The organism is Thalassotalea euphylliae, assembly GCF_003390375.1.
Classification (GTDB): Bacteria; Pseudomonadota; Gammaproteobacteria; order Enterobacterales; family Alteromonadaceae; genus Thalassotalea_F; species Thalassotalea_F euphylliae_A.
On the sequence record NZ_QUOT01000001.1, the window covers coordinates 461,372 to 519,042 of the forward strand.

General features: G+C 41.8%; 47 protein-coding genes, 4 tRNA genes, 1 pseudogene and 1 riboswitch (2 of these 53 running past the window's edge). Of the genes and pseudogenes, 17 read left to right on the plus strand and 35 right to left on the minus strand.

Annotation, left to right across the window (positions count from 1 at the left end; all coding sequences use genetic code 11):
- Positions 1–836 carry the 3' portion of a MurR/RpiR family transcriptional regulator gene (locus tag DXX94_RS02085; protein ID WP_116013562.1) on the plus strand. 13 nt of this gene lie to the left of the window's left edge, so the window shows 836 of its 849 coding nt (coding positions 14–849); the start codon falls outside the window, past its left edge; its stop codon occupies positions 834–836.
- A 61-nt stretch (positions 837–897) separates the two neighbouring features.
- The gene (pyk, locus tag DXX94_RS02090; RefSeq protein ID WP_116013563.1) at positions 898–2,352 is read left to right on the plus strand and encodes a pyruvate kinase; all 1,455 of its coding nucleotides are present in this window, start codon (positions 898–900) and stop codon (positions 2,350–2,352) included.
- Positions 2,353–2,533: 181 nt separating this feature from the next.
- Here pyk and DXX94_RS19625 read toward each other — a convergent pair.
- Both DXX94_RS19625 and DXX94_RS02100 read right to left on the minus strand, forming a co-directional pair.
- Positions 2,534–2,932, minus strand: a pseudogene (locus DXX94_RS19625) (VOC family protein).
- On the minus strand, positions 2,925–3,794 hold the full coding sequence (locus DXX94_RS02100) for a DUF6279 family lipoprotein (protein WP_116013565.1): 870 nt from the start codon (positions 3,792–3,794) through the stop codon (positions 2,925–2,927). Before DXX94_RS02100 ends, DXX94_RS19625 begins: the two are co-directional and overlap by 8 nt.
- Positions 3,795–3,939: 145 nt before the next feature.
- Here DXX94_RS02100 and DXX94_RS02105 point away from each other — a divergent pair, with 145 nt between their 5' ends.
- Complete coding sequence (locus DXX94_RS02105; protein ID WP_116013567.1) at positions 3,940–4,953, plus strand: 6-phosphofructokinase; 1,014 nt, start codon at positions 3,940–3,942, stop codon at positions 4,951–4,953.
- Between the two features lie 48 nt (positions 4,954–5,001).
- Here DXX94_RS02105 and DXX94_RS02110 read toward each other — a convergent pair whose 3' ends face one another.
- The 19 genes from DXX94_RS02110 to DXX94_RS02200 all read right to left on the minus strand — a co-directional run bounded on the left by DXX94_RS02110 (position 5,002) and on the right by DXX94_RS02200 (position 25,493).
- Positions 5,002–5,826, minus strand: coding sequence for a LytR/AlgR family response regulator transcription factor (locus DXX94_RS02110; protein ID WP_116013568.1), 825 nt, complete (start codon positions 5,824–5,826; stop codon positions 5,002–5,004).
- Positions 5,827–5,838: 12 nt separating this feature from the next.
- Entirely contained in the window at positions 5,839–6,906 is a 1,068-nt protein-coding gene (locus tag DXX94_RS02115) for a sensor histidine kinase (protein WP_116013570.1), read from the minus strand.
- 249 nt (positions 6,907–7,155) lie between these two features.
- Entirely contained in the window at positions 7,156–8,337 is a 1,182-nt protein-coding gene (locus tag DXX94_RS02120; RefSeq protein WP_181901463.1) for a phosphotransferase, read from the minus strand.
- A 56-nt stretch (positions 8,338–8,393) separates the two neighbouring features.
- Positions 8,394–9,083, minus strand: coding sequence for a nicotinamide riboside transporter PnuC (gene pnuC / locus DXX94_RS02125; protein WP_116013573.1), 690 nt, complete (start codon positions 9,081–9,083; stop codon positions 8,394–8,396).
- A 42-nt stretch (positions 9,084–9,125) separates the two neighbouring features.
- Positions 9,126–9,389: a YkoF family thiamine/hydroxymethylpyrimidine-binding protein gene (locus DXX94_RS02130; RefSeq protein WP_116013575.1), complete on the minus strand. Its 264-nt coding sequence runs from the start codon at positions 9,387–9,389 to the stop codon at positions 9,126–9,128.
- Positions 9,390–9,532: 143 nt separating this feature from the next.
- Positions 9,533–11,620: a TonB-dependent receptor gene (locus tag DXX94_RS02135; protein ID WP_116013577.1), complete on the minus strand. Its 2,088-nt coding sequence runs from the start codon at positions 11,618–11,620 to the stop codon at positions 9,533–9,535.
- Positions 11,621–11,746: 126 nt separating this feature from the next.
- A riboswitch (TPP riboswitch) is annotated at positions 11,747–11,909 on the minus strand.
- Between the two features lie 168 nt (positions 11,910–12,077).
- On the minus strand, positions 12,078–12,440 hold the full coding sequence (hinT, locus tag DXX94_RS02140) for a purine nucleoside phosphoramidase (RefSeq protein WP_116013578.1): 363 nt from the start codon (positions 12,438–12,440) through the stop codon (positions 12,078–12,080).
- Between the two features lie 72 nt (positions 12,441–12,512).
- Complete coding sequence (locus tag DXX94_RS02145; RefSeq protein ID WP_116013580.1) at positions 12,513–15,623, minus strand: efflux RND transporter permease subunit; 3,111 nt, start codon at positions 15,621–15,623, stop codon at positions 12,513–12,515.
- On the minus strand, positions 15,620–16,957 hold the full coding sequence (locus DXX94_RS02150; protein WP_116013581.1) for an efflux RND transporter periplasmic adaptor subunit: 1,338 nt from the start codon (positions 16,955–16,957) through the stop codon (positions 15,620–15,622). Before DXX94_RS02150 ends, DXX94_RS02145 begins: the two co-directional genes overlap by 4 nt.
- Positions 16,944–18,590 carry a TolC family protein gene (locus DXX94_RS02155; RefSeq protein WP_116013583.1) on the minus strand — a complete coding sequence of 549 codons (1,647 nt, stop codon included), beginning with the start codon at positions 18,588–18,590 and terminating at the stop codon, positions 16,944–16,946. The genes DXX94_RS02150 and DXX94_RS02155 overlap by 14 nt, the downstream gene beginning before the upstream one ends.
- A gap of 247 nt (positions 18,591–18,837) precedes the next feature.
- Entirely contained in the window at positions 18,838–20,709 is a 1,872-nt protein-coding gene (locus tag DXX94_RS02160; RefSeq protein ID WP_258872076.1) for a putative bifunctional diguanylate cyclase/phosphodiesterase, read from the minus strand.
- Between the two features lie 540 nt (positions 20,710–21,249).
- Positions 21,250–21,325: transfer RNA gene (locus DXX94_RS02165), tRNA-Gly, on the minus strand.
- A gap of 43 nt (positions 21,326–21,368) precedes the next feature.
- Positions 21,369–21,455 (minus strand) — tRNA-Leu (locus tag DXX94_RS02170).
- Positions 21,456–21,459: 4 nt separating this feature from the next.
- Positions 21,460–21,533, minus strand: a tRNA-Cys gene (locus tag DXX94_RS02175).
- 57 nt (positions 21,534–21,590) lie between these two features.
- Positions 21,591–21,666: transfer RNA gene (locus tag DXX94_RS02180), tRNA-Gly, on the minus strand.
- A gap of 146 nt (positions 21,667–21,812) precedes the next feature.
- Entirely contained in the window at positions 21,813–22,394 is a 582-nt protein-coding gene (pgsA, locus tag DXX94_RS02185; protein WP_116000330.1) for a CDP-diacylglycerol--glycerol-3-phosphate 3-phosphatidyltransferase, read from the minus strand.
- A 112-nt stretch (positions 22,395–22,506) separates the two neighbouring features.
- The gene (uvrC, locus tag DXX94_RS02190; RefSeq protein WP_116013584.1) at positions 22,507–24,384 is read right to left on the minus strand and encodes an excinuclease ABC subunit UvrC; all 1,878 of its coding nucleotides are present in this window, start codon (positions 24,382–24,384) and stop codon (positions 22,507–22,509) included.
- A gap of 8 nt (positions 24,385–24,392) precedes the next feature.
- Positions 24,393–25,040 (minus strand): UvrY/SirA/GacA family response regulator transcription factor, encoded by a 648-nt coding sequence (gene uvrY, locus DXX94_RS02195; RefSeq protein WP_116002376.1) that lies wholly within the window; start codon positions 25,038–25,040, stop codon positions 24,393–24,395.
- 213 nt (positions 25,041–25,253) lie between these two features.
- Positions 25,254–25,493 carry a hypothetical protein gene (locus tag DXX94_RS02200; RefSeq protein WP_116000332.1) on the minus strand — a complete coding sequence of 80 codons (240 nt, stop codon included), beginning with the start codon at positions 25,491–25,493 and terminating at the stop codon, positions 25,254–25,256.
- Between the two features lie 159 nt (positions 25,494–25,652).
- Between DXX94_RS02200 and fabA the strand changes: the two genes are divergently transcribed.
- The gene (gene fabA / locus DXX94_RS02205) at positions 25,653–26,168 is read left to right on the plus strand and encodes a bifunctional 3-hydroxydecanoyl-ACP dehydratase/trans-2-decenoyl-ACP isomerase (RefSeq protein ID WP_116018235.1); all 516 of its coding nucleotides are present in this window, start codon (positions 25,653–25,655) and stop codon (positions 26,166–26,168) included.
- Between the two features lie 103 nt (positions 26,169–26,271).
- On the opposite strand, the gene rmf is transcribed toward fabA, so the two are convergent.
- On the minus strand, positions 26,272–26,445 hold the full coding sequence (gene rmf, locus DXX94_RS02210; protein ID WP_116002378.1) for a ribosome modulation factor: 174 nt from the start codon (positions 26,443–26,445) through the stop codon (positions 26,272–26,274).
- Between the two features lie 216 nt (positions 26,446–26,661).
- Here rmf and DXX94_RS02215 point away from each other — a divergent pair, with 216 nt between their 5' ends.
- Both DXX94_RS02215 and DXX94_RS02220 read left to right on the plus strand, forming a co-directional pair.
- A complete protein-coding gene (locus DXX94_RS02215) occupies positions 26,662–27,171 on the plus strand; it encodes a SixA phosphatase family protein (RefSeq protein ID WP_181901464.1) in 510 nt (169 codons plus the stop codon).
- A 53-nt stretch (positions 27,172–27,224) separates the two neighbouring features.
- Positions 27,225–27,599: a VOC family protein gene (locus tag DXX94_RS02220; protein WP_116013588.1), complete on the plus strand. Its 375-nt coding sequence runs from the start codon at positions 27,225–27,227 to the stop codon at positions 27,597–27,599.
- 15 nt (positions 27,600–27,614) lie between these two features.
- On the opposite strand, the gene DXX94_RS02225 is transcribed toward DXX94_RS02220, so the two are convergent.
- Together DXX94_RS02225 and DXX94_RS02230 are read right to left on the minus strand one after the other, a co-directional pair.
- Positions 27,615–28,160: a nitroreductase family protein gene (locus DXX94_RS02225; protein WP_116013589.1), complete on the minus strand. Its 546-nt coding sequence runs from the start codon at positions 28,158–28,160 to the stop codon at positions 27,615–27,617.
- A gap of 112 nt (positions 28,161–28,272) precedes the next feature.
- Positions 28,273–28,956 carry an HvfX family Cu-binding RiPP maturation protein gene (locus tag DXX94_RS02230; protein WP_116013591.1) on the minus strand — a complete coding sequence of 228 codons (684 nt, stop codon included), beginning with the start codon at positions 28,954–28,956 and terminating at the stop codon, positions 28,273–28,275.
- A gap of 452 nt (positions 28,957–29,408) precedes the next feature.
- Between DXX94_RS02230 and sppA the strand changes: the two genes are divergently transcribed.
- Complete coding sequence (gene sppA / locus DXX94_RS02235) at positions 29,409–31,292, plus strand: signal peptide peptidase SppA (RefSeq protein WP_116013592.1); 1,884 nt, start codon at positions 29,409–29,411, stop codon at positions 31,290–31,292.
- Between the two features lie 239 nt (positions 31,293–31,531).
- Complete coding sequence (ansA, locus tag DXX94_RS02240; protein ID WP_116018237.1) at positions 31,532–32,572, plus strand: asparaginase; 1,041 nt, start codon at positions 31,532–31,534, stop codon at positions 32,570–32,572.
- 64 nt (positions 32,573–32,636) lie between these two features.
- Here ansA and DXX94_RS02245 read toward each other — a convergent pair whose 3' ends face one another.
- The 5 genes from DXX94_RS02245 to DXX94_RS02265 form a co-directional block, all read right to left on the minus strand.
- Positions 32,637–35,456: a DUF349 domain-containing protein gene (locus tag DXX94_RS02245; RefSeq protein ID WP_116013594.1), complete on the minus strand. Its 2,820-nt coding sequence runs from the start codon at positions 35,454–35,456 to the stop codon at positions 32,637–32,639.
- A complete protein-coding gene (locus DXX94_RS02250; protein ID WP_116013595.1) occupies positions 35,453–35,758 on the minus strand; it encodes a YeaC family protein in 306 nt (101 codons plus the stop codon). The genes DXX94_RS02245 and DXX94_RS02250 overlap by 4 nt, the downstream gene beginning before the upstream one ends.
- Positions 35,759–36,088 carry a zinc ribbon domain-containing protein gene (locus tag DXX94_RS02255; RefSeq protein ID WP_116000340.1) on the minus strand — a complete coding sequence of 110 codons (330 nt, stop codon included), beginning with the start codon at positions 36,086–36,088 and terminating at the stop codon, positions 35,759–35,761.
- A gap of 80 nt (positions 36,089–36,168) precedes the next feature.
- Positions 36,169–37,644, minus strand: a complete 1,476-nt coding sequence (locus tag DXX94_RS02260) for an alanine/glycine:cation symporter family protein (RefSeq protein WP_116000341.1) — start codon at positions 37,642–37,644, stop codon at positions 36,169–36,171.
- A 57-nt stretch (positions 37,645–37,701) separates the two neighbouring features.
- On the minus strand, positions 37,702–38,829 hold the full coding sequence (locus tag DXX94_RS02265; RefSeq protein ID WP_116000342.1) for a M14 family metallopeptidase: 1,128 nt from the start codon (positions 38,827–38,829) through the stop codon (positions 37,702–37,704).
- Positions 38,830–39,105: 276 nt separating this feature from the next.
- Here DXX94_RS02265 and DXX94_RS02270 point away from each other — a divergent pair, with 276 nt between their 5' ends.
- The 4 genes from DXX94_RS02270 (at position 39,106) to DXX94_RS02290 (ending at position 42,748) form a co-directional block, all read left to right on the plus strand.
- On the plus strand, positions 39,106–39,726 hold the full coding sequence (locus DXX94_RS02270) for a glutathione S-transferase family protein (RefSeq protein WP_116013597.1): 621 nt from the start codon (positions 39,106–39,108) through the stop codon (positions 39,724–39,726).
- Positions 39,727–40,312: 586 nt separating this feature from the next.
- On the plus strand, positions 40,313–41,314 hold the full coding sequence (locus tag DXX94_RS02280; protein WP_116013598.1) for a LacI family DNA-binding transcriptional regulator: 1,002 nt from the start codon (positions 40,313–40,315) through the stop codon (positions 41,312–41,314).
- 125 nt (positions 41,315–41,439) lie between these two features.
- Positions 41,440–41,871 (plus strand): MbcA/ParS/Xre antitoxin family protein, encoded by a 432-nt coding sequence (locus DXX94_RS02285; protein WP_116013600.1) that lies wholly within the window; start codon positions 41,440–41,442, stop codon positions 41,869–41,871.
- 112 nt (positions 41,872–41,983) lie between these two features.
- Positions 41,984–42,748 carry an RES family NAD+ phosphorylase gene (locus DXX94_RS02290; protein WP_116013601.1) on the plus strand — a complete coding sequence of 255 codons (765 nt, stop codon included), beginning with the start codon at positions 41,984–41,986 and terminating at the stop codon, positions 42,746–42,748.
- Between the two features lie 48 nt (positions 42,749–42,796).
- On the opposite strand, the gene DXX94_RS02295 is transcribed toward DXX94_RS02290, so the two are convergent.
- Both DXX94_RS02295 and DXX94_RS02300 read right to left on the minus strand, forming a co-directional pair.
- Positions 42,797–45,850, minus strand: coding sequence for an efflux RND transporter permease subunit (locus tag DXX94_RS02295; protein WP_116013603.1), 3,054 nt, complete (start codon positions 45,848–45,850; stop codon positions 42,797–42,799).
- 1 nt (position 45,851) lies between these two features.
- Positions 45,852–46,898 carry an efflux RND transporter periplasmic adaptor subunit gene (locus DXX94_RS02300; protein WP_116013605.1) on the minus strand — a complete coding sequence of 349 codons (1,047 nt, stop codon included), beginning with the start codon at positions 46,896–46,898 and terminating at the stop codon, positions 45,852–45,854.
- 309 nt (positions 46,899–47,207) lie between these two features.
- On the opposite strand from DXX94_RS02300, the gene DXX94_RS02305 reads away from it, so the two are divergent.
- From DXX94_RS02305 to DXX94_RS02320, 4 genes are all read left to right on the plus strand, one after another.
- On the plus strand, positions 47,208–47,783 hold the full coding sequence (locus tag DXX94_RS02305) for a TetR/AcrR family transcriptional regulator (RefSeq protein ID WP_181901465.1): 576 nt from the start codon (positions 47,208–47,210) through the stop codon (positions 47,781–47,783).
- Positions 47,784–47,965: 182 nt separating this feature from the next.
- Complete coding sequence (locus DXX94_RS02310) at positions 47,966–50,077, plus strand: CapA family protein (protein WP_116013608.1); 2,112 nt, start codon at positions 47,966–47,968, stop codon at positions 50,075–50,077.
- Positions 50,078–50,219: 142 nt separating this feature from the next.
- Positions 50,220–51,260: an IS481 family transposase gene (locus DXX94_RS02315; RefSeq protein ID WP_116013192.1), complete on the plus strand. Its 1,041-nt coding sequence runs from the start codon at positions 50,220–50,222 to the stop codon at positions 51,258–51,260.
- A 615-nt stretch (positions 51,261–51,875) separates the two neighbouring features.
- Positions 51,876–53,213, plus strand: a complete 1,338-nt coding sequence (locus tag DXX94_RS02320) for an MATE family Na+-driven efflux transporter (RefSeq protein ID WP_116013610.1) — start codon at positions 51,876–51,878, stop codon at positions 53,211–53,213.
- Between the two features lie 406 nt (positions 53,214–53,619).
- On the opposite strand, the gene DXX94_RS02325 is transcribed toward DXX94_RS02320, so the two are convergent.
- From DXX94_RS02325 to DXX94_RS02340, 4 genes are all read right to left on the minus strand, one after another.
- On the minus strand, positions 53,620–54,645 hold the full coding sequence (locus DXX94_RS02325; protein WP_116013612.1) for an IS110 family transposase: 1,026 nt from the start codon (positions 54,643–54,645) through the stop codon (positions 53,620–53,622).
- 758 nt (positions 54,646–55,403) lie between these two features.
- Entirely contained in the window at positions 55,404–56,429 is a 1,026-nt protein-coding gene (locus DXX94_RS02330) for an IS110 family transposase (protein ID WP_116013613.1), read from the minus strand.
- A 99-nt stretch (positions 56,430–56,528) separates the two neighbouring features.
- Entirely contained in the window at positions 56,529–56,798 is a 270-nt protein-coding gene (locus tag DXX94_RS02335; RefSeq protein ID WP_116013615.1) for a Txe/YoeB family addiction module toxin, read from the minus strand.
- Complete coding sequence (locus DXX94_RS02340; RefSeq protein WP_116013616.1) at positions 56,779–57,051, minus strand: type II toxin-antitoxin system Phd/YefM family antitoxin; 273 nt, start codon at positions 57,049–57,051, stop codon at positions 56,779–56,781. Before DXX94_RS02340 ends, DXX94_RS02335 begins: the two co-directional genes overlap by 20 nt.
- Before the next feature lie 467 nt (positions 57,052–57,518).
- Between DXX94_RS02340 and DXX94_RS02350 the strand changes: the two genes are divergently transcribed.
- Positions 57,519–57,671, plus strand: the 5' portion of a protein-coding gene (locus DXX94_RS02350) for a hypothetical protein (RefSeq protein ID WP_116013620.1). Its footprint extends 111 nt past the window's final position; the window shows 153 of its 264 coding nt (coding positions 1–153); its start codon is at positions 57,519–57,521; the stop codon falls past the right edge of the window.

Sequence of the window (57,671 nt, forward strand, 5' to 3'; positions counted from 1 at the left end):
AAAAGATCGCTAACGAGCTAGACACCTTTAGTAAGTCTGAACGCAAGGTTGCTGAAGTCATTCTAGCGTCGCCAAATACCGTTATTCACGCAAGTATTGCCGCTTTGGCTAAACAAGCCAATATTAGTGAGCCTACCGTTAACCGCTTTTGTCGCCGATTAGACACTAAAGGTTATCCGGACTTTAAGCTACATTTAGCACAAAGTTTGGCAAATGGTACACCCTATGTAAACCGACATGTCGATGAAGATGATACTGCTGATGAATATACAGCAAAGATTTTCGAGTCAACTATGGCGAGCTTAGAGTTAGCAAGAAAAAGCTTAAATACAACCGCCGTTAATCGCGCCGTTGATTTACTCACACAAGCCAACAAAATATCGTTTTTCGGCTTAGGTGCTTCTGCTGTTGTCGCACATGATGCTTTAAATAAGTTCTTCCGTTTCAACGTACCTGTTGTTTACTTTGATGATGTCTTGATGCAACGCATGAGTGCTATTAATAGCCAGCAAGGCGACGTGGTTATCGTGATTTCGCACACAGGTCGTACTAAAGCTTTAGTGGAAGTTGCTGCTCTGGCAAAAGAAAACGATGCTACTGTAATTGGTATTACTACTGACAGTTCTCCACTTGCCAAAGAGTGTAGTTTAGTGCTTTCTGTCGATGTTGCCGAAGATACCGATTTATACATGCCAATGTCTTCTCGCATTGCCCAGTTAACGCTAGTTGATATCTTAGCAACTGGTTTTACTCTGCGCCGTGGCAGTAAATTTAGAGACAACCTCAAAAAAGTTAAAGACAGTCTGCGTAGCTCAAGATTTGAACGCAAAGAATAAAAAACAGGCATACTTAGGTATGCCTTTTTTAGTAGCCACTTACACAGGATGAATCACAAAAATGCCTAGAAGAACCAAAATTGTTGCTACCTTAGGTCCAGCAACAGACGATAAAGAAACACTAAAAAAGGTACTGGCAGCGGGCGTGAATGTTGTACGTTTAAATTTCTCGCATGGCACACCTGAAGATCACATCAATCGCGCAAATATGGTGCGTGAACTATCAGCTGAGCTTGGTATTTACGTTGGTATTTTGGGCGATTTACAAGGCCCTAAAATTCGAGTTTCAACGTTTAAAGACGGTCCTATACAGTTAAACGTTGGCGATAAATTTGAGTTAGATGCCACCTTACTTAAAGGTGAAGGCACGCAAGAAAAAGTTGGTATTGATTACAAAGAATTGCCTAATGATGTGAGCAGTGGCGATGTCTTGTTACTTGACGATGGTCGAGTACAACTCAAAGTTCTAAACACTCAAGGCACATCAGTATTTACTGAAGTTGTTGTCGGTGGCCCGCTATCGAATAATAAAGGTATCAACCGCCAAGGTGGTGGCTTAACGGCGCCTGCACTAACCGATAAAGACAAAAAAGACATTAAGCTAGCGGCTAAACTAGATGCTGATTTTCTTGCTGTTTCATTCCCACGTGACGCCGCTGATATGCGAGAAGCGCGCTTGCTCGCCCAAGAAGCTGGCTGCAACGCTCGACTAGTCGCTAAAATCGAACGCGCAGAAGCGGTTAACGACGACCAAGTGTTAGATGACATTATTTTAGCGTCAGACGTGGTCATGGTGGCGCGTGGTGACTTAGGTGTGGAAATTGGCGACCCTGCCCTAGTTGGTAAACAAAAACACATTATCGCTCGTACCCGTCAGCTTAACCGTGTAGTGATCACCGCAACACAAATGATGGAAACTATGATCAGCCAACCTATGCCAACGCGTGCAGAAGTGATGGACGTTTCAAACGCGGTTCTTGATGGCACTGACGCAGTTATGCTGTCAGCTGAAACAGCTGCTGGTAAATACCCAGAAGAAACCGTAACTGCAATGGCAGCAGTATGTTTGGGCGCTGAGCAACACCGTTCAGTAAACATGTCGAGACATCGTATTGAGTTAATGTTTACTGAAATTTCAGAAACCTTAGCACTTTCAGCAATGTACGCCGCTAACCATTTAGAAGGTGTAAAAGCGATTATCGCTTTAACTGAATCAGGTCAAACATCGAAAATTATGTCGCGCATTACCTCAGGCTTGCCGATTTATTCACTCTCGCGCCATCACAAAACATTAACGAAAACGGTTATCTACCGTGGTGTTTACCCAGTGCAATTTGATTCAACCGAAAGCACAGACCAGTCGTTAACTAAAGATGTGCTAAAAGCTGTTATCAGTCACGGTGATTTTAAAGAAAACGACAAAGTCATATTCACCCACGGCGATTTAATGGAAACAGTTGGTGCAACAAATACCATGAAAGTGCTTAAAGTAACCAAGGACTTGTTAAAGCACTGAGCGGCACATCAAAACATGATGAAATAGGCTTATTGCGCTAATATTCTTTCTTTCAAAAAAGCGAGTACCTGTAACGAAGTACTCGCTTTTTTTTATACTAATTTTTTAATATTATTTTTTTATACTGATAATATAGAACTGGTGAATTTCAGCGCTGCCCTTTAGAAGCTGAATTACTGATTTAGAGGTATTGACGCCCTTGATAAGGCGAATTTTTTAGTGATAACAATCGACTTGCTAAATTGCCGCAGTGAGCTTCTAATTTGTAGTCGTCAGGGTCTAGAATATAAAGCGAATTTCCCTCACTTGTGTTTTCCTGCCACTGTTTCACATTATGTTTTGTGATTAATTGACAAAACGCATCAAATTTATCCTTCGCAATAGTAAATGCAATATGGCTTTAGTCTTTGCTTGGCTTGACTTCTCCAAGCGACAAACAAAACCACAAAGAATCAAGTGTTAGATAAGCCCCTGTATTCCATTTGACTTCCCCTTTCATTCCCAACACTTCTGTGTAAAACCGCAAAGAGCGATCTATATCACTAACAGCGATGGTGATGTGATTCAACGCACTAATCATCTGCTAAGTCGTTCAAATCGTCGATATAATCTTGTAGGCGGTTATTAAAACGATTTTTCTGCTTAGGCGTTAGACTGTGCATCATATAATAAAAGATATCGGAAAAGTTTTGATTATTTTGTGTTTGTATTGACACATACTCTTTACTTTTTAAGTCATCTGGCGAAGAGATAAGCACGGCAAACAATTGCTGATACGTTTCTTTATTTAGCTCAGGACTAAGTGCATGGCTAAAGCCTTGATACCAAGCCTGACGATACGATAACCAATGGCTATAGGTTGATTGAAACCCTTCACTCAAAACACAAAGCTGAGCTTTTTGCTCTTTATTGAGCTTACCAACCCATTTTCTGAATTGTTCTTGTTGCTCCACACATTCTTTTTTAACCCATTCATCGCGTGTCAGGTTTTGATACTCTGCCTCATACTCCTCTCTATTTTCGCGATTAGTTTCAGCGATACCTTCTAATAAATCCTGACGCTGTTCTTGATTTAGTAAGCTGGTAAGCTCAATCAGCTCTGGCTTTGCATACTCGCGCAAATTAACCCAATGAGCCCTCATTTGCTGTAAGTGCTCAGCGATTTGCTCTGGCGTAATGCCTTGGTTCACCTGCTCTTTTAGGGACGTTAATTGTTTTGCGTAAGCAGTTAATTGTGTCGCTCGGTGCCAATCATGTAATTCGCTAAACTTGGCATCAAACACTTTTTTCTGTGTTTTATTCAGAGAAACATAGTCATCTAGATACCAGTCAACCCACCAATCAAGATTGTTGTAAACGAAAGTAAAACTACAACCCGTTAAAAATAAAGAACAAAATATGACGGTTGCAAACTGTTTACCACGTTTGATGAAGCTCATCATTAACACAATCCCTCGGTATAAATTATTGATTTAACACAATCTGTGTTGAAGTTAGTTGAATTAAACTACGATAGTCAGAATACAAAGGATTGTAAACATGCGGTTATGTCAGCAAATATTTCAAAAGGCTTAGGAGTGAATAACGATGGCAACACGCGAAAAAACACTAAAGATTGGGCTACTCACTAGCGGTGGCGATGCCCCTGGAATGAACGCTGCCATTCAAGCTATCACCCTAGCGGCCGCGCACCACAAGCTTACTTGCTATGGTTTTCACCACGGTTATAACGGATTAATCAATCAAGATTACTGCATTTTAGCGCCTGATAACGTAACCAATATTATTCATCAAGGCGGTACCATCTTAAAAAGCGCTCGATGCCCAGAAATGATGACCCAAACGGGAATAAAGCAAGCTGTGAGCTGTTTAATCAAAGAGAATATCGATGCCTTGATTGTGATTGGTGGTGATGGCTCTTTCAACGGCATGTTAGCCATGCAAGATCATTGGCAGGGTAAGTTAATTGGCCTGCCTGGCACCATCGACAATGATTTAGATGGCACCGACTTTACGATTGGTTTTTCCACCGCGATTAACACCGCAATTAATGCTATTGATAAAATCCGTGATACTGCCGATGCATTCGATCGTGTGTTCGTTGTCGAATTAATGGGGCGCCATAGCGGGCACATCGCATTTAATGTTGGGGTCGCCTGTGCCGCAGAGCAAATTATTTCCTTTGAAAATTTTGACCCACTAGCGCAGGAATCTAAATTAGCCAAGATAATTGCTGATATTGAACAACAAAAGCAAAACAAAGCACACAGTTATTTAATATTATTGGCAGAGAACCTTTGGCCCGGTGGCGCTCATGCACTGGGCGAAGCTCTAAAGCAACAGGGTAATATTGATGTTGGTATTTGTGTGCTTGGTCATATTCAACGAGGTGGTTCACCCGTTGCGAAAGATAGAATATTAGCCACTAAACTTGGGGTCGCCGCAATTGAAGCGATTCTTTTAGAGAAATCCGGCATTATGATTGGCGAGTGCGAAAGCAAGATTACTCACACACCACTTACCAAAGCCATACAACATCAGAAAATAGTTAACGATGACTTAATTAATGTGTACGACAGTACTGCTAGCCACATGAGTTAGCCTGCTTTCTTAGTCTGCGAGAAACGTTGGTTTACTAGATTCTTTGGTTTATTGAGTAACGGCCTGTTTAACTTTGTCTTTATAACTGCGACTAACTTTGAGCTCTTTACCACTGTTCATCACTAAATAGTACTCGCCGTTAAGCTGGCTACAGAACTTCTGTACGTAATTTTTATTGACGATAGTCGAACGGTGGCTGCGAATAAATATTCGCGGATCAAGCAACTCTTCTAATTGCTTCATGGTTTTGCGTAAAATGTGCGTACCCTCTTCCGTATGCACACACATATAGTCGCCCGCTGCATCAATCCATGAAATAGTGTTTACGGGAACTCGGCTTAATTCGCCACCATCTTTAATTGGCAATACGTCAGAGTACTGTGAAAGTGACACTGTTTGCTTGTTAGCTAGCTCTTCCAAAATGGTGTTTTGATCGTTACCTGTCACATCGCTAACCAGTTTTACGAGCTTATTTTTATGTTCTGCGTCAGTTTTACTTTGCAAATGTTCACGAATGCGGTCCATTGCTTGAGCTAGGCGCGCGTCATCAGCAGGCTTCATTAAGTAATCAACGGCATGTACGTCAAAGGCTTTAATCGCATATTGATCAAAGGCGGTAACGAAAACCACCATGGGCATAGGCAGCCCTTGCTCTATTAGTGCGTCTATGACTTCAAAGCCATTTATACCTGGCATTTGAATATCTAGAAAAACGAGATCAGGGCGATGCGTTTTAATTGCCTCAATCGCCTCACGACCATTGCTACACTGAGCAACAATATTAATGTCATTGTGGGCAGCTAAACGAATGGCAAGACCTTTACGTGCTAACGGCTCATCATCCACTATGATGGTAGACAGCGTGGCAGTCATATTAACGTCCTATTAATGTCCAAGTTCGTAGGGAATTCTGATATTTACTTTAACACCTGAAGGCTTGTTTGAGGATACTACCAGTGAAAAATTATCTTTATAAAGCGCTGCTAAACGCTCGCGAGTATTTGCTAAACCCACGCCGTTTTCACGATGTAAATTGCCATTTTTGATCTCTGCACCAGGGCCATTATCGGCTAGCTCTACCAACAAATCATTGCCAAAGCGATTAACCGTGATAGCAATGGTACCGCCCTCTTCTTTTACTGCTATCGCATATTTAATTGCGTTTTCCGCAAGTGGCTGTAACACCATACTCGGCACTAAGGCATTAGCGCAGTCATCGGCAATATTAGTATCGACTTGCAAACGCTCTTCAAACCTTACCTTTTCGATGTCTAAATAAAGCTGTAGCGCCTGTATTTCGTTAGTTAAAGTAACTCGCTTCATTGGGTCTTTATCCAATGAATAGCGCAAGAACTCGCTAAGTTTGGTGACCATACCGTTAGCGGTATCATTTTCTTTCACCAAGATTAACGTAGAAATGGCATTAAGAGTGTTAAACAAAAAGTGTGGGTTTAACTGGTAACGCAACATTTTTAACTGTGCTTGATGGGCAGCGGTATTCGCTTGTAATACATTTTGCTTTTCTTTTTGCAGCATCTGGTAGTACTTGATGCCAAAATACAAACAGCTCCAGCTCAAAATAATGTAGAACGACCAGACACTCGATTTGGTGTAATACAACCAAAATTCAGGCTGCCAACCGTGCTTATAGATTTCCCAATAATTGATGTTTTTAATCACCTGCCAAATTACTGCGGTAATGTAAGAGCTTAAGATAACAGCGGCGACAAGCTTTATTGGTGACAAGTTCCAAGCACGACGATAAACGTAGCGCAGTGGCACAGTAAGCATCCAACCTGCATAACTGTTCAAGAAGATAACGATGACAAATAAATCACGTAAATCATGCAGCAAAGAGCCAAGGAACTGAACTAAGGCAAAGCCAAACCAGCCTGCAGTATGCAGCAGCCAGAAAAAGCGATTGCGGTTTTCAATAAGTGCTTTCCAGTTCACAAACAACGACCAACACAGGTTAATAATTTAGTTACTGTAATTATGCGAAAATAGCAGGAAAGGCGCATTACGGTTAATCGTAACTTTTTGGCACCTTGTCTCAATTTAGCCTCAATTTGGTCTCAATTTGCGCCCGCTTCAGCTCTTTTTGTATGATTTATCTTAGTTACTGTTATTCGTTGAACGCGGTTAATCGGCTTTTATTTTAGGTTAAGGCAAAATATTGAAGTATTTATGAAGTAGCTAATGCTAAACCGCAGAAAGTACCATTTTTGCGTAATTTTTTTGCTTCAAGGCCATCGCCTGATAGCTTTCTACACGGCTATTGTTAAATTTAATGCCCGTTTGCTCTAAAAACCATAACCAATTGATTACTGAAGAAATAAATACGTAACGCGTAACCTCTTCGAGATTGATTTCACGCAGTTTAGGCGAAGATTTTAAGTATTTTTTCACAGTTAACGAAGTTAAAGACAAAGGAACATTATTTATCGCCATCAACATGCCAAGTTCATATTCAATTGGCGCTATTGCCACCGATTCAAAGTCAATAATACAAGCGTCAATGTCTTTATTGGTTTGACTGACTAATAGGTTGGTGTAGTTCAAGTCTCCGTGAACAACGACAAGGTTTGCGGAATGTTGAAGTTGCCGATGTGACTTATTAGTGGCCGTGCACTGGTTTATTGAGTTTTTCGTTTCAATCTTGCTGGCTTTAACCTTGCTAGCTTTAGTTTTGATAACTTTGCTTTGAATAGAGAATAAATCAACATCATGTTGCAACGCTTTCGCAAAGGAGACTGCCTTGCTGATGAGCTGTTGATCACTTTCAGCCAGACCTATCTCCAACTTCTTGAGCTCGAAAATTAATTCACTAAGTACCGAAACTAAATCTAGCTTAGTAATATTCCTCGTATCCAAGTCGATGTTAAATGCACTGTGAAATTTGGCTAGTGCGCTCGTCGCAATTGTTAACTTTTCTTCTTCACTGAGTGTTAACTCGCTTAAAAGTGGTTTATCGATAAATTCTGAAACTAGCCACTGCCCTTCACAGTAAATAGTTTTTGGGACTAACGCTTTGCTAGTTAAAAGCTGCTGAATAAAAGCTTCTAACTTTGCAGTCTTTTTATCGCTAAAGTATTTAGCAATATAAAATTCTGGTTCAATAGCAGTATTGGGCGATTTTGAGCAAGTTGCAGGCTTATTTTCCTTGCACTTGTCCCTATCCTTTTCTGTAACGCTTACTTCAACCGCTGAGATTTTAAAAACTTGTTGGCTACAGCCCGAATTAATTTTAGTGATCTCAAGTGATTTATCCACAAAGCAATTTAGCCTAGAAAGCTCAGTATTAACGTTTTCAATGAATGCAGGTGAACTTTTGTTGCTCTTTTGTTCACTGTATTCAATTTGTTCGCTTTGTTTATTGTTCATTCCAATCGTTACTGGCATAAAGTACTAAAAACACTCAGACCTAACACTCAAGCTTGCTAGCTTTTACCTTGCACAATTTTGTTATCGACACCTGCAAAGCTATCATGACCTTCAGCTAACGCTTGATGGTTCCTTTTATATTTATCAAGCCATGTAAAGTAACCAACAATAGCAACAACCACATAGACAACAAATAGCATTGCCGTTGGCGTTAACCCTTTTTCGATATAGATATATATCGACACTAGGTCGATCACTATCCAGTACAGCCAGTTTTCAAGCACTTTTTGAGTCACCAAGTAAGTAGCATAAACAGCGAAAACCGTAGTTGCTGCGTCTAAGTATGGGAAAGTCGTCGGCGTATTGTTTGCCATGAAATAGCCCACAAGAATTGACGTGATCGAAAGCGCCAATAAGGCTTTAAGATGCTTAATTAGTGGCTGTTGATGAATAACAGTCGCCGTTTGCTCCTTGTTTTGGGCAAGAGCACCATCATTTGCTCGCACCTTACACCAACAATAAAAACCATAAATTGCCATGGCAAAATAATAAACTTGTAGCGCACTATCCATCCACAAATACACGTCATAAAAAATAATGGTATATAAAAGCGTGCTGATGAGTGCTGCTGGCCAACACAAAATATGCTCACGGGCAGCCAAAATTACGTAAGCCATTGCGGTAATCACCGCGATTATTTCCAGAACAGCCATTTGGCTAAAATATTGATAGGTTTCTTGCCACATTTTTACTTATGCTTATTTGCTTATTGTCGTATCAATCAGAGATTAGTTTTCATATTCGCGAAAGCGATCGTCGGCAATTATCTTGAGGATAAACACCGCACTGCCAACCGTTTGGTGTACTTTTTTCATTTCAGCCATGACAAATTTGAGTGTGTGATCATACTCACCAAACACCTGAGTACTCATGCCATTGGAAACGACTTTCACTTGCGCGTCTGCTTTCAGCGCATTAATAAATGCCCAAATTTCATCTTTGTAGGCCTGCTGTGCCAACGGATAAAGGCTTAAATCGATGGATATTTGCATTACCTTCTCCACTTTGTGTTCTTATTTGATGCGTTTTTTGATGTAACGGTTAAGCGCATCAAATTTTTACGTTTGATGCGCTGATCATTTTGCTTGTTACTTTGCTAATTACGTAGCTTACTGCTTAGTTTATGAAAAGCTTTCTAGAACTGATAGTCCAGTGTAACGCCATAAACTCTTGGCTCACCTAGCTGATAATATTGCTTAGCTTGATAGCCATCGCGTGGATCATTGCCAAAGAAGAAACCACGAGTTTTGTAATTTTCATCTGTGATATTACGCGCCCAAATTTTGACTTGCCAGTCAGTCAGCTCATAAGTTAAGGACGCATTAAGAGTCTCATAGCCGTCTGATTGCTCGTTATGACTGTCTGAGAAATAAAAATCGTCTTTGGCAATAATATTAACGTTAAATGTCACTTGATCATTAATAAACGCATTTACGCCCAATGTCGCTTGGTAATTCGGTGCATGAGCTTGATCGCGGCCAGTTAAATCAACGCCTTCCTGATTGACAAAATCGCGAAGTTCAGTGTCTAAATAGCCAAGCGCACCATAAACTTCTACACTTTCAGTTACTTGCCAGCTAGCATCAAGTTCAACCCCTTGGTTTTTCCCTTCTGCAGCGTTACCTAAATAGCTAATGAACTCTGCACTACCGTCAGGTCTAACGTCTGTGCGACTACTGTTGACCTGCATATCAGTGCGATCCATGTAAAACGCAGTCACGCGAACATAACCCGAGTTGTCGTCAAAGCTGTATTTGTAACCTAATTCGTAGTTCCATAAATACTCTGGATCAAATTCTCGAAGGTCAGCAGGCAAACTGCCATCGGTATTAACACCACCGGCTTTATAACCGCGGTTGATTGAAGCAAAAACTAATGCTTGCTCCGTTTGCTGATAAGACAAGACTAATTTACCGCCTACCATAGTATCGTCTGGGCTAAATGTTAAACCGTCAGTGTTATCGTAATCGGCACTGCGCTCTTCTACACGTAAGCCTGAGGTTAACGTCAGCTTTTCCGTTAATTGGCTATCTAGCTGAACATAAGCAGCAATCGTATCGGTATCGAAGTTTGACCCAAAATCGCCATCAGCAAAGGTGTATTCTCGCAGCAACTCTTCTGATTCTGTTTTAGCGTATAATCCAGCAACCCATGCCGTTGTACCATTAAACAATTTACTTTGGTTGTTTGAAACGGCTCTTAATTCAAACGTTGAACTCGTTTTTTCACGGAAATAATGGTCAGTTGAGCTGTATTCGAATGGATGCAAGCCAACAAAGCTCCAGTCTTCGTCATAACCGTAGTCAATATCACTGTCAGCATGAGTCACTATGGTAACAAGCTCACCAAAGTCAAAACCTGAATAATGAGATTTAGCACTTAATGCATAAGTTTCTTGGCGATCAAAACCCGGTTGGTCTGAGCGTGTTTGACGATTGTTATCGAGCGAGAAAGCATCGTAACCATTGTCAAAATCAAAGTAATACAAGCCCAAATCGAGGTGGTGGTCGTCGCTAATCGTGATGGCAAGTTTACCCCGAGCAGTAAGCTCGTCACGATCATTGGTATCATCACGGTTTAAGTGAATATTATCGATAAAACCATCACTGTGGTATTTTTCTAATGCAAAGCGATAGTTAACGCTATCGTTTGCAGGGCCAGACAAAGCAAGACCAGCACCATAGCTACCGTAATTACCCGCAGTGAGTTTAGCTGCGCCTTCAAAATCATTACTTGGTGCATTGGTGGTGATGTTGATTAAACCAGCTAATGCATTAGCGCCAAAGCGCGTGCCTTGTGGCCCACGAAAAACTTCAGTTTGGTTAACATCAAATAATGAAGCAATGCTGCCAACGCCAGTAAAGTCGATATCATCAATAATAATACCAACCGATGGGTTAATTGGCTCACGGAATTGGCTGCGTTCGCCAATGCCACGAATTTGGTAATAACGCGCTCGCTGGGTGCCAGCCGAAAAGTTTACGTTAGGCGCAATAGAGATCACTTCCTCTAAGTTTTGTGCGTTCAAATTAGCAATGTCTTGTGCCGATAACACACTTAGTGAAGCAGGAATTTTTTGTAAGTTAGTGTCGCGAAAATCCGAAGTAACGGTAATCACTTCGACTTCTTCTAGCGAAGTCGTGTTGTTATTTTCGGCATAAACAACAGAAGAAAAAATAGCACTGGTAATGGCAGCGGCAAGAATTGATTGTCTTGTTTTCATTATACTCTCGTTCGATTTCTCTAAAATCGGCGTTTTGTTATAGGAAATTGAGTAAAAACCAAAACAGACGCAGATATCGTTAGAGCGACAGCATAATGCTTAGGAGCCAAGCGGCGGAGAATGCAGATATGATGTGCTAACCATCCCTACGCCAGTATTAACCGGATCAGGTAATAAGGGTTCTGCACTTTCAACACAATGTAAACAAAACAATGTGAGAAGCCAGCAATCTCAGCAGGTATACATTACTAAAAGTAATTTCGATATACCCGCACCCCTTGGTTTTCGCGGCATATTATCAAGTATTAACGAAAAGTATACAAACTATTTCAAATAGCTTATGCGTAAATACTCATCCTTTTATTGATCTTTTTTTACAGCAGCTTTTTTACAAAGTAAAAATCAATCAACCTTTAGCCGAATGAATATTTAGTTCGATGGTGTTGGTATAAGGTAGCTACACGCTTACCATAGGCCCCATGGGTTGACCGCCTAATAAATGCATATGGATATGGTAAACCTCTTGGCCGCCATGTTTATTGCAATTCATGATCAGCCGATAGCCATCTTCAGCAATGCCTTCTTGCTCGGCGAGTTTCTTAGCTACAGTAAATAAACGACCAAGCGCCAATTCGTCATTTTCAGTGACATCATTGACCGTTGGAATTAATTTATTGGGAATGATCAGTATGTGTGATTTGGCTCTAGGTGAAATATCACGAAAAGCCGTAACTAACTCATCTTGATAAAGTAATTCGGTTGGGATCTCTTGGCGAATAATTTTAGAGAAAATGGTTTCTTGCCAGTCAGTATTGTCCATTTTATATCCTTTTTTCATCATAACATTTAAAGGTAATGATGCTAAACCAGTACCTTTAAACACAACGATGGATTAATTGGCAGTGGAGAGCTGCCCAGCGTCTTTACTAAATTTTAACGCGCTTTTTAGATCTTCCACCAGCAAATAATTAACGGGTACTAAAACTAAGGTGATCAAGGTAGCAAATATAATCCCGAATCCTAGCGATACCGCCATTGGAATTAGGAATTGAGCTTGCGTCGCTTTTTCAAATAATAGCGGCATCAAGCCAATAAAGGTGGTTAGTGACGTAAGCATTACTGGGCGAAAACGTGCTGCTCCAGCAATTAACACAGACTCCATTAGCTTTGCCCCTTCTGCTCGTTTTTTATTAACAAAATCAACGAGTACCAAGGAGTCATTCACAACCACACCAATGAGCGCCATTAATCCCAACAGACTCATAATGGTCAAGTTCATGCCCATGATCCAATGGCCAATCACTGCACCAATAGCGCCAAATGGTATAACCGACATGACAATAATTGGCTGCAGGTACGATTTAAACGGAATCGCTAATAAACAATAGATAATAAAGAACACAAAAATTAAGCCGTAAAACAGACTGCCAAACGAGTCTTTCTGCTCACGCGCTTCCCCTTCCAGTGAATAGCTTACCCCAGGGTACTTAACGACAAGTTCATCCAAGAAAGGTTTTAAATCTGCATTAAGTACCGTCATGTTAGTGCTTTCTTTTTCAACATCGGCTGTAACATTAACGGTTCGGTAGCGATCAATGCGGCTAATGGTTGACGGACTTTTACCAGCGTTAAATGTGGCAACGTGAGACAGTGGCACATTGCCACCTTGTGGTGTTGATATTTGCATTTCGGCGAGATTCGCTATCGCTGAACGCTCTGCTAGTGGAAAGCGCAGCATCACACGCACATCATCTCGGCCCCGTTGAATACGTTGAATTTGCACGCCAAAAAAGGCGTTACGTACTTGCTGAGTGACACTGCTGACCGACAAGCCCATGGCGTGACCTTGTTCCGTTAATTCGATTTGTATCTCTTCTTTACCATTGGATAAGCTATCGGCAATTTCAAACACTGTCGGATAAGTTGCCAAGCGCCCTTTAACTTCTTCAGCGACTGTTTTTAACAAACCAAGATCGGTAGCAGATAGCTGAACATCAATGGGATCACCGCCGCGCCCGATTTCTGCGCGAAAAGTTAAACTTTCAGCGCCAGGTAATGCCCCTATTAGTCCGCGCCATTCATTGACGAGTTGGCGAATAGTAACACCTGACTCATTCTTATCTGCTGGCAAAATTTCAAATCGAACGCGACCAATATTAGTATTATTACCGCCAGTAATGGCAAGCACATTGGTGATCACGCTATTGCCTTCTTCATCGCGATACTTTTCTTGCAATTCAATAGCCGCATTCGCCATTTTCTCAACATAACCATCAATGACGTCAAAGCTGGTGCCAATTGGCATAACTAAATTAGCACGTGCTGTTTCACTAGGAATACGCGGAAAAAACGTAAACTTAGTCCAGCCACTGGTAATAAAAGACAAGATCAAAATCAAGACGCCGATAAAGCCCATTAAGGTGGTTAAACGGTTGCGCACTGCAAGCGCTAATATCGGCTGATAATATTGAATAATGGCTTGCTCAAAACCATCAGCGAATTTCTGTTGTAGTGCCTGTAATTTAGACGTGTTTTCTTTTTCGTGTCGTAGCTTCAAATGACGTAAATGGGAAGGTAAAACGAATTTAGATTCAATCAGAGAAAATAGTAAAACAGGAATCACCACAATCGGAATTTGCGCGAATAAAGCACCACGGGTGCCTTCAATAAAGGCCAGCGGCAGAAATGCAGCTATTGTGGTTAAAATGCCGAAGGTCACTGGCGTTGCCACCTCTTCCGTGCCTTTAATCGCTGCCTGCAAGCCTGATTCGGCAAACTGGCTATGACGATAAATATTTTCGCCAGTGACAATGGCATCATCAACAACGATGCCCAACACTAAAATGAAGCCAAATAAGCTCATGATATTTAGCGAAATATCGAAAAACGGCATAAACACAAAGGCGCCCATAAAGCTGACGGGAATACCAATAAACACCCAAAATGCGATGCTTGGACGCAAGAACAAGGTTAATAACAGCAGCACTAAGAAGCCGCCCTGCAAGGCATTGCTAATTAGCGTGTTTAAGCGGCTTTTAACAATTTCTGAGTCATCATCCCAATAGCTTAGGGTAAAGCCAGCAGGCAAGATATCTTGCTGTTGTTCGATGTAACCTTTGACCGCATCAGCGACTTCAATCGCGTTTTGCTGACCAATACGGTAAACCTCAATTAACGCCGCTTGCTGGCCGTTAAAGCGCGCTCGCATTGGCGTTTCTTCAAAGCCATCATTCACGTTGGCGATATCACCCAGCTTAACAATCGTGCCATCAGGATTTGTTTTCACGACAATACTTTCAAATTCATCTTGGCGATAAGCTTGGCCTTTGCTGCGCACCAGTACATCACCACCTTCGGTTTTAATGTTACCGGCAGATAAATCAACAGAGCTATTACTGATAGCACTCGCCACAGCATTAAGTGATAAGTTAAACTCGCGTAGCTTGTCTTGTGATAAATGAATGCCAATTTCATAGTTTCGCACAGCATCAAGTGAAAGCTGGGTTACTTCAGGCAGCCTAAGTAGATCATCACGTACTTTTTCCGCAAACTCTCTAAGCTCTTTTTCGCTATAGTTTGAGGCTATGGTGACGGCAATAACTTCACGCTGACGTTGACGAAGCGCAATTACCGGCTTTTCCGCGTCAGCCGGAAAGGTATTTACTGCATCGACTCGACTTTTAATATCTGCCAATAATTCACGGGCATCATAGCCAGATTCTGCTTCGATATTAATTGTTGCCGCGCCTTCAACCGAGCTACTGGTGATCTTTTTGATCCCTTCAAGATCTTGCACTGCCTCTTCCACTTTAATCGCCACACCCAGCTCAACATCTTCTGGTGAAGCGCCGCGTAAGCTGATATTGACGGAGACAACATCAGAATCGAATGAGGGAAAGACTTCGAGCGGAATACGCAGATTCATTGACATCAAGCCCACCATTAAAATGGTGATCATCAATAAATTTGCTGCAACATGATTACGGGCGAACCAAGCGATCATAATGCTGGCTCCTTATTCGTCCGCGCGTTTTGCGACACTTGCGCTTTATCAGCATTAAGGTTTTTAACTTGTCGCTGTTTTTGCTGACGAGTTGCTTGACTAGAGGCACTAGCGACTTTGTTATTGATTAGGTTAAGACCATCTTTAGCCACTACAGCAACAGGTGTTCCTGAATTTACCTGTCCTAAAGGCGTTAGTACTAATAAGTCGCCTTCCGTAAGCCCTTGTTCCCCTTCCGTAAGCTCCTGTTCCAGCAGTGCAAATTCATTATTTTGCCATGCAATATTGATTGCCTGCCTTTTTAACAAACCGTCTTTAACCACAAACACATAGCTGCCCTGGTAAATGGCTTTATTTGGGATCTTAATGACCTCGCTCAGCGATTTACCTTCGATATCAGCTCGTACATATTGGCCAATTTTAAGCGGCAAGCCATTGGTAGACGCCACACCGTAAGGGTCATCAATTTGCGCAACAACAAAGAGTTGCTGGGAATTTTGATCAAACGCGCCCTCAGTTCTAATCACTCGTCCTTGCCACTGCTGTTCATTCACGAGTTCTGAATATATTGTGACACTCGGTAGTTGAACTTTTACTTCGGTTTCAAAGCGAGTGCGCTCTGGCAGGTTCATATAGGGCAGATCATTGTTTTTAATTGGCAATCGGACTTCTACATAGTCAACTGCGAATATTTCGGCAAGCTGAGTGTTCGCTGACACAACTTGCCCGAGATCTGCAGCTTTATTGAGAATTCGTCCCGTATACGGTGCTTTAATCTCAGTGCGTTCTAATGACAATTGTGCCTTTGCTAGTTGCGCCTCTGCCGAATACACAGCAGCTTCGGCTGCAAGTAACTGTGGTTTTCGTAACACTAGCTCAGAGGCTTGCTCACTGTTTCCTAACCGCTGCCAATCCTGCTTCGCTTGCTCTGCACGTGCTAATTCCTCTGTTAAGGCTTGCTTAGCACTATATAAATTAGCTTTGGCGATATTAATATCTGCAAGGTAATCTCTGTCGTCTAACTTAACCAGCACTTCACCTTGTTCAAAAAAACCACCTTCACGAAAATTGTCACTAATTGCGGTGATCTCACCAGCAACTTGCGGCATTAATATGCTTTGTGTTCTCGGTTGTACCGTGCCATAACTGCTAATTTTTAGCGTTAGTTTTTCATTGTTAATGGTTTGCACGGCAACGTTAAGTTGTGGCGCAGCACTCGGTTTACCGCGTTTGGCTTGCGGCGGATTACTTGCCACAAAATTAGCCGCAATAATAAAGGTTGCCAATACAAGGATTGGCACACCAAATCGGGTTATTTTTTTATTGAACGTCATGATGTTTTTCTACACGGTTAGAGTCTGAAGTCACCTGCTGAGTTTCTGCTAGCGTGCTCGATGCGAATGCTATCGCGCCGTCATTATTTTTAGATAAGTTACCGTCAGCAAGCATAGCGCCTATGTTTTTACCGCCAATACTGGTTAGCATAGCAATGCGGTTTTGAATAATTTGATGGGTGATTTCTACCAAGTTGGTTTGTGCGTCAAATGCTCTGCGCTGAGCTTCAAGCACAGTTGTGTAATTCACCAAGCCTTTTAAATACTGATCAAAAGACAAGTCTTCCGCTGCAATGGCATTATCCTTCGCTTGCTGAATATGGCTAAGTTGCTTGGTTAATGCTGAGTGCTTGCTAATTTGGTTTTCGATATCAGCAAACTTGCCGTACACCTGATCTAAATAGGCTTGCTCTTGCGCTTTAACTTGCAAACGCGCTTGTTGCTCAAGCGATTTCAGTCGACCCGCATTAAACAAAGGTGCTGTGATTGCACCACTGATGGACCAAGCGAGCGGGTTTCCTGAAAGTAGATTTCCCAGCTCGTCACTACTATCTCCGCCTGATGCCGTCAATCTAATTGATGGAAAACGCTGCTTATGGGCAACGGCAACACCCGCATCAGCTGCGAGCAAAGACAACCAGCTTGATTGCAACTCAAAGTTATTGGTTAACACGCTAGCAGGTAATTCACTCAACGATTGTTTGGCAAATGTTGGCAATTCGAAGCGTGTATTTTTAACCAAATGTCCTTTGGGGTAACTAGCAACTAATAATTCCAGTTCTCGTTGACGCTCCAATACCACTTGCTGCTGAGCATCAACGCGCGCTTGTTCACTGTTAACTTCATTTTGTGCAAGGTAAACATCAAGCGCATCAGTTAAACCAAGTTTATAAGAAGCATTAATAATATCGAGGTTATTTAATAAGTTAGCAGCACGGCCTTGGTACAAGTTAACCAGCGTTTGGGCTTGTGCCAAGGCATACCATGAAGATACGATTTGCGAGATAAGATCATTTTTTCTTTGGTTAAAATCGAGTTTTGCCGCTGAATATTCAAGCTGCGTTTGCCGCTGCTCCGCTGACAATTTGCCCCATATGTCTAGCTCGTAACTTAGCTGTAAACTTAGGTCGGCGCTATTGGAAAAACTTGCTTGTTCAGCACTAACCGATTTTCGTCGGCTTTGATTGATGGCAAGTGATAGTTCGGGAAAATCGTTCGCATCTGCAATATTTAACTGTTCTTTCGTAACTAACAAATTTTGGTAGCTAGCCTTTAGCTGATAGTTGTTAGCTAAGCCAGCGCGAATAAGTTTATTGAGTAATTCACTATTGACAATTGACTGCCATTCACCCGCTACACCTTGATTCGAGGTTAGCTCCCCGCCATCCAATTGTCTGTCTGATGCTGGTTCCGCTACTCTATGTATATCTGTTTGTGGTTGAGCGGCTTGTGTTTGCCACTGCTCTGGTAATGGCAGTTTTTTTGCCAATTCTGATATCGCTGACTGAGAAGCACAACCTGTTGCCAGTAATATCAGCCCAGTGCACACAATTCTATTGGATACTTTGGTGATTGCGCGTGCCGTCGGTCGATATGTCGGAATTGAGCAAGGTTTAGAACTCGATTTCTTCACACATTATTCCTAATTTTGTAGTACTCGCCAAAATGATGGTCGATTAACGACTGTCATAGTAATTGTGAGCTGTAGAGAACAAAATTAGATTTACGATACTTTACAATCGTAAGTTTATGAAAGTTGAAACTTTGAGGAGCTAGCCAAACAACTTGCCTAGGTATCAATACGCAACTGATACCATTAAAAACATTTGACCAGTAAAGAGCATTGACGAAATAAGGTTTAGAAAATCAAAAGTTATAAATTAACTAAATGCTGAACTCACAACGCGTGATTTTTGTGGTGGCCAGACACCAGTACCTGTCATAGAAAGGTGACTAACACTTTGTTTTAACACTTTGTCACCAACATGTGCTGAAGTTTGCGGGCGGCTAATTAAATATCCTTGAATATAAACAATACCTAAAGATTTGAGCAGTTCTAATTGTTCGATATCCTCAATACCTTCGGCAACGACTTTTAAATCTAGTTGCTTAGAGAGATCGGCTATTGATTGGATAATTTTATTGTACTTGGTATTTTTTGTTGCTTGGCTAACAAATAATTTATCGATTTTTAGCACATCGACTGGCAAATTAGCCAATAACGATAACGAACTAAAGCCTGTGCCAAAATCATCTATAGCAATAATAATCCCCTCGTTGCGCAACTTGTTAAGCTCATCAACAGTATTATCAGACAAATCGATAAATGAGGATTCGGTAATTTCAAGCATCAACGAACTTGGTGGCAGGCCAATTTTATTCAAACTTGCCATTACCCATTGGTACAAAGAACGATGTTTAAGCTGCACACCCGATAAATTTACCGAAATGCGAGTTTTAGACATACCCGCATTATACCAAGCGGCCATTTGTCGGCAGGCTTCATCTAATATCCAATCGCCCAGTTTTAAGATTAAGTTAGAGTCTTCTGCAATTGGTATAAATTCGCTTGGTGCAATGCTACCTTCAGCTGGGTGGTGCCAACGAACCAATGCCTCAAAATAACTAATGGCACTGCCATCTACATTAATTATCGGTTGAAATGAAAGTGTAAAACTATTGGTATCAAGTGCGACACGCATTTCTTCCAGTAAATAATGGTATCGCCTCATGTTACTGCCCATTTCTGGAGAGTAGATGCGATAAATACCACGCCCTTCTTTTTTCGCACGGTACATAGCAACATCTGCCATTTGAACCAATGCCTCGGGAGAATTAGCACTGTCTGGATAGATAGCAATACCAATGCTTGCACTGATCTTGATCTCTTTATTACCAAGCACGAAGTCTTTTTCTATTTCTTTTAGTACATTCTTGGCAATTTCAATCATTCGTGAAGACTCAGATAAGTCCTCCACAAACAAGGTAAATTCATCACCACCTAAACGGGCAAGGCTGTATTCAAGACCTGAATTGTCGTTACATTCATAAGACAACTTTTCAGTGCGTACAATGGTTAATAAACGCTCTGCGACTTGAATAAGTACTTCGTCACCGAAGGAGTGACCAAATGAATCATTAACTTGCTTAAAGCCGTCTAAATCTATAAACAGCAAACCGCTTTTTTTAGTTTCCTGCCCATTCTCCCCCAATCTTTCCGTTATATGCTCTAAAAAGCGATGGCGATTCACTAAACCAGTTAAGCGATCGCGATGAGCATTATTAATTGAACGGGCGTGATATTCATTCGCAAACGACGACAAGCCATCCAAGGCCATGTTGATACGAGTAAGAGATGATTGGCCTTCGTCAGGTTTTAATTCCTTACCAAAGACATCTGCAGTTTGCTCAGCTTTACTAACTAAAGCTGCCATTTTGACATTTAAGCGAGTGCGATGATATTTCCCCGACATCATAAACATGATGGCAGCGACAGCGATAAGGGCAGTTAGCGGAAGAACAATATCAACAAAGGTTTTAAACAATACAGGTCTTAAGGCGATTGTTTTTCGTTGCCCTGTTTCATCAGTAAAACTGATCGCCAAAGTATTATCTATTTTGGTGATATTACTGAGTAGCAAGGCATCTGTGTAGACTTGCTCTAAGGTAGAAAGCGGTTGTACGCTTTGTTGTTTGAGTTCAATACTTGGGAACTTGTTAGGTTGCTCTAGCTCTTTCGATAAACTAGACACAAATAACACATAAGACATAATGCTGATCATTATCAGCGTTGTCATAAAAGTATTAAAAAGTTTTACTGCCAGCTTTTTCAAAAACTAAACCTGTTTAATGCTTCCAGCACTTATTCTTTTCTAGCAACCAATCGATTCATTCGACTGCACGTCATATATAGACGTCTGAAAAAGTACTAACGTAAAATTACATATTAGCTACATATTGCATTCAAACTACATAAAAGTGAATAGCAATTTATAAACAATTGCGGAATTAAGGTAACTTTATTTCACACTTGTTAACACTTTGTTAAATATGGATTACATATTAACCGCTAAGGGTTAACCAATAGAATAACTACTCAAATGAGCTTTCGAAGGGGCTATCGTTTCAGGGCTTAACAAGTGTGAATTATTCGATGAATGTAGTCGTAGCGAGGACAAACTGGTAACAACGGTTTTTAACGCAATACTTGAAAAAATTAAGATAAGAAATGAATACAGAGAATTATATAGTGAATATTGTCTGTGTATTTTTATAAGAGTTTATTGGGAATTTGGAGCGGCTGACGAGGCTCGAACTCGTGACATCCACCTTGGCAAGGTGGTGCTCTACCAACTGAGCTACAGCCGCAATATGAAGAAAAACTTTTAACTATCCACTTATCATAGTGAAATGGTACCCAGGGCCGGACTTGAACCGGCACGCTCTTACAAGCGAGGGATTTTAAATCCCTTGTGTCTACCAATTCCACCACCCGGGCATTATGGAGGCGGGTCCCGGAGTCGAACCGAGGTCCACGGATTTGCAATCCGCTGCATAGCCACTCTGCCAACCCGCCATATCACTACGACTGGGTAGTATTCCTTGAAGTTATCTCTTAACAAGAAAGAGAATTTGGAGCGGCTGACGAGGCTCGAACTCGTGACATCCACCTTGGCAAGGTGGTGCTCTACCAACTGAGCTACAGCCGCTTCCTGACGCTGACTCCCTGTCAACTGGTGGTGCATTCTACATTGATATTAATGGGAGTCAACAATTAAATATCAAAAACATTTCAAGTGATTAAAAAGCGTTTAATGTGATGTTTTTTTAGCTTTTTCGCGACAAAAACAAGCATTTATTCCGCTTTTAAATCAGGCCATGCGGCTTTGAAATAACTCACCATAGTTGAGACCGTTAAGACAGTTGCTATGAAATAGAACAAATAAGCAGCACCCATTAAAATTTCATGTGGGAAATTAAATACAATCAACGGAATATCATAATCTGGTTGCCAAATTAACCCCATAATCCCGAGCATTTGTGCAGCCGTTTTATATTTACCTAACGTTGACACCGCTACGGTGTCTCGTTTGCCTTTAGATGACATCAGTTCTCGTAAGGCACTAATAAAGATTTCGCGGGCGATCATTATCATCGCCGGAACCGATATCCACCACACGGCATAGTCTTCAGCAATCATAATAAGTGCAGAAGCGACCATGAGTTTGTCAGCGACAGGATCTATAAAGGCACCAAATGCCGAAGATTGATTAAGCTTTCTGGCTAGGTAGCCGTCTAATGCATCACTAACCGCTGCTAACCAGAAAATGGCAAACGCACCGAAATGATTCCATGAGACGGGTAAATAGAAAACAATGATAAATACAGGAATTAATACAATTCGAAATAAGGTAATTTGGTTAGGAATGGTCCACATAGATACTTCACAAAGCTATTCTTATCGTTGCTACCGCTACTATATAGAAGACAATCAAACATCATCTCTATGGCAACGGCAGTTTGTGAAGCTATTCTACACAGTTATTAAACTAATTGTCATGCAGCGCATCATATATATTTTGCGCGAGGGTTTGGCTGATGCCTGGCACTTTCTCTAAGGTTTTAACATCGGCATTTTTTACTTCCTGCAAACCACCAAGGTATTTAAGCAGAGCTTGACGCTTCTTAGCGCCGATACCTGGAATAGATTCAAGCGAAGACGTTTTCGCGTGCTTTTGTCGCTTAGCGCGATGACCCGTTATCGCAAACCGGTGCGACTCATCGCGAATGTGTTGTACTAAATGCAACGCTGGAGACGTGGCTGGCAATGAAATAAGTTGGTGGCTACCTGCGAGAATAAGCGTTTCTAAGCCTGGCTTACGCGACTCCCCTTTTGCTACCCCAACTAACAGCGGTATTTTAGTGAGTGACAACGTGGCGAAAAACTCTTCCGCTTTAGCCAACTGCCCTTTACCACCGTCGATAAAGACAATATCGGGTAATTTATCTTCGTCAGTGACTTTGCCATAGCGCTTGTTTAGCGCGAATGCCATGGCGGCATAATCATCACCCGGCGTTATCCCTTTAACATTGTATCGGCGATAATCGCTTTTCAACGGTCCTTCGGTATTAAACACCACACAAGAAGCAACCGTTTGTTGCCCCATGGTATGGCTGATATCAAAACACTCTAACCGCTCTATTTGCTGGTCTAATTCAAACACTTCGTTTAATTGTTCAAAGCGTTTATGCATTGATTCTTTTTCACTATTGCGAGTGATCAGTGCTTGTTCAGCATTCGTTGCAGCAAGCTTTAAATACTGTTTTCGCTCTTGGCGCACATTGCTCGAAATTTTAACTTCGTATTCCGACTGTTCTGACAACAAGGCTGACAGTTCGCTGGCACTTTCAATTTTATAGTCGATCACAATTTCTTTAGGAATTGCCCCTTGAAATGCTTCATTGACTAAATAATGTTGACCAATAAACGCAGCGATAATTTCTTCGTCGGTATCTTCCGCCATCAATGTTGGATAGTAACTTTTACTGCCGAGAATTTTGTGATCGCGAACAAATAACACATGCAGACACACTTGCGCCCCTTTACGGTACAAGCCTATGACGTCCATTTCTGCAGCAACGCCACTAACAAATTGCTGTTGCTGAACTTTGCGAAGCGTCGCTATTTGATCGCGATAACGTGCCGCCTGCTCAAATTCAAGTGCTATACTCGCTTCTTCCATACGGCCAACGAGTGTGTCAATCACCTGCGAGCTTTTACCACGAAGGAATAACTTGGCAAGGCTAACTTGCTGCTGATAGTCGGGCTCTGAAATTTTATCCACGCAAGGTGCGGAACATCGACCTAATTGATACTGCAAACAGGGGCGTGTTCTGGCGCGATAATAGCTGTCTTCACATTGTCGAATGGGAAAAATTTTTTGCATTAAGCGCAGCGACTCCCAAACAGCACCAGGGCTTGGGAACGGGCCAAAGTACTCGCCCTTTTGTCTTTTTACACCGCGATGCATACCAAGCTTTGGGTGTTTATGGCTAGTGATCAGTAAGTACGGATACGACTTATCATCACGCAACAGAATATTGTATTTAGGCTGGTACTTTTTAATGTAGTTATTTTCAAGAATTAACGCTTCACCCTCGGTATGGGTGATGGTCACGTCAATCGCCAGTATTTGCCGCACTAAGGCTTTGGTTTTGACACTGGCAACGTCTTTACGAAAATAACTGGCGAGGCGTTTTTTAAGATTTTTGGCTTTACCCACATAAATAACCTCTTGCTCAAGGTTATACATGCGATAAACACCAGCCTTTTCCGTTACTGTTTTGAGAAACGACTGGTGATCAAAAGTTTGTGCGGTTGGTGAACTTTGTTTGGAAAGTTCAGGTGATTCTGTTTGTTCAGGCAAGGCCGACTCTAGAATTTTTCTGTTTTTAACATGCCGTGGCGAATTGCCAAATGGGTAAGTTCAACGTCATTACTCACGTTAAGCTTATCAAACATCCGATAACGATAACTATTGATCGTTTTAGTACTTAGTACCAGTTGCTCAGAAATATCTGGCACTTTTTCGCCACGCGTGATCATCCACATAATCTGTAACTCACGCTCGGATAGCGCGTTAAATGGATTCTCTTCTGTAGATTTGAATTGATTGAGCGCCATTTGTTGAGCAATTTCTGGCGTTATATAGCGTTGTCCACTGTTAACCGCGCGGATAGCATTAACCATTTCATCTGGCCCTGCGCCCTTGGTTAAATAGCCAGCGGCGCCAATTTGCATCACTTTTGTCGGGAAAGGGTCTTCGCTATGAATAGTTAAGACGATAACTTTAACATCAGGTGCATAACGAATGATTTTTTTGGTAGCTTCTAGGCCACCAATGCCCGGCATATTCATGTCCATCAAGACAACATCAGGTTGCTGTTCCTTCCGACAGAACTGCACAGCCTCTTCACCGGTTTCAGCTTCGCTGATGACTTTAATTCCTTTAACTTCGTCAAGTATCTTGCGTATCCCTGTACGGACTAATTCATGATCGTCAACTAAAAGAACGTTAATCAAGAGCATCTACCTTTGTTTTGTTATACATTGTTATCCCTGAGTTTTTTATTGTGTTTTTAATTGCTATTGCATTATTCGCCGGAGCATTGTTGTTAGTATTTTGCTCTACGAACATATTCAGAGATAGATCAAAACTATATAGTGAATTACCTATTATGACAATTAATTAATTCCATAAAACGCTTATAAATTAGGCGTATAAACACCATTTGACTAAAGCTTATTCTTTGTTAACCAATTATTTAGTAATCCTATTTGACCATTTTTATAAGCCGCGTAAGTTAGCCTAACCGCATTGCTTAAAATAACAGAATCAGACCAGTTGGTTTGTTCTTGTATTAGCTCATAACATTCCAACGCTTCTTTCGATAGATAGCCGCGCATTTCCTTTTTACCATTTTCTTTTTGACGTTCGCGATAACGCCGCTGTTTTTCTGCATTGCTTAACGCCATGTCATCTCCTTGTCATTAAGCTCAATTAATATACGCCATTGATGGTTACGCATAACCATCAAAATTGCAACAAAATAACTGCTCCGAGTTGTTTAGTGTACAAGTGTTCGCTAAAGTAGCTACTCTAAATTACAGCAATGATTAATGAACAGAAAAAATATGGAACAAAAAAACGCGTTCACCAAAGAAGACTTAGTGTTGGCCGGTACCACCGACTTTTTTGGTGAAGGTAACAGTAAATTGCCCGCTGACAACATGCTGATGATGGACCGTATCAATCTTATTACCGAAGAAGGTGGTGAGTTTGGTAAGGGTGAAATCATTGCCGAACTTGATATTAATCCCGACCTTTGGTTTTTTGATTGCCACTTCAAAGGTGATCCGGTTATGCCAGGCTGTTTAGGTCTAGATGCTATGTGGCAACTTGTAGGCTTTTACTTAGCATGGGCAGGCGGTCCAGGACGTGGCCGTGCATTAGGTGTTGGCGAAGTTAAATTTACGGGCCAAATATTACCTACGGCGAAAAAAGTAACTTATAACATTCAGCTGAAACGAGTGATCAAGCGTAAGCTGTTTATGGGTATTGCTGACGGCACCGTTTCTGTGGATGGCAAAGTAATCTATACCGCTACTGATCTAAAAGTAGGTTTATTTACCGACACATCAAGCTTTTAATTCAAAGCTTGATGTTAAATATTTGAACAGACAAAACACAAAAGCCCGACGACAAGTCGGGCTTTTGCTTTTCTACTGTTTGTATTTTCAATTGTGTTGTTTTCTACTTAAATAAACCTTGCTGTTTATCGGCAATGGCCTCTCGCCAACCACCTAGCCACTCAGATTTTGCTTCACTGTTTTGATATGGACACATTTCTTTAGAACGCCCTGCGACGCCTGCTTGGTAACCTTTAGAGTGTGCTCTATCGTGACGATCACGTTTTTGCCTCTTCATCATCGACAAGTTCTCCTTATTATCTTTTCGCTCTTTTTTTGTTGAACATTTTTCAAACGCCCTATTAACGAATAGAAGACAGTAAACGTTATTTCAACAAAGAACTTAGTGATCACAACCAAGAGATTGATATAACAAATTAAATAATTGGCTCAACCAAGCTCTGCAAACAATCATTTACCAGCATGAATTGCCAAGATTGGCTACATTAGAAAGGTGGAAAAGATAACCTTACATTTGATCAGGCACGCGAAATCGAGTTGGGATAACCCTGTGCTCGCGGATATTGAGCGGCCACTAAATCAAAGAGGCAAGCGAAGTTGTCGCGTAATAGCACCCAAAATTGTTGAGTTAGGTTGTGACTTTCAACAGGTAATTGCAAGCAACGCGATACGCGCACAACAAACTATTGAAGGAATCGCCAACAGTCTTCCGAATATTCAATTGCAGTGGCACACAAAAACACAGCTATACACGTTCAACGCATCTGCCCTACTGGCCTATTTACAAAGTTTAGAGCTTCACAGCAGTAACCTTGTCGTTATAGGCCACAACCCTGCTCTAACTGACCTGTGCAACTATTTAACGGGTAGCGACATAGACAACATACCGACAGCTGGCTATGCGCAACTAACATCTATTGGCCCTATTTCCTGGCAAGATTTAACGCGAAATAGCTTTGCATTGTGTCATTTTATTAAACCAAAGGACTTTAAAACCAACTGAGCTACACATAAAAACGAACGCATAAAAGAGAAACGCACAAAAGAGGAACACACATGAAACTTGGCGCATTTTCAATCAGCTTAAATGTTAAAGACATTAAGCGCTCTTATGAGTTTTATCAAAAATTAGGCTTTATTCAATTTGGCGGTGATATAAAGCAAAAATGGTTAATTTTACAAAACGAAGATAAGCATATTATTGGCTTGTTCGAAGGAATGTTAGATAACAACACACTCACTTTTAATCCAGGCTGGGATCAAAGCGCACAACCGTTAACGAGCTTTGACGATGTACGAAAAATCCAAGCTCATTTATTAGCCGATGGCGTGAATTTTGTGACGCAAGCTGACAGCAATAGCGAAGGACCTGCAAGTTTTGTGGTGTTAGACCCAGATGGCAACCCCATTCTTGTCGACCAACATCGATAAAGCTAGCAACTAGTATTAATCCAAATAACGGGTCACTGTTTCAAACGATTTTCGTGGCTTACTTGGCAGTACTTTGCTCTCAGTGCCGACATATAAATAGCCAACAATGTCTTGTTCTGAAGGCACATTTAGCGACTGCTTTACGATTTCACAATGCGCCATATCGCCAGTGCGCCACATCGCTTGATAACCCAATGCTACCGCGGCCATTTGCATAGCGTAAACGGCGCAGCCTGCGGTAATTAACTGCTCCTCCTTGGGTACCTTCGGATGTTCTTGGTAATTAGTCGCGACAACAATCATCATTGGCGAGCGAAATGGCATTTTTTCCGCTTTAGTCACTTTAAATTCATCACCACTGTTGACCTGTGCTGATTGTTTGAACGCTTGTGCCAGTGAAGCGCGGGCTTCTTCTTTAACAACGATAATGTTAAATGGCGTTAAACCACCGTGATCAGGCACTGACATTGCGGCTTGCAGCATTTGTTCAAGCTCATGTTCGTTTGGCGCAGGTAAGGTTAAGTTTGGGTTTGATTGGCGTTGAAGTAGAAAATCGATCACTAGCGTACTTTTATCTATGTTGTAGTCCTTTCATTGTAATGAATATAAAAATAATAAAAACCCGCACTTAGTGCGGGTTTATAAAAAGAGCTAATTTCTACACTATTTACTGTTAATCAGCAGACAAAAATCGTGCACGAACGAAGTGATCGGCACTCGTAAAGCGACCGGCACCAATAAAGAATAGCGCAAGTAGCATGATGAAATAAGTTACCGCAAACTCAATACCATTGTTTAGCACAACAATATTACCGTTTTCATACAACCAGTTGGTGTTGCCATTATCATCTAAAATATCGCGCATTTTATTTAAGCGTACTGACGTTTCTTCTGAATTTTCCAAGCTCGCTTTTGCACTGTCAAAGCCTAACCAAGCAACCATTTTTGCTGGGCTTGTATCTGGGTTTGTCGGCGTGATAGCGAACCAACCATTGTCAGCGTGCACACTTGTTGCGGCAACAACCATAGTGAACATCAGCGGAATTGAGATTAAGCGCGTGAATAAACCAATAATCAACAACCAACCACCTAAAAATTCAGTCCATGCTGCCAAATTTGCCAACAGTGTTGGGAATGGTAAACCTAAGCCCCATTCGGTGTTTCCAAACCAATTCACAATGTTTGGATCCGCTGCCAGCGATGCTAAACCGGTAACATCTGGGTTGCCAAGTTGTAATTTAGAATAACCAGCAATGATGAATACAGGAGCTAGATATAAACGAATTAACAGCGCTGGAATGCCGTCAAGTTTTGAGAGCTGTTGAGTAAAACTTTGATATAAAGAAGGTAAGTTCATAAGTTCACTTTTGTTGTGTTAAATAATATAGTTGGACTAGACCGTAGAAAACCCAAAATAATTCTCCTACGTATTTGTTAGCTAATACCAATTGAAATAAAGAATTAATCGTTCAGCGAGAATTAAAAGGCTTAGAGGCAAGGCATTGTTTGCAAAGAATGGTTATTCCCTTGTTAAGATCAATAACGCCGCATATAAGCCTTTTAAACTCGCCCCTTGGGAGCGTATCAGCGGCACGATAACTGCGCCAAATTTATTCGATGTAGAACGACTATATCTACACAAATTTTGCTTATTCTCGCACCGCTGATAACGCTCTGAATCGTCTAATTCATTAATTCAATTGGTATAAAGATAATAAATTTTACAAAATTTACTACTGCAAGTTAATAAATTATGTAGCATTAGTACCATGACGGTAACTTCTCAATCCGATGTAATGGAAAATATGAATGAATAGTAATCCTGGCCTTATTAGACGAATTTTTTCAGCAAGTTGGCGTGTTGTCGACACAAGTCGCAAACTTGTAGTAAACCTAATTTTTCTCGCGATCATTATCGCTATCATTGGCATTATTAGCAGTGACGATACGCAAGTCACCGTCCCAGAAAATTCAGCACTCGTGCTGAATTTGCGTGGTGATTTGGTAGAGCAAAAAGTGGCTATCGATCCAATGGATGCATTATTTAACGAAGCTTTAGGTCAAAAAGAAGAAAGACCCGAATTGTTAGTGAGCAATGTACTTTCTGCTATTGAGCATGCAAAAAATGATGACCGCATCAAGCTTTTAGTACTTAAACTAGATCAACTTGGTCGCGGTGGATTAAGTAAGTTACAAGATATCGGTCAAGCATTAAATGACTTCAAAGGTGCCGACAAACACGTGATTGCTCTTGGCGATTCATATTCACAAGGACAATATTATCTCGCTAGCTACGCCGACGAGATATGGTTAGATCCAAAAGGCTATTTACTGCTCGATGGTTTTGGTCGCTATCAACTTTATTTTAAATCAGCGTTAGAAAAGCTCGCCATCAGCCCGCATATTTTCCGAGTAGGCACCTACAAGTCAGCGGTTGAACCATACATTCGAGACGATATGTCTGAGGAAGCGAAAGCCGCCAATCAGTTATGGTTAAACGACCTATGGCAAGAATATAAAAAAGATGTAGCTAAAGAGCGCGGTTTTGAAACAACTAATTTCGACGAAAACATTGAATCTTTGTTAACTAAATTTAGCGAGGCTAATGGCAGTTTTGCTGAATACGCGAAACAAAATCAGTGGGTAGATTCACTAAAAACTCGCGATGAAATGGTTAACGATTTAATGTCTCGTGTTGGCAAAAACGCCAGTGGTGAATACTTTAAGCACATCAACTATAAGTCTTACCTTAAGGCGATTAAACCTCCGTTCCCGTTAGATACAAACGGTAGTGATAAAGTTGCTGTTGTCGTTGCAAAAGGCACGATTTTAAATGGTAACCAATCACCTGGTACCATTGGTGGTGATAGCACAGCTAAACTATTAAAACGCGCCCGTTTTGACAAGCAAGTAAAGGCTGTTGTACTGCGTGTTGATAGCCCAGGCGGCAGTGCTTATGCATCAGAAATTATTCGCCAAGAAGTAGAACTGTTAAAGCAGGCGGGTAAGCCTGTTGTCGCCTCTATGGGTAGTGTTGCGGCATCTGGTGGTTACTGGATTTCAGCATCTGCAGATAAAATTGTCGCGTCACCAACCACGATTACAGGTTCAATTGGTATTTTTGGCATGTTTATGACGTTAGAAAATACGCTTGGCAAACTTGGTATTCACACCGACGGCGTTGGTACTACTGATATTGCTGGTTTTGGTGTAACCCGCCCACTTTCTAAAGGTATGTCGAAGTTATTTCAATTAAGCATTAATCGCGGTTACGAAGACTTCATTTCGCTAGTGGCAGAAAACCGAGCGATGACCAAGCAGCAAGTAGATAAAGTTGCACAAGGTAGAGTGTGGTCAGGCATTAAGGCGCAAGAGCTTGGCTTAGTTGACGAGCTAGGCTCGCTAGACGAAGCTGTTAATATTGCAGCAGATTTAGCTAAGCTTGATGACTATGAACAAGTGTTAATTGAGCGCGAATTGAGCCCTCAAGATTTGTTCTGGCAAAACCTAGTGGACAGCAGCGCATTCGTTGCTGAAAAAATAGGTTATGAATATCAATCGTCTTCACCAATTGCCCATATGGGACAAGCTCGCCAAATCGTGCAGAAAGTTATCGACGAGGTTAAACAACTCGAACAATTTAACGACCCACAAGGCATATACTCATTTTGTTTGACTTGTGAGGTAAATTAATTCTTAATGCCCCGATTATTCGGGGCTTTTTTTTACTTAACCTCAGGTTTGGATAAGAAATAGCAAATAAACAATAAATTTATACATTTAAATTTACCGTTACCTTCTAACGAGAAATTTTTTCTGAGATCAAGGCGAGTTTGCGCGTCAATAGCTGGTCTATTGCAAGTAAATTCAACGCTGATACCAGGAAAAATAGCCGCTAGAAGCGCATTAGTTATCCTGAGCTGAGGTTAATGATCATGAAGAAAAACATTTATGTCGCCTACACAGGCGGTACTATCGGCATGAAGCAAAGTGATCAAGGGTACATCCCCGTTAAAGGTCACTTAACCGATGCTATCAATCGCACGCCTGATTTTCATCGAACAGAAATGCCAGACTTTGTCATCAATGAATATGAGCCGTTAATTGACTCATCAAATATGACCCCAAAAGACTGGCAACGTATTGCTGATGATATCTACCAACATTACGACGACTTTGACGCCTTTGTCGTGCTGCACGGCACAGACACTATGGCGTATACTGCCTCTGCCCTGTCATTTATGTTTCAGCACCTCAGTAAGCCCATTATTGTGACGGGGTCGCAGATCCCTTTTAGTCAATTACGTTCCGACGGACAAGAGAACTTACTGAATTCTTTATTTATTGCCGCTAACTATCCAATCAATGAAGTGGGTTTGTATTTTAATAACAAGCTATTTCGCGGTAATCGAAGCATTAAAGCCTATGCTGATGGTTTTAACGCCTTTGATTCACCAAACATGGAACCACTACTTGAAGCCGGTATAGATATTAAAATAAAGGCTGGAAGGCTTGCCGATGAAACAACTCTGGCCGATACAACAACGAAAGAAGCGCGACAAGCGCTTAAACTCGTGCCAATTACGCCACAACCTGTTGGCGTAGTGCATTTGTATCCAGGCATTAGTCACGAGCTAATTAGCAACGTATTACAACAGCCGGTTAAAGCCTTAATTTTAAGAAGTTATGGTGTGGGTAATGCCCCACAAGATGAACAGTTACTGCGCGTACTTAAACAAGCGACAGAGAAAGGGATTTTAATTCTAAACCTTAGCCAGTGTGTCAAAGGCAAGGTAAATATGGGTGGTTATGCAACAGGCTCAAGTTTAAGCCAATGTGGCCTAATTAGTGGCGCAGATATGACATTGGAAGCTGCCTTAACCAAGCTACACTTCTTGTTAAGTCAAAACCTGCCTTATGAAACACTGTGTCAACTTATGCAAGAAAACCTGCGAGGAGAGCTATCACTTTGATAGTGATAGCCACCAACGCATCTTATTTTTACTTCAACATAAGCCCAAGCCTAAACCTAAACGACTAGCAGAAAATTCTTTTTGCTCGATCTATTAACAGCAAGTCTTCTGCCGTTAACTGTCCATCATTTAGCCAAGACCAAAGCTTATCTTCAGCCGACGTTAATTCACCAGAGTTCATTTTTTGTTGCATGAGCTCAACTTGAATTGTTCTGCGCTGCGCTTGGTCTTGTGCTGGTGATTCAACGCCAGCAATAATCTCTAACGTAATGGTTAGCGCTAAGCGATTTTCAGCGTTCTGCTCAGATAAATGGTCAAGCACTTTACGCTTGCTTGCTTTAGACAAGCTTTCATACGCTGCTGTATCTTCACAAGCTTGACGGGTAAGACTTTCTTGCGCAATTTGCTCAAACAAAGCAAAAACCTGTTGCCAGTCCTTTTTACTGCTTTGTGCCAACAACAACTCAAGTTTGCTTTGGCATTGGCTGACAAACTGACTCACTTGGCCTAGCGCCGTTTTATTGGGGTGTGACTCCCCAAGAAGTTGCTGTTTCAACTGCTGTGCCTCGCTTTGCAAGGCTTTTATGTTACTAGGCGTTGTGGTTTCTGCTGTTAGCTTAGCATTAAGCGCTTCAAGCGTAGCTTTTACTGAAGACAATTGCTCGGCACTTTCTTGCTTGTGTTTTGACTGCACTTGTTGTCGCTGACCAAATATTTGATCATTTATGGCGCGAAACTGTTGCCATAAACGGTTTTCTTTCTTCGCACCAGCGTATCCAACTGTCTTCCATTGTTCTTGCAGTCGTTTAACACGGTTAACCGCATCAAAAACAGCTTGTTCGTCGTCCATATGACTAGCGAGTGATTGTGCCTCATCAATTAGCGCCTGTTTGGCTTTTTCATTGTCGTCGTGATAATGATTAATCGCCATACGCACAGGCTTAGAGAGCGTTTGATATTCTTGGTTGATGTTGCGATAAACTTTGCGATCGACATCTCCGGCATTTCGCCACTGTTGATTTAACTTGTTAAAGCTCGATTCTATCGTCTTAAAATCAATATCCTTGCTAGATAGCTGTTCAGTAAGCAACTTCAGATGTTCAATCAGCTCTTTTCGTGTCGCTAAATGTGCATCGCGAATTTTTTCTTGTTCCGCATAAAACAAACGACAAGGAGCAAAGGCCTGCTCGCAAGCTTGGTTAAATGCTTGGTTGAGTTCACGATCAACTTCTTCATCGGCGTGACCTAACGTATTCCACGTTTTTCTATACCATTTAACTTTGTCAGCTTGCTCATTCGGATTATCGAGCGGAGTCTCAGCAAGCGCTTTAATTTCTTGCAGTAACTCTTTCTTACGTGGCGTGGCAATGTAGTGCTCCCAGTCACTTAACTCTGCCATTTTCTCTGACAAATGCTCAAAATCACGATGTAGTTTACGTTGAAGCTCTTCCGTCAACTCGTTATAGGCGCGTTTGAATTTGTTAAATACACCAAATGCCGCATTGTATTTGCCCGACGCTAACAAACGTTTCAAGTCAGACACTTTACGCTGGGTTTGGCGCAGCAACTGTTCTTGCTCTTTTTCAAGTGGTGCCAACGCTGCTAACCAAGCTGTTTTCACTTCTTTGTGCGCTGCAATAATTGATTCAGGCAATACGCCACTGGCTTGGCGCATATTTTCTTGCCAATCTCTAAGCCAAGATTTGAAGATACCTTGCTTGTCAGATAATTCTGATTGGCTTACTGGTGGCGTTTGCTGCGACATTCTGGCAATTAACTGCGTAGCATTAGCCACAGAAGCGGCAATTTCATTCACTTTGGAAAGCTTGTTGGCCAGCTCTTGTGATTGTACCAACAACGATTTTACCGCTTGTTCACTAAGCACCGACGCTTTTACTAGGCGTTCAAATTCTGCAATATCATTCAGCAATTGCTGCTCGTCAAGACTAGCATTTTCAAAAATAGCTTCACTTATTGCTTGTGTTGTTGACGATAAAAATTGCTCAAAATCTTGCTGTTGGTCTTGTTGCTGTTGGGCAACTTTGGCTGCTATTTGTGCTTGTTGGTACTGCTCTGCTTTAGCAATGAAAACCTTATCCAATGTAGCGTTAATCGTTACGTATTTTTCATTGAACGTTTGCGCACTTTCTTCTGAGAGTAGCTGAAATTGTTCGCTTAGCACTTGCCATTCTTTTTCTAACTCAGCGCGCTTTGATAAAACCACACCATAGTCAGTCACATCTTTTAATGCTAATAGCTTAGACAAGTTCAATTGAGCATCTTTGGTAATTTTTATCGGTGCCTGTTCAGCTTCTTTTAGCGCCGTAATTTTATTGTTTAACAGCGTTGATGCCGACTCAAGGTTAACCTTCTTGGCAAGCTTTTCTAGCGAATCAATGTCACTATTGTTATCAATAATATATTGCCATAGCGCTAGTTGATTCTTTTGCTGAGCGATACTCACCAGCAAGTGAGGCTTATCAAGCTTGCTAAACAATGCCAGAATAAGGTCAATCGAATTGGTTTGGTTTAAAACCTGCTCAGCTAACGCTTTATTTAGCTGCTCGCCAAACTCTATACGCTTTTCAATGCTTAATTGGGTGTCGTCACTGGCGATGTGTTCAACAATTTTTTGCTCAGCAACTCGGCGAATTGAGCTGGCACTGTCGTTAGTTAGCGCTTGTTGCCAAAGCGAATAATCATTCAATTTTAACAGCGCAGCACGTCGCACAAGCGCACTCTCGTCTTCACTGGCAAGCTGACGAATAATTTGCTCATCTTGTGCTTCGTTTAATTGTAATTCTTGCTCGATGCAGCTAACCCGAACGCTTGGGTCTTGGTGCTGCCAATTCGCTTTTGAAGCGAATAACTTTGAAAAGATCATAGATCCGTAAACCTAGCAATATTGTTCTGTTCAGGGGGTGTTGAAGATTGCTCTTGGCTATTACTAAATTCAGCCTTCAACTCACGTTTGCTTTTACTGACAATTTCACCATTTTCACCAACAGTGAGCATTTCTTTTGATTTAAGTACGCGTGCCTGATACGCCATTACAATCTGCATGGCAGTATCGCGCTGTGCTTGATCGACGTTGGTGCCTTCCGGCCACTTTCCCGTTTCTGCGGCACACTTGAAACGTTCAAACATATCCTCAGAAAGATTATCTACAACTTGAATGATATCCATTTATTTTAATTTTCTTTTCACTAATAAAATTCTAACGCGAGTAACGATATACAGAATGAAACCGATCACTGTGCTACTCATGGCGGTAACATACTGCCAGCTACCTGGCTGAGCGTTTTGCCAAAATAAAAACAAAAAACCGCCACAAAATAGCAACATGGCGATAAAAGAATGCGTCATTAAAGATTGTTGCTGCTTAATGCGTTTTTCACGCTCAAAACTGGCGAGTTTTTCTTGGTCTACGCCCTTAAGCGGAACGCCACAATGGCTACAAGATTCACTTTTATCAGATATTTTTTTACGGCAAGACGGGCAATTGATAACAGCCATATAGCTTCCTGTTTTTCTAAATACCTCGGTATTTTAACCAAAAAAAACGCCCTTGCGGGCGTTTTTTCTTGGATTATCGATTATTTTTTATCGCGCCAAATGTCGGCATTTTTTATGCCTAACTTATCAGGGTCAAAACTATACTCTTCAACCCCTTCTTGCTGCTGACGCTCATAGTCTTTCAGTGCTTTTATAGCTGGTTTAGCCATAAAGAAAATCACTAAAATACCAATAATGTTTAACCAGGCCATTAAGCCAACACCAACATCACCTAAGCCCCATGCAATATCTGCTGCTTTTACCGTACCGTAGAAAGTGGCCACCATAATGGCAACTTTTAACAAGAAGGTTAAGGCAGGGATTTTGAACGTACGCTTGATGTAAGCAACGTTGTTTTCCGCAATAAAGTAGTAAGCCAAAATAGTGGTAAACGCAAAGAAGAACAAGGCTAATGCAATAAATGGTTTACCAATGCCTGGCAGCATGCCTTCCACAGCAATTTGGGTAAATGCTGGGCTGTTAGCTGCAACATCAGCGGCTACATTTTGAATAATAAAGGCATCGCCCGCGCCGTGAACATTGTACGCGCCCGTGATCAAAATCATAAAGGCTGTTGCTGAACAAACAAATAGCGTGTCAATGTAAACAGAGAAAGCTTGTACTAAACCTTGCTGAGCAGGATGCTTAACTTCGGCAGCAGCTGCCGCATGAGGGCCAGTACCCTGACCCGCTTCATTTGAATATACACCGCGTTTAACACCCCAACCAATGGCTGCACCAACACCTGCCATTGGTGAGAATGCATCGTTGATAATCATCATGAAAACGCCTGGCAATTTATCGATATTAAGCGCGATCATCACACAAGCAATAATGATGTATGCCAATGCCATAAATGGCACGACAACCTGAGTGAAATTAGCAATACGCTTAACACCACCGAAGATGATAAAGCCAAGCAATAACACAATGGCAACCGCTGTATACACTTTAGTGATAGCGAGCGGGCCAAAGGCCGTGTCAACAACATGCCCTTGACCAAAGACCATAGTCACCGCTTCACCAATACTGTTTGACTGCACCGTTGGCAACAACACACCACAGGCTAAAATGGTTGCTATGGCAAATATCCATGCATACCATTTTTGACCCATTGCTTTTTCAATGTAATAAGCTGGACCACCACGGTATAAGCCATCGTGCTCTTCTTTGAATATTTGTGCATTCGTAGATTCGATATAAGCAGTCGCAGCACCAAAAAACGCGACAACCCACATCCAAAATACCGCGCCAGGGCCACCGAAACCGATGGCAGCGGCAACACCTGCAATATTACCCGTACCAACGCGACCAGAGAGTGAAACCGCTAATGCCTGAAAAGAAGAAATGCCCTGCTCAGAGCTTTTTCCTGACAGCAGCAGGCGCCACATTTCGCGAAAATGGCGAACTTGCACAAAACGGGTAATAACTGAGAAAAATAAACCTGCGCCTAGGCACAAATAAATAAGCGCAGGGCTCCATATCACGCTGTTAAGCGTATTGACTAGTTCTAACACTAATTAACTCCAATATTGTTATTGTTTTTATTGTCATGTTTCCTGAAATCGTTATTTCTATCGCAGATCGTCTACCACATGGTAAACCGCTGTTAAGACGTCGCGACCAAATAAGCTGCTTCGTTCACCTGACCAGCCAACGCTATAATCTGGCAATAAAGCATTGTCTTTAAATGGCATTTCAATGGTATAAGCTAAACACTTAAAAGTTTCACCAACCCAGTTGCTACCTACGGTTAAGTTAGCTTGGCCTGGTTCATCTTTGTCGTAGCCTTTTTCATCTTGGAATTCAGGCGTAATCGCTAAAAGCACTTGTTTAAACTTGTCTTCTAACGCTTTATGACGTTCGTCGTATGAAGGACAGCCTTCACAACCAGCAACGAAGTTATAAGGTAACGCTTCATCACCATGAATATCAAGGTGCATATCAACACCTGTCTGCTTCATTTTTTCAGTGACGAGGAAAACTTCCGGGCTTTGTTCCATAGATGGCGACTGCCATTCGCGGTTTAAGTTAACACCAATCGCATTGGTTCTTAAGTGGCCGCGCACACTGCCATCAGGGTTCATATTCGGCACTATGTAGAATACAGCTTTGTTTAACAGTGCACGTGCAACACCGTCATCTTCATCTAATAAACGGTCAATAAAGCCCTCGACAAACCACTCTGCCATCGTTTCACCTGGGTGTTGGCGAGCAGTGATCCAAACGGCTTTTTTGTCTGCCCCTTCTTCACCTATTTTTAACAATGACATATCACGACCATCTAAGGTTTGACCTAATACCTGTAGTTCACAGTCGATGTCTAATTGCGCTTGATGTAATAGGTCTTGATGACGCTCATAGCTGTATGGCTGGAAGTAAGCAAAATAAACCGAATCAAATTCCGGCATAAAAGTGATTTTAAGCTCTTGCCCATCAAATTCGGTAGGCACACGGAACCAATGCTCGCGATCGTAAGAGGCTACTGCTTGATAATCGTGCCAGCCCTCCACATAGGCTGATTGCCCAGCATTGACGATGCGAATGTTATGCTCAACACGCTCATTGTTGTGTAATTTAAAGTGAAACCATTGATAGAATTCTGAGCCGTTATCTTTGTTAATGGCTAGTTGAATATCGCTTGGATCATTAGCTGCTAATACTTGAATATTGCCGCTGTCGAAGTTAGAAGAAATTTGCATAACGTTTGTTTTATTGCTCTGACATGAAGCCGTAGTGTACACAAAGCCTTAAGTGATCAGAAGTTTTAATAAAAACATGACATCGAATGACTGTCAGCAACAAGTTACAGCGTACTTTTAGAGCTACTTTACTCCCCTTTACCACTTCCCCTTCTTACTTCCTAACACACGTGTCTAGATTGCATCTATTGGCTTGCGGGGCTATCTTAGCACTAGCCACGACAAGCTTTACTTAGCACATAACTTTAACGACAAAAGAATAACAAGGATCTAAATATGAAGCTCTTTACCTTTCCGCCCGCACCAAACCCTTTGCGCGTTAGCTATTTTTTAAAATACAAAGGGCTAGAAATTGAAACTGAAATTATCGATTTAAAAGAGAAACAACAATTTAACGCCGAGTATGTCGCGGTAAACCCAAATGCCACCGTACCAGCTCTGTTATTAGACGATAATACGTTACTAACAGACAGTATCGCGATTTGTGCTTACCTAGAGCGTAAGCACCCAGAAAAACCCTTATTTGGGCAGAATGATGAAGAATACGCGCAAGTCATCGGCTGGTGCCACAAACTATACGTTGAAGGGTTTAGTGCGGTTGCAGAGGTGTTGCGAAACGGTAGTGAATTTTTTGCTGATCGCGCCCTACCCGGCTTAACGCCAATAAAGCAATTACCAGCATTAGTTGAGCGTGGCCAAACCCGTATTGGACTATTCTGGAATATGCTTGATAAACACCTAAGTGAACGCGAATTTGTTGCCGCAAGTGGTTTTAGCCAAGCAGATATAGATGCATACGCTATTTGTCAATTTGCGAGTTGGGTAAAAGCGAGCATTCCGCCAGAATGTGAAAACTTGAATCGCTGGCATCAACAAGTTGCAGCTATTCTTGATTAAAGCCTACTTTGACTAACGCTTAGCACCAGCCGACAAAACTAAAGTATCTATCAGGTAACCTTTTATTAATGTTAAGCACTTGACCCTTTGTTTGACTTCTAATAGCTATCGCTAGAATTTTATTAGCGATGGCTTTTCTTTTACTTTCATTTAACTGATGAGCTCTTCAACTATTGTGCGAACACTTGTTAACTGGCGCCAACATTCGGCTCTAACAAATAGCTAACAAATGGCAATCAAACCGCCAATCAACATTTTGCATTAATTTTGATTCTCAGAATTACTATCAACAGACTTAGTATGATTGAAATGATCGTCGCCGACTAAGATCAAGGTATCAAAAACATCTGCTGTTTTATAACTAAGATTTTTATCACCATTTACGGGGGAGATCTCAGTTGAGCCGATAAAGTGCTCTCTGTATTCGCTGCCATCATGACCCGCTACACCTTAACATCAAATAAACTAGAAACGATTCAAGACAAGCTAAAACACAATGCATTAACCTCTGGTTAACAAAGATTATCTTAGGTATGATTGCCGCCCATTTGGTCAAAGAACAACAGCAAGGTAGTTAGTAGCGCTCATGGCAACGATTTATGAAGTATCAAAATTAGCTGGTGTATCGCTCGCAACGGTTTCTCGCGTAATGAATAATAATGCGCGTGTTAGCGATAAAACCAAGCAAAAAGTCCTTGATGCCATGAATGAGCTTGGCTACAGACCCAATGCAAGCGCCCGTTCGCTAGCGTCAAATCGCAGTGACTCGGTGGGTATTATGGTGTCTGAGCTACATGGCCCTTTCTTTGGTCAAATGATGGCCGGTATTGAATCAGAGCTAAGAGCCGCTGGTAAACACGTTATCTTTACTACTGGGCATTCAGAAGAAGAGCGAGAAAAAGACGGTATCGAATTTTTAATGGGTCGTAATTGCGACGCCATTATCATTCATGTTGAAGTAGTAACTGATGACTACTTAGTCGAAGTAAGCCAAGGCAATACGCCTATTTACCTACTTAGCCGCTATGTTGAACAGCTCAAAGAAAAGTGCATTAGTTTAGACAATGAAGTTGGTGGTTATTTGGCAACAAAAGCGCTGATTGATCACGGCCATAACAAAATTGCTTACATCGCAGGACCACAATTTAAAGCAGATGCCAGCAATCGACTACTAGGTCATAAGCGCGCACTGCAAGAACACGGAATCGAATTTAATAGCGACTTATTGTTCATTGGCGACTTTAAAGAAACCGGTGGTAGCGAAGGATTAAAGCATTTTATCGACAATCAATTGAGTTTTAGCGCTGTCGTTTGTGCCAATGACGAAATGGCATCTGGTGCCATGAAGTACGCTCGTGAGCACGGCTATACACTACCCAATGATTTATCGGTGATCGGATTCGATAATGTTATTTTTGCCAATTACCTCTACCCTACTTTGACCACCATCGATAATCCTGTTGAAAAAATGGGACGTATGGCCGCCAAAATGGTGTTAACCGATATTTATAAGCGCAAAGACTTATCAATTGAACGCGTTTTTGAGCCTAGCCTTATATTGCGCAATTCAATCGTAGAAAGTAAATAACCTCAGCTCTGAGTAAGTTCCTATAGCTGGCTTTAAGGTTTTGCTTGTTCCTATTGAAGCCAACTTCAAAACTTGCATTTGCACATTTTTTATACCAAACTTTGCATATGCATTTAGGAGGCCTAATGACTGCTATTCCGAAACTTAACACAAATACGTCAAGCCAAGCGATATATTCTGGCGCTGATGATCATCACAATACCGATCAACAACACAGCGAAGCGCAAGTGATCATCAAAGCGTTTAACAATGCATGTCAGTCACTTAATGTCTCAACACAAGAAAAAGTCGCTATTTCTGGCGTTAATGCCTCAACGCTTTCACGCAATCAACACAAAGGATTCTCGCCTAAATCTAAAACAGGTGAAATTCTGCTGCACTTTATCCGTTTGTATCGCTCACTTTTCGCGATAGCAGGTGGTGATGAAGCTTTTATGCAACATTGGTATCGCACACATAATAACGCCTTAAATGGTATCCCTGCAGAAATTTGCCCGACCATTGAAGGTTTATATCGAACCAATCAATATTTAGATGCAATGCGTGGCAAAATTTAACGTCCGGTAGCTCAGGTAGCGCTATTTCGTTACTTTATATAGCTTAGTTACTGTTACTTAGTTTAGTTACATTGCCAACACGCAACCTTACTCGCATAGAAATGGAGTTTCTATGATAAACGACATCATTGCTGCCTGCCCCAAGCATACCGCCTATTCAAATCATGTGTTTCGCATTGTTGAAACGCAAGAATACGCCGCAACCACTAAAATTGTTGATAACTTAAGTGAACAACATTTACTTGAACAGTTATTAGATGAGGTGAAACCCGCCTATCGGCTAGCAACCGAGGAGCTGCACTATTTAATCAGCACTCCTTTTCGCTATCCACCACTAAAATACGGTTCGCGCTTTGGCGATATCACAATGCCCAGCTATTTTTATGGTGCAGAGCAAATATCAACGGTACTGGCAGAGTGTGCGTTTTATCGTTTTGTGTTTTTGCATGATATGGCAACCCCGTATGAAAGTACCATTCAATCTGAACACTCTATTTTTAGCGTTAAAGTACGCACAACACGTTGCAGCGATTTAACTAAACTCGCCGAGCAAGACCACCTCAGTGCCATTAGCTCCGCGACCAGCTATCAAACCTCACAAGCCATAGGTAAACACCTAACACAGCAGAAAGGAACAGAAGTTATCCGATTTTATTCAGCCCGAGACCAACGCGAAATAAATCAGGGTATGAAACGCGGTGTGAACTTGGCGATTGCAACACCTGACGCCATAAAATCAAAAAAGCCAGAGCAAATGCAGCTCTGGCTTTGTCAAACGAATAACGAAAGTGTCGCTTTTTCTACTCAAGGTCAGCAACCAAGCATCTTTTCCCACGAAACATTTTTGTTAGATGGTCAGCTAGCTAAACCGTTTTAGCCAGCTCTCACGCTCTTTTAGCTATAGTTTCTTTTAGCTTTTGTGACTTTATGCTTTAGTTACTTTAATGCGATAGAAAATACTATACAGCACCGGCACAGCGACTAGGGTTAACAGCGTTGCAAATGCTAAGCCACCCATAATGGTCACTGACATATCGGCAAAGAAAGGGTCAGCGATCAACGGCATCACCCCTAAAATAGTGGTAATCGCCGCTAGCGATACAGGGCGTAAACGACTTAAGCTCGCATCGACAATTGCCACACCTTTTGCTTTACCTTCTTCAATTTGCAAATCAATTTCTTCCAGCAACACAATGGCATTTTTGATTAACATGCCGAATAAACTCAAGAAACCAAGCAACGACATAAAGCCAAATGGTAAGTCAGCAATTAATAAACCTGCGACTACACCAACAATTGCCATTGGCACTACAAGCCAAATGATTAACGGCTGACGAGTACGGCCAAATAGCAGTACGCTAATAATAAACATCACCAAGAAACCTAGCGGCAAGCCTTTACCTAGTGCCGCTTGTGCATCGCGTGAAGACTCAAACTCACCACCCCACTCTAAGTGGTAGCCGTCAGGCAGTTCAATAGCTTCTATCAGTGGACGCATGCGGTTAAACGCTGCTCCTGCCGTTTCGTTATAACCCGCTTCCGCCATGACGGTAATGGTTCTAACGCGATCGCGACGGTTAATCAGCATTTCTTCACTATCGAAATTGGTATTGCCACTGACCTGGCGAAATGGAATATAAGTGCGTTGACTGGCGCTCCATACTAAACCATTTTCTAGCTCGCTAAGTTGCGCTGGTCCCGACTCACCCTGAGTTACTCGATTTTTCGCCACAATGGGGTATAAATAATCGCCCTCTTGCAACTGCCCTACAGTTAACCCATTAGTGTAGAACTGCACAGTTTGATTAAAGTCACTGCGCGAAACCCCAGCCATACCCGCTGCGTTAATGTCATATTCAGGCATTAACACCATGCCTTTAGTTCGCCAATTATGGCGGACGTCTCGAATATTACCGTCTTGCTGATACAAGGTTTTTGCTTGCTCGGCTAAATCTCTTAGCACCACAGGATCTGGCCCTGAAAAGCGCACTTGCAGTTTAGCGCCTGAACTTGGGCCAAATTGCATAACTTCTGGGTAGTAATTAGCGTTCGGATTAATTGCTTGTAATCGCTCGCCCAAGTCTTTTGCAATGCGAGGAATATCTTTCGCATCGTCAACACGTACTAAGTACATGCCGTAACTTTCATTAGGCAATTGCGGCCCGTAAACTAAGGTAAAACGCTCTGCGCCACGGCCAATGAAAGTCGTTAATGAGCTTACACCTTCAGTTTCCAGAATAAGTGATTCGCCAGCCTTCATGTACTTTTCTGTTGCTCGAATGTCGCTATCTTGTGGGCCCCAGTAATGGATAAAAAAGTTAGGAGTGTTCGATGGAGGGAAAAAGCCTTGTTTGATCAAACCAAAACTTGCATAAGCACCAACAGTGATCACCAGCAATACAAGTATTGACAAGCCACGGTAATGCAACGCATTGCGCAATAAGACGAGATACCCACGATGGAAGAAAGAGTGCTGCTCATGTTCCGTTTCAGTTTCTGCAACTTTGTAAAAGTATTTGCCTAATAACGGGGTTAACGACACCGCGAGTACCCAACTTAACATCAGTGAAATGAACACAACCGCAAACAGTGAGAATAAGAACTCACCTGTTGCGTCATCAGACAAGCCGATCCCACTAAATGCCGCAATACCAATAATGGTCGCGCCTAAAAGTGGCCATTGAGTGCGCTTTACAATAAAACTGGCTGATTCTAGTGCGGACTTGCCTTTTTCCATACGCAACATCATGCCTTCAGCAACCACAATGGCATTATCGACCAGCATACCCATCGCGATCACCATAGCACCAAGCGAAATACGCTCTAGTTGTAGGCCATACAGCCACATAATCAGTACTGTACCCAACACTGTGACAAGCAAGGTGCCACCAACTACGACGCCTGAACGCCAACCCATAAAAATACATAGCGCTATCGTTACCACAGCAACCGACATTTCAAGGTTTAAAATAAAACCATCAACCGCTTTATCAACGATTTTTGCTTGGTTATAGATAGGCGATACATCGATACCCGCAGGCAAACTAGCAAGTACATTCGCAAGTTTTGCTTGAATTCGCTCGCCAACTTCCACAATGTTGACATCGTTTTGCGCCGAAATACTTAGGGTTATCGCACTTTCGCCATTGTAGCGCTTAAGATCAGAAGGAATATCAACAGGTTGTAAACTTAACGTCGCAACATCTTTGATTTTGATCGACGCATTGCGACCGGGTAAAACAAAAGAAATATTCTCAATTTCAGCTATTTTGTCAGTTGCCGCAGATACCGGAATACGAATTTGCTTGTCACCTACGTATAAACGACCACCCGCAAACGGCTTTAAGTTACTCGTAAGAATTTGTTCAATATCAGGAAATGAAAGTCCTAAACCGGCAATTTGATAAAGGTCAATCTCCGCAACAATTTGCTCTTCTAGAATGCCGCTAACAGCAACTTTTGCGACGCCATCTACCGTTAATAACTCACGGCGAATAATGCGCGAAAATTCACGCATTTGGTAAGCGGAAAAATCTGGTGCAGTAAGTGCGTAGTAAATACCAAATACATCACCAAAATCATCAATCACTACCGGCTGGCTTGCTCCTAACGGTAAATTTGCTCTTACATCACGCAAACGTTTGCGCAATTCATCCCAGATTTGCGGTAGCAGTGGTCCGTCAAGGTTCGACTTTACTTCCATGGTAATGCGTGAAAAGCCAGGTTTACTCTCTGATTCTACGCGATCAAGTTGCCACATTTGTTGCAGCGCAATTTCCAGTTGCTCCGTAACTTCTTTTTCAACCTTTTCCGCATTTGCGCCCGGATAATAGGTCATGATCACCGCTTGTTTGATGGTAAAAGCAGGATCTTCCAAACGGCCAATATCATTTAGGCCAATGACACCACCAACCAAGAAACACAGGGTAATAAGCCAAACATTAATCGGCCGAGTAAGTGAATAACGTGCGATATCCATATTAGAAATCCGCCTGATATTCTTTAACTTTTAACCCTTCGCGCATTTGCTGAACAGCCGCTGAAACAACCTTGTCACCAGCTTTTAAGCCTTTGCCAATTAGTGCAAATTCACCGCTAATTGCAGCAATTTCAACAGATGCCTTAGCCACGGTATTTGTGTTTTTATCGAACTGCCAGACAAAAAATCCGCTGTCTTTACTCCCTGTTAGAGCATTTAACGGTACCACGAGTGCTGCTTGGCTTTCGTGAACGTCACTTACTTTAACGGTTGCACGAGAACCTGGGTAAAAGAGCTCCGACGCTTCGCCGTCAATTGCAAACGTAATTTTGTACGTTTGAGCAATCGGATCAGGTGTTGTTTCATGCTCAACATAGTGAATATCAAATACTTGCTGCTCATGACCAATCACAGAGGCTGTCGCCTTAATTTCGCGATTACCTGCATTGGACGTCATTACGCGCTCAGGTACTTCAAATGAAAAATATAGCTCTGAACGATCTTGGATATTTGCAACGGTATCACCAGCACGAATATAGCTGTTGTTTTCAATAGAGCGTGTGCCAATAACGGCATCAAAAGGTGAACGAATTGTGCAGTAGCTTAAATCTTGCTCGGCATCTTCAAGGGCTATTTTGGTGAGCGTAAATAGTGATTGCGCATCATCTAACTCGCGTTGTGAAGCAACGTTCTTTGCGTGAACTTCTTCAATGCGGCGCAGTGCTCTAGCGGCATCTTGATGGCGAGTTCGACTTTCTTCAACCTTACGACGAAATGGTGCCGGATCAATTCTTGCCAGCACTTCACCTTTTTTCACTAGGCTACCTTCGATAAGGTTTTCTTCAATTAAGCGGCCAGAGACTTCAAATTTAACATCAACGTCTTTTACTGCTGAAACAATCGCAGGAAACTCATAAACTTCATTAATATTTGTTGCATTAACTTCGGTTAATTGCACAACTAATGGCGGCTTTTCAGCCACTTCTACAGATTGCTCTGAACACGCTTGTAAAGTAAGCGCCATCATCACGATTAAAATACGAAACACATCAACTCCAGTAGTTTGTTACATACCAACAATGGAAATTTTTAAGCTGAGTAAGGCAGCAATTTGGGGTTAGCCTTTTATAGCTTGTTGGGGCTTGGCATAGCTTGCTGAATTAATAGCGACTAGCCCGCCGTTTTAACCACACTCAAAAGTAATTTGTGTAAACACTAGGTTTACATCATGATAGGCATGCTAACACAGGTTTACACATTTGCATAATGTGTAAACCTGTTTCGTATTTGTATTGTTTATGCATAGACAACACATTATTATTAGCGCATCTATGACCTTCCGCTTGGATTGATTGTTTTGCCTAAATCAGTTGGAAAAATTGTAAGTGCCGCACGAGAATGCTTTTTTCAGCATGGCTATCACGCCAGTAATGTCTCGTTGATTGCGCGGTATGCAGGTATTTCACGAGCGACGATTTATAAAAACTTCAGCTCAAAAGAAGCCTTGTTCCAAGCCATGGTACAACGCCAATTTGCTGAATATGATATTGCGTTAAGCGAATACGCCGAAGCGAACGCGGATTTTTGGCAAGAAACAGAAAACCTGTTTGTTAATCGCTGCCAAGGCGTATTTGACGATATTTCAAGCCAAGTCATTCGAACTGAATTGGTTCATGCGGGTCACTCCCTTTGCCAAGCGCTTATGGACAAAGAGCAAGAAGATATGCTGGGCGTTATTATTAACCGTATTGAACAAGAGATCGCCGCAAATCGTTTAACCCTTGAAAGAATCAACATGACATCAGCACAATTTGCGAGTGCGATGCAATCAATGCCAATTGGTATTTTCTTTTCCAGCAACGAGGCAAATGATTTAGGCTCGCTAAAACAAGTATTAACTATCTTCCGCGTTGCAACCGAAATAAGTAACTAGGCAGCAGGGTTTTAAAAACTGGTTAGTTCGGCTACTTTTTTCACATCCAGCAAAGTCAAACTTTCATTTACGCGCAAACATTACTTCAAGTTATAGCCTGTTCACCCAATGGAATAGATATCACTATTATCACCAAGATATACTGCTAAAATCATTACAAAAATAACCATAGCAGGCAGCCCATGAGCAAACTATTTTCGCCGAAATTATTGAGCTTGGCGACCCTCGCCCTTTCATTGTCTCCTTCATTTATTAGTTATGCCGACACAAGGTTTAGCGCAAAGGTTGCAGATGAAAACAACCAACCTATTGCAGGCGTAGACGTTAGCATTAACGGGCAAAAAGTTCGCTCGAACCAACGGGGTGAGTTCACGCTTAATTTGCCAGAGCAAAATTACTATCAAGTAACGTTAAGCAAAGGTGACTACTACCAACGCGTTCATACCTTTAGTTATAAAGAGCTGAAAAACCTTAACACCAAAGCACCATTTCAATTGATTGAGAAAAAGAGCGGTCGAGTGATGTTTGCCTTTGGTGGCGACGTGATGATGGGGAGACGTTACTACAAACCCTACTTTGACGATCCTGTACTGATCAAGCCTGATTCAATTTTGCCTGACAGCAAAGCCTTAGTTGAACACGTAAAACCCTACATGGCCTTGGCCGATATCGCTGCCGTTAACCTTGAAACTCAATTAGCAGCAGACGAGCCAACACAGCGCCTGCAAAAGTCGGTGACCTTTTATTCAGCGCCAGAAACCGTTACCGCATTGCAATGGGCAGGCATTGATTACGTTACTTTAGGCAACAACCATACATTCGATTACATGGACGAAGGGTTAACATCAACACTAAACGCTCTAAACGAAGCCAAACTCCCCTATTCTGGTGCTGGTTATAACGAAGCAGAAGCGCTCACCCCCTACAATATGACAGTCAACAATCAACCACTGGCACTTTTGGGCTACGTTGGCTGGCATGGTGGTAAAAAGCCAACGCAAACGGCAGATGCCCATCAAGGTGGTGCGGCGTTTGGCAATATGGAAAATATTAAACAATCGGTAAGCGACGCCAAACAACAAGGTAACTTGCCTATCGTGCAGTATCACGGCGGCCTAGAGTACGTTAAAGAGCCAACCGGCGTTACCGAACAGCGCTTAAAATCGGCCGTGGATAACGGCGCAGCACTGGTGGTTGCACATCACCCACACGTAACCCAAGGCATTGAGTTGTATAGCGGAAACTTAATTGCCTATTCAATGGGCAACTTTATTTTCGACCAAAACTTTAGTGCGACACAACACAGCTACATCTTGTATGTTTGGCTAGATAATGGCGAATTTAGTCGCGCAGAGTTAGTGCCAATTTATGTAAAAGACTACAAGCCGACACCAGCTATGGACGACGAACGCAATCGCGCACTAACTCGTATCGCTACCTTGTCGGCAAAACGTAACACACATATTGCTAATCACCATGGACATGGCGTTATTTCTGCATCAAACACCGCGAAACAAAAAACAAATAAGAATGCCGAAGAAAATACAGAGCGCAATACTGCACAAGCATATCGCCTAGATGTTAGCAAGATGACTACATTGCCAATTCCCTACAAAGCTTGGTCTGAGCACATTCAAAAAATTGAATTACCAAACGCTGACTTACCAAACAATGATTTGCAATATCGTTTGGGTAGTAACTTAGTCAATGGCAGCGACTTTGAACAATTCACTTGGTTTAACGCGCCAGAGCGCAATTTCAAATTACCTAAGCAATGGCAATTGGTTGCAGACGGTTATCAAAGCAAACAAGCGATGCAATTAACCGTAGATAAAAATTCGACAAGCATATTTGGCATGAAACACTTTCGCCGCGTTTACGCAGCGGATAATCCAATGACCATGACCGTACAAGCAAAAACAGATAAGCCTGTGAAGGTGAATGTTTATTGGCAAGGCCGTAAAAGCGGGCAAAAACTGCTAGATGCCTACGCCGAAAGCCCTAAACACTTTATTCAATCGTTTGAACTAACCCCAAGTAATGATTGGCAAGCGCTTGAAGTTGGCTTTGACTCACCGCGTATACGATATCGCAGTTACCGTGTGCTCGTTGAGTTTGAGAATATGAAAAACAGTGGCGCTAATGTGTTGTTAGATAACTTTGCATTAGTTGAATGGCATACCGCGTTCCAGCAAAACGTTAAACCATTTACCCTAGATGAAGATGGCCAAATGGCTGACTATATTGGCGTGAATAAAACAGCTAGCAAAGCAATAACAATAAGAAGCCACTAGTTACTGATACTTATCACGAAAATCCACTCTTAAAATGAATTAGTTCAGACAAGATCTGACACATCTTCTTGAAAAGTAGAGAGTTACCCGTTTTGATAAAGGTGCTGAATCTTTAATCAAAACAAACAAAGAGGTAACTCTCATGCTTCATACTAACAATCCAATCATTAAACACAAAGCAGGTTTGCTCAACCTAGCTGAAGAACTTGGTAATGTATCCAGAGCTTGCAAAGTGATGGGCGTATCACGAGATACATTTTATCGTTATCAAGAGCTGGCTGAAGATGGCGGCATTGATGCGCTTATTGATAAGTCCCGCCGAAAACCAAATATAAAAAATCGTGTTGATGAAAAAACCGAAAAAGCAGTAATGGATTATGCCATTGAATACCCCGCGCACGGCCAAGTCAGAACCAGCAATGAACTTCGTAAGCAAGGCGTATTTGTATCTGCCAGTGGCGTGCGTTCAATCTGGTTGCGCCATGACTTAGAAAACTTCAAAAAACGGCTGAAAGCGCTTGAAGAGAAAGTCGCTAACGACGGCATCATTCTCACCGATGCTCAAGTTGCTGCACTTGAGAAGAAAAAGAACGATGATGAAGCTTGTGGCGAGATAGAAACGGCTCATCCGGGCTACCTAGGCTCACAGGACACGTTTTATGTGGGTAATCTAAAAGGTGTTGGCCGTATCTACCAGCAGACGTTCGTTGATACTTACAGCAAGGTTGCATTTGCCAAGCTCTACACAACGAAAACGCCAATCACTGCTGCTGACATACTCAACGACAAGGTTTTGCCTTACTTCGAGCAGCACGAGCTACCAATGTTACGCATTCTCACAGACCGAGGCACTGAGTATTGTGGCAAGGTTGAACATCATGATTACCAGCTTTATCTAGCAATAAATGATATCGATCATACAAAAACGAAAGCGATGTCACCGCAGACAAATGGTATCTGTGAACGTTTCCACAAAACAATATTGCAGGAGTTTTATCAGGTTACGTTCCGTAAGAGGCTCTATGGCTCGTTAGAGGAATTACAAAAGGATCTGGACGAATGGATGGTTTATTACAATAATGATCGAACTCATCAGGGCAAAATGTGCTGTGGCAGAACGCCACTTGAAACATTACTTGATGGAAAATCGATTTGGGCTGAGAAGAATTTAGCTCAAATCTAAACTGACAGTCACCGATTGAAAAACGGGTAACTGTCAGATCAAGTCTGAACTAGTACACTTAAAAAGCTTACTTGGTGAACTTCACTAAGTAAGCTTTTTCTACCATAACAATTAATATTAGAGGTAAAGAATCTAGTTATTCTTTGCCTTGTACATGCTCTACCGCTACTCTATTTCGCCAATTTTTTACTTACTGCGTTACAATGGCGATTATTAGTGAAAAGCCTATGCTCTTTTTTAGTGAATAACACTACACATCAGCTTTATAGCGCATTTAGCTATATAAAACCTAAAAAATATCTTCCCCTACACTAAAGGTTGCTCTTAAATTTTTTGGTTTTAAACCCAAGATAACAACACTGTATTTATATACATAAACAGGAAATTTAAACAATATTCAGGATCGTGGACATTTTGTCCAAGTTTATCCGCTGCTATATTAGCCAATGTTAAAACCCTTGAAATATTATTAACCTAGCGTATGGTTAAAAATCATTAAGAATATTATTGGACAAAATGTCGGTATAAACTTGGACATTTTGTCGGATAATAAATTGTTATGTTTTCATCCACATCCGAGACCTTATCGAACTAGCAGAATTTCTGGAATTTTCTTTGAAACAAAGTGACATCAGAACAATTAATTATCAGCTTTGGTTAGTGCTGATACTTACCAGTTTTATCCCCTTAATTTACTCTACAACACGGATTCATTTTTTGGGAACTCTCCCAAGCCCTTGGACATTTAGTATTGCAGCACAAGTTGCTTGGTTAAATGTAGGGTATGAGGTGATTAATGAAGCATTATTAATTCCACTTGCTTTTATCCTTGGCAATGTTGTAACTGATGAGCAAAGGTTTCGCGAACGAGCAAGTATTTCCCTAAGTATTATCATTGCTAGTTATCTAATTGTAACTGTATTGGTGTTGTTGTTTGCCTCATCTTTGGTCAAGGCAATGCAACAGCAAACAGAGTTATTTGTTAACACAGTTCATTATATCCGACTGGAATCCATCGCTATCTTTTTGTCTAGTATCTACTCATTTTTATCATTGGTTCTGGTCTTAAAAAATGAAAAGAAGGCACTTTATAAATTGTTGGTAGTACAAATGATATTGACAGTATTATGTGACAGTGTGTTTGTTAGTCAGTTGCCTGTTTCTTTTGAACTCGGTGTAGATGGCGTTGCAATTAGCAATACTGTTGTTAACTCAATCCTTGCAGCTGTCGCTATTACTTACCTTACAAACTCAGGAGTTAATTTCAAATTTGAACGAAGTATGTGGAGCCAGACGCAATGGTTGAAAGAATGGTTGGCAATTGGTTGGAAGTCTGGCCTTGAGTCGTTTGTTCGCAACGCAGCATTTATAGTCATGGTCTTGCAATTGATTAATCAAGTGCAACAAGCTGGAACATTTTGGCTGACTAATCAGTTTATCTGGGGGTGGTTACTACTTCCTGTGCTAGCTCTCGGGCAACTAGTAAAGCAAGATGCTGCAACAAACAAAGGGCTATCAACTATTCGGGTTAATAGCTATTTATGGATAACAGTAGGAATAACCGTTATTTGGGCTACTTCAGTACCAGTCTGGGATGGTTTTATATCAAATATCATGGGGATTGCTGAACCTTCTAAAATTATAGAGCTAGTATGGCTGTTACTCGGCTTTTACGTTGTGTTCAGCTTTAATAATGTCATAGATAGCTATTTTTACGGAATTGGGCGCACAGATCTCATGCTTTATCAATCCTTGATCGTCAATAGCATTTTTTATGGCGGCGCATTTATATGCTATCAAGTAGGTGTATTTGTACCAACACTTGAAACTATCGCTATGATATTCGGGTTAGGGATAACAGTAGACGCGATCATTACTTGGGGTCTGTATCGTATGCTTAGAAATAAATTAGACTTAACGCAAGACCCGTTGATTGCGGGCAGTGATGTTTAAAATAGACCGCCAGTAGGCAAAAACATAACAAGTTGCTCAAAAGGACAAAAAACTGTTGGCTCGCCTCACTTCGTTCGTTATTGTAGCCAAACAGTTTTTTGCCGTTTAGCAAAGCTACATGGACTCCCCTTTGTCAAGCACAAGCAGTCTCTGAAAACAAGAAAGTCTGACAGCAGCTCTACATTCGGCGTTTATTAGCATACTGCCGTAACAGCTTGTGCTATCGCCCTGATGATTTGCGCTTGAGCATGGCCTCATTCGTTAGACAGCGTCTTCTCTTTCAAGAAATGCGCTTCCCGGCTAAACAGGCTTTCATGCTCTCGGTCTGACCGTGTTATCGTCAATCGCTCATGCTAAGACGCGGTGGGGTTAACCGTTAGGGTTACCTTTACAACGTCAATCTTTTCTATTTTACATAATCTATTTGGTATTCGTTTTTACTTCGCAGCAATGCCCATATCAACCGTGCATTCTTGGCCGCAAGCGCGACGGTTGCTCGTTTAAACCCTCGTCGCTCAATCAGCTCTTTCACCCATAAGCTCGTTCTGTCTGTTTTATGTTTGCAGTTGGCAATAACGGCTCGTGCACCATGAATGAGTGAGGTGCGAATGTGTTTTTCGCCACGTTTAGATATTCGGCCAAGCTTCACTTGCCCACCTGTCGTGTATTGCCTAGGTACGAGCCCTATCCACGCACTAAAGGCACGACTGGTATCAAAATCTTTTGCGTCACTCACCGTCGCAACAACCGCCGTTGCCGTGATTTCGCCAACGCCAGGTATACTCATCAAGCGTTTTGCCGCGTTCATTTGGTTCGCGAGTTGGTAGAGCTTTCGGTCATGTTTAAGAATTTGCTGGTTTAATGCTTTAATGTCTTGCCATAATTCATCAAGCAGCTCTCTAGCAAGCAGCGGTAGACCATTGTCAGCATCTGCTAAAATACCCGTGATGGCATGTTGTGCCGGATACCGCCCTTTGGGCATGACAATGCCAAACTCTGCGAGCAAACCTCGTAGGCGATTAATCAGTGCAGTTCTATCCTTGATAGCCCCTTGGCGAATACGGTGTAAGCACAATACAGCTTGCTGCTCTTCACTTTTGATGGTGACAAAGCGTGTTTTGGGACGGGTCACCGCCTCACAAATGGCTTCAGCGTCGTTGGCATCGTTCTTTTCATTTTGGCGATATGGAATGACGAACTTTGAAGCCATGATGCGTACTTCATGGCCAAGCTTAGTAAACTCTCTTGCCCAGTAATGTGCACCTGAGCAAGCTTCCATACCAATGATACACGCTGGCAACTTAGCAATTTCAGCTAACAGTTTGTTTCGCTTAACGGTTTTTCGTAATTGACACTTGTCATGACTATCGACACCGTGGATACTGAAAACAGATTTGGCTAAATCAATACCAATTGCTTTAATTAGTGACATATGGACTCTCCTCAATTGAAGCAAATAATCAACTTCACTATGGCACACTCGCTAGAGAAAGATGCCGAGCGGGGAGTCCATATCATTCGTTAGCTGTATTGAGATTGTTGTGATAAACCCATCATTCATTTGTTATGTAGTAGCAATAATCTACGCTGTTGTATTAAGGTTACTAAACTACATTGAGCATAAATCACAACCTTTAGGCTTAATGTATAAAATCCAATCTATCGTCGTTATATTGGTATGCGTATTTGTAGCGCTTCTAATGTGCTTAAATAGTAAGGCTGCAGTGTCATATTGGATTCAGCATTTTAGTTTCAGTTTTGTGGTTTCACTAATTTTATTTTTGGGTACAAAGCGCAGTAATACAGCTAACAAGGGCTTCAACGGGACAAATAAAGCTTAGCTCCCGTCGCTGCGCTCCTAAATTTTAGCTAAGCTAATTATTTGCCCGTTAAGCGGGCTACATGGACTCCCCTTTGTCAAGCACAAGCAGTCTCTGACAACAAGAAAGTCTGACAGCAGCTCTACATTCGGCGTTTATTAGCATACTGCCGTAACAGCTTGTGCTATCGCCCTGATGATTTGCGCTTGAGCATGGCCTCATTCGTTAAACAGCGTCTTCTCTTTCAAGAAATGCGCTTCCCGACTAAACAGGCTTTTATGCTCTCGGTCTGACCGTGTTATCGTCAATCGCTCATGCTAAGACGCGGTGGGGTTAACCGTTAGGGTTACCTTTACAACGTCAATCTTTTCTATTTTACATAATCTATTTGGTATTCGTTTTTACTTCGCAGCAATGCCCATATCAACCGTGCATTCTTGGCCGCAAGCGCGACAGTTGCGCGTTTAAACCCTCGTCGCTCAATTAGGTCTTGTACCCATAAGCTCGTTCTGTCTGTTTTATGTTTGCAGTTGGCTATTACGGCTCGTGCACCGTGAATGAGTGAGGTGCGAATGTGTTTTTCGCCACGTTTAGATATTCGGCCAAGCTTCACTTGCCCACCTGTCGTGTATTGCCTAGGGACTAGCCCTATCCACGCACTAAAGGCGCGACTGGTATCAAAATCTTTTGCGTCACTCACCGTCGCAACAACCGCCGTTGCCGTGATTTCGCCTACGCCAGGTATACTCATCAAGCGTTTTGCTGCGTTCATTTGGTTCGCGAGTTGGTAGAGCCTTCTATCATGCTTGAGAATTTGTTGGTTTAACCCTTTTATTTCTGCCCATAATTCATCAAGCAGCTCTCTAGCAAGCAGCGGTAAGTTGTTCTCACCATCTTCTAAGATGCCACTAATGGCATGTTGTGCCGGATACCGCCCTTTGGGCATGACAATGCCAAACTCTGCGAGCAAACCTCGTAGGCGATTAATCAGTGCTGTTCTATCCTTGATAGCCCCTTGGCGAATACGGTGTAAGCACAATACAGCTTGTTGCTCTTCACTTTTGATGGTGACAAAGCGTGTTTTGGGACGGGTCACCGCCTCACAAATGGCTTCAGCGTCGTTGGCATCGTTCTTTTCATTTTGGCGATATGGAATGACGAACTTTGAAGCCATGATGCGTACTTCATGGCCAAGCTTAGTAAACTCTCTTGCCCAGTAATGTGCACCTGAGCAAGCTTCCATACCAATGATACACGCTGGCAACTTAGCAATTTCAGCTAACAGTTTGTTTCGCTTAACGGTTTTTCGTAATTGACACTTGTCATGACTATCGACACCGTGGATACTGAAAACAGATTTGGCTAAATCGATGCCAATTGCTTTAATTAGTGACATATGGACTCTCCTCAATTGAAGCAAATAATCAACTTCACTATGGCACACTCGCTAGAGAAAGATGCCGAGCGGGGAGTCCATATCATTCGTTATATTTTACTAGTGATCGTCATAATGCCCACCAATGGCGAAAATATAAATACATTCATCATCAAATTTATAAATTAACCGGTCTTTTTGTGAAATGCGCTTTGACCACAGCCCCGATAAATTATGCTTTAAAGGTTCAGGCTTTCCCAAACCAGTACTTGGATCCGAGCGCATCATTTCTTTAAGTATTTTGCACAAAGCTTTATGTAGCTTTTTATCTTTTTCTCTTAGTTGCTCATAAACGAGCCAAGTTTTGCCCTCAAAGGTTAGCGATCTCATCTAATTGCTCTTGTGTTGGTGCATAACCTTTTTTGGCTGTGTGTGTATTCAGAGAATCGGCAATCTGCTGCATTAGGCTGCTGCTTTGTAGTACATGCAAAGTTTCTTGCTCTCGCTCCCAGTCATCAGCACTAATTACCACAAAGTCATCGCCAGCACGTCTTGTAACTTTTAAAGGTTCATGTTCGCTAACAGTTTGTTCAACGTATGATTTTAAGTTGTCTCTAAACTGGTTTACACTTATCGTATTCATTGGTAACTCACTTTAAGTACGGTAATGTCGTACATTTTAGTGCAAAAAATATAACAAGACAATCAAACGGGCGCGTAAAGCTTGGCTCGCGCTCGTACCTCGCTCAGTTTAGCCAAGCATTACCTGCCGCTTATTTCGGCGTGATGTTTTTGATAGATCCCGTAAATTATTATGCAAAGAAGAAATACGCTAAGAAGATACACCCAGGTAGTATTAGAGGTTATAAATCACTTGTTCTTACTTACCCAGATAGTCAAAATGCGTTAATCCTCCTTACTAACTCAAGCAGTACCCCTCGGTGGAAAATTGCAAAATCAATTACAAAAGTTTTAAGGCAGAATGCTGAGTGGTAATAGTACTTAACAAGTTGCTTAAAAGGACAAAACTGTTTGCTAGCCTCACTTCGTTCGGTATTGTAGCCAAAAGTTTTTGCAGTTTAGCAAAGCGTTAGTTGCTAAGGAAAGCTCATGAATTATCGAAAAATCTATTACTCAATTAGAGCGCTATCTGTTCTTTCATTTTTTGCTATAGCTTATGAGTACTGGGGTGCTGGGTTAATTAGCTTAGCTATACTATTAGCTCCATATGCCACTTTGTTCTTTCTGGCAAACGAAAATAAA

What these genes read in the sequence shown, in the direction of transcription:
- pyk (WP_116013563.1), top strand. Translation starts at nt 898, where the DNA reads ATGCCTAGAAGAACCAAAATTGTTGCTACCTTAGGTCCAGCAACAGAC.
- DXX94_RS02100 (WP_116013565.1), bottom strand. Translation starts at nt 3,794, where the DNA reads ATGATGAGCTTCATCAAACGTGGTAAACAGTTTGCAACCGTCATATTT.
- DXX94_RS02105 (WP_116013567.1), top strand. Translation starts at nt 3,940, where the DNA reads ATGGCAACACGCGAAAAAACACTAAAGATTGGGCTACTCACTAGCGGT.
- DXX94_RS02110 (WP_116013568.1), bottom strand. Translation starts at nt 5,826, where the DNA reads ATGACTGCCACGCTGTCTACCATCATAGTGGATGATGAGCCGTTAGCA.
- DXX94_RS02120 (WP_181901463.1), bottom strand. Translation starts at nt 8,337, where the DNA reads ATGAACAATAAACAAAGCGAACAAATTGAATACAGTGAACAAAAGAGC.
- pnuC (WP_116013573.1), bottom strand. Translation starts at nt 9,083, where the DNA reads ATGTGGCAAGAAACCTATCAATATTTTAGCCAAATGGCTGTTCTGGAA.
- DXX94_RS02130 (WP_116013575.1), bottom strand. Translation starts at nt 9,389, where the DNA reads ATGCAAATATCCATCGATTTAAGCCTTTATCCGTTGGCACAGCAGGCC.
- DXX94_RS02135 (WP_116013577.1), bottom strand. Translation starts at nt 11,620, where the DNA reads ATGAAAACAAGACAATCAATTCTTGCCGCTGCCATTACCAGTGCTATT.
- hinT (WP_116013578.1), bottom strand. Translation starts at nt 12,440, where the DNA reads ATGGACAATACTGACTGGCAAGAAACCATTTTCTCTAAAATTATTCGC.
- DXX94_RS02145 (WP_116013580.1), bottom strand. Translation starts at nt 15,623, where the DNA reads ATGATCGCTTGGTTCGCCCGTAATCATGTTGCAGCAAATTTATTGATG.
- DXX94_RS02150 (WP_116013581.1), bottom strand. Translation starts at nt 16,957, where the DNA reads ATGACGTTCAATAAAAAAATAACCCGATTTGGTGTGCCAATCCTTGTA.
- pgsA (WP_116000330.1), bottom strand. Translation starts at nt 22,394, where the DNA reads ATGTGGACCATTCCTAACCAAATTACCTTATTTCGAATTGTATTAATT.
- DXX94_RS02200 (WP_116000332.1), bottom strand. Translation starts at nt 25,493, where the DNA reads ATGGCGTTAAGCAATGCAGAAAAACAGCGGCGTTATCGCGAACGTCAA.
- fabA (WP_116018235.1), top strand. Translation starts at nt 25,653, where the DNA reads ATGGAACAAAAAAACGCGTTCACCAAAGAAGACTTAGTGTTGGCCGGT.
- rmf (WP_116002378.1), bottom strand. Translation starts at nt 26,445, where the DNA reads ATGAAGAGGCAAAAACGTGATCGTCACGATAGAGCACACTCTAAAGGT.
- DXX94_RS02220 (WP_116013588.1), top strand. Translation starts at nt 27,225, where the DNA reads ATGAAACTTGGCGCATTTTCAATCAGCTTAAATGTTAAAGACATTAAG.
- DXX94_RS02230 (WP_116013591.1), bottom strand. Translation starts at nt 28,956, where the DNA reads ATGAACTTACCTTCTTTATATCAAAGTTTTACTCAACAGCTCTCAAAA.
- sppA (WP_116013592.1), top strand. Translation starts at nt 29,409, where the DNA reads ATGAATAGTAATCCTGGCCTTATTAGACGAATTTTTTCAGCAAGTTGG.
- DXX94_RS02245 (WP_116013594.1), bottom strand. Translation starts at nt 35,456, where the DNA reads ATGATCTTTTCAAAGTTATTCGCTTCAAAAGCGAATTGGCAGCACCAA.
- DXX94_RS02250 (WP_116013595.1), bottom strand. Translation starts at nt 35,758, where the DNA reads ATGGATATCATTCAAGTTGTAGATAATCTTTCTGAGGATATGTTTGAA.
- DXX94_RS02255 (WP_116000340.1), bottom strand. Translation starts at nt 36,088, where the DNA reads ATGGCTGTTATCAATTGCCCGTCTTGCCGTAAAAAAATATCTGATAAA.
- DXX94_RS02265 (WP_116000342.1), bottom strand. Translation starts at nt 38,829, where the DNA reads ATGCAAATTTCTTCTAACTTCGACAGCGGCAATATTCAAGTATTAGCA.
- DXX94_RS02270 (WP_116013597.1), top strand. Translation starts at nt 39,106, where the DNA reads ATGAAGCTCTTTACCTTTCCGCCCGCACCAAACCCTTTGCGCGTTAGC.
- DXX94_RS02280 (WP_116013598.1), top strand. Translation starts at nt 40,313, where the DNA reads ATGGCAACGATTTATGAAGTATCAAAATTAGCTGGTGTATCGCTCGCA.
- DXX94_RS02285 (WP_116013600.1), top strand. Translation starts at nt 41,440, where the DNA reads ATGACTGCTATTCCGAAACTTAACACAAATACGTCAAGCCAAGCGATA.
- DXX94_RS02290 (WP_116013601.1), top strand. Translation starts at nt 41,984, where the DNA reads ATGATAAACGACATCATTGCTGCCTGCCCCAAGCATACCGCCTATTCA.
- DXX94_RS02295 (WP_116013603.1), bottom strand. Translation starts at nt 45,850, where the DNA reads ATGGATATCGCACGTTATTCACTTACTCGGCCGATTAATGTTTGGCTT.
- DXX94_RS02310 (WP_116013608.1), top strand. Translation starts at nt 47,966, where the DNA reads ATGAGCAAACTATTTTCGCCGAAATTATTGAGCTTGGCGACCCTCGCC.
- DXX94_RS02315 (WP_116013192.1), top strand. Translation starts at nt 50,220, where the DNA reads ATGCTTCATACTAACAATCCAATCATTAAACACAAAGCAGGTTTGCTC.
- DXX94_RS02325 (WP_116013612.1), bottom strand. Translation starts at nt 54,645, where the DNA reads ATGTCACTAATTAAAGCAATTGGTATTGATTTAGCCAAATCTGTTTTC.
- DXX94_RS02330 (WP_116013613.1), bottom strand. Translation starts at nt 56,429, where the DNA reads ATGTCACTAATTAAAGCAATTGGCATCGATTTAGCCAAATCTGTTTTC.
- DXX94_RS02335 (WP_116013615.1), bottom strand. Translation starts at nt 56,798, where the DNA reads ATGAGATCGCTAACCTTTGAGGGCAAAACTTGGCTCGTTTATGAGCAA.
- DXX94_RS02340 (WP_116013616.1), bottom strand. Translation starts at nt 57,051, where the DNA reads ATGAATACGATAAGTGTAAACCAGTTTAGAGACAACTTAAAATCATAC.